45 protein-coding genes and 1 pseudogene (1 of these 46 running past the window's edge) are annotated in these 48,138 nt (G+C 52.6%); 41 read left to right on the plus strand and 5 right to left on the minus strand.

Going from position 1 to position 48,138, the window contains the following annotated elements; all coding sequences use genetic code 11:
- The 8 genes in view from PEH01S_RS06525 to rbsK are tightly spaced (at most 58 nt apart) and all read left to right on the plus strand, a layout consistent with a single transcriptional unit that may run on beyond the window.
- Positions 1-1,189, plus strand: the 3' portion of a protein-coding gene (locus PEH01S_RS06525; protein WP_127484333.1) for an acyclic terpene utilization AtuA family protein. 179 nt of this gene lie to the left of the window's left edge; the window shows 1,189 of its 1,368 coding nt (coding positions 180-1,368); its start codon lies off the left edge, out of view; it ends in the stop codon at positions 1,187-1,189.
- Positions 1,190-1,193: 4 nt separating this feature from the next.
- Positions 1,194-1,505, plus strand: a complete 312-nt coding sequence (locus PEH01S_RS06530) for a DUF4387 domain-containing protein (protein WP_127484335.1) — start codon at positions 1,194-1,196, stop codon at positions 1,503-1,505.
- A gap of 20 nt (positions 1,506-1,525) precedes the next feature.
- Positions 1,526-2,428, plus strand: a complete 903-nt coding sequence (locus PEH01S_RS06535; protein ID WP_025848629.1) for an ABC transporter permease — start codon at positions 1,526-1,528, stop codon at positions 2,426-2,428.
- 12 nt (positions 2,429-2,440) lie between these two features.
- Complete coding sequence (locus PEH01S_RS06540; protein WP_025848628.1) at positions 2,441-3,325, plus strand: carbohydrate ABC transporter permease; 885 nt, start codon at positions 2,441-2,443, stop codon at positions 3,323-3,325.
- Positions 3,326-3,355: 30 nt separating this feature from the next.
- Positions 3,356-4,807, plus strand: a complete 1,452-nt coding sequence (locus PEH01S_RS06545) for an extracellular solute-binding protein (RefSeq protein WP_127484337.1) — start codon at positions 3,356-3,358, stop codon at positions 4,805-4,807.
- A gap of 58 nt (positions 4,808-4,865) precedes the next feature.
- Positions 4,866-6,023 carry an ADP-ribosylglycohydrolase family protein gene (locus tag PEH01S_RS06550; RefSeq protein WP_127484339.1) on the plus strand — a complete coding sequence of 386 codons (1,158 nt, stop codon included), beginning with the start codon at positions 4,866-4,868 and terminating at the stop codon, positions 6,021-6,023.
- Positions 6,024-6,051: 28 nt separating this feature from the next.
- Entirely contained in the window at positions 6,052-8,157 is a 2,106-nt protein-coding gene (locus PEH01S_RS06555; RefSeq protein WP_174807108.1) for an ADP-ribosylglycohydrolase family protein, read from the plus strand.
- 42 nt (positions 8,158-8,199) lie between these two features.
- Positions 8,200-9,090 (plus strand): ribokinase, encoded by an 891-nt coding sequence (rbsK, locus tag PEH01S_RS06560; RefSeq protein WP_127484341.1) that lies wholly within the window; start codon positions 8,200-8,202, stop codon positions 9,088-9,090.
- A gap of 50 nt (positions 9,091-9,140) precedes the next feature.
- On the opposite strand, the gene PEH01S_RS06565 is transcribed toward rbsK, so the two are convergent.
- Complete coding sequence (locus PEH01S_RS06565) at positions 9,141-10,838, minus strand: methyl-accepting chemotaxis protein (RefSeq protein ID WP_127484343.1); 1,698 nt, start codon at positions 10,836-10,838, stop codon at positions 9,141-9,143.
- 426 nt (positions 10,839-11,264) lie between these two features.
- On the opposite strand from PEH01S_RS06565, the gene essC reads away from it, so the two are divergent.
- From essC to PEH01S_RS06600, 7 genes are all read left to right on the plus strand, one after another.
- Positions 11,265-15,884 (plus strand): type VII secretion protein EssC, encoded by a 4,620-nt coding sequence (gene essC / locus PEH01S_RS06570; RefSeq protein WP_127484345.1) that lies wholly within the window; start codon positions 11,265-11,267, stop codon positions 15,882-15,884.
- Entirely contained in the window at positions 15,877-16,128 is a 252-nt protein-coding gene (locus PEH01S_RS06575) for a hypothetical protein (protein ID WP_025848614.1), read from the plus strand. The genes essC and PEH01S_RS06575 overlap by 8 nt, the downstream gene beginning before the upstream one ends.
- 29 nt (positions 16,129-16,157) lie before the next feature.
- Positions 16,158-16,460, plus strand: a complete 303-nt coding sequence (locus PEH01S_RS06580; RefSeq protein WP_010496611.1) for a WXG100 family type VII secretion target — start codon at positions 16,158-16,160, stop codon at positions 16,458-16,460.
- A gap of 28 nt (positions 16,461-16,488) precedes the next feature.
- Complete coding sequence (locus tag PEH01S_RS06585; protein ID WP_127484347.1) at positions 16,489-16,791, plus strand: pore-forming ESAT-6 family protein; 303 nt, start codon at positions 16,489-16,491, stop codon at positions 16,789-16,791.
- Positions 16,792-16,870: 79 nt separating this feature from the next.
- Positions 16,871-17,062, plus strand: a complete 192-nt coding sequence (locus PEH01S_RS06590; RefSeq protein WP_025848609.1) for a hypothetical protein — start codon at positions 16,871-16,873, stop codon at positions 17,060-17,062.
- Between the two features lie 42 nt (positions 17,063-17,104).
- Positions 17,105-17,887 carry a hypothetical protein gene (locus PEH01S_RS06595; protein WP_127484349.1) on the plus strand — a complete coding sequence of 261 codons (783 nt, stop codon included), beginning with the start codon at positions 17,105-17,107 and terminating at the stop codon, positions 17,885-17,887.
- Positions 17,888-17,901: 14 nt separating this feature from the next.
- On the plus strand, positions 17,902-19,476 hold the full coding sequence (locus PEH01S_RS06600; protein ID WP_127484351.1) for an Mbeg1-like protein: 1,575 nt from the start codon (positions 17,902-17,904) through the stop codon (positions 19,474-19,476).
- A gap of 58 nt (positions 19,477-19,534) precedes the next feature.
- Here PEH01S_RS06600 and PEH01S_RS06605 read toward each other — a convergent pair whose 3' ends face one another.
- Both PEH01S_RS06605 and PEH01S_RS06610 read right to left on the minus strand, forming a co-directional pair.
- Positions 19,535-20,401, minus strand: a complete 867-nt coding sequence (locus tag PEH01S_RS06605; protein WP_127484353.1) for a TIGR02452 family protein — start codon at positions 20,399-20,401, stop codon at positions 19,535-19,537.
- Positions 20,402-20,425: 24 nt separating this feature from the next.
- A complete protein-coding gene (locus tag PEH01S_RS06610) occupies positions 20,426-20,917 on the minus strand; it encodes an NADAR family protein (RefSeq protein WP_025848601.1) in 492 nt (163 codons plus the stop codon).
- 548 nt (positions 20,918-21,465) lie between these two features.
- On the opposite strand from PEH01S_RS06610, the gene PEH01S_RS06615 reads away from it, so the two are divergent.
- The 9 genes from PEH01S_RS06615 to PEH01S_RS06655 all read left to right on the plus strand — a co-directional run bounded on the left by PEH01S_RS06615 (position 21,466) and on the right by PEH01S_RS06655 (position 30,775).
- Positions 21,466-22,731: a class I SAM-dependent methyltransferase gene (locus tag PEH01S_RS06615; protein ID WP_127484355.1), complete on the plus strand. Its 1,266-nt coding sequence runs from the start codon at positions 21,466-21,468 to the stop codon at positions 22,729-22,731.
- Between the two features lie 3 nt (positions 22,732-22,734).
- Entirely contained in the window at positions 22,735-25,320 is a 2,586-nt protein-coding gene (locus PEH01S_RS06620) for a metallophosphoesterase (RefSeq protein ID WP_127484357.1), read from the plus strand.
- A 76-nt stretch (positions 25,321-25,396) separates the two neighbouring features.
- Positions 25,397-25,726: a PD-(D/E)XK nuclease family transposase gene (locus PEH01S_RS06625; RefSeq protein WP_127484359.1), complete on the plus strand. Its 330-nt coding sequence runs from the start codon at positions 25,397-25,399 to the stop codon at positions 25,724-25,726.
- 165 nt (positions 25,727-25,891) lie between these two features.
- Positions 25,892-26,347, plus strand: a complete 456-nt coding sequence (locus PEH01S_RS06630) for a DIP1984 family protein (protein WP_127484361.1) — start codon at positions 25,892-25,894, stop codon at positions 26,345-26,347.
- Positions 26,348-26,820: 473 nt separating this feature from the next.
- A complete protein-coding gene (locus PEH01S_RS06635; RefSeq protein ID WP_127484363.1) occupies positions 26,821-27,042 on the plus strand; it encodes a hypothetical protein in 222 nt (73 codons plus the stop codon).
- Between the two features lie 39 nt (positions 27,043-27,081).
- Positions 27,082-28,197, plus strand: coding sequence for a slipin family protein (locus PEH01S_RS06640; RefSeq protein WP_127484365.1), 1,116 nt, complete (start codon positions 27,082-27,084; stop codon positions 28,195-28,197).
- A 264-nt stretch (positions 28,198-28,461) separates the two neighbouring features.
- The gene (locus PEH01S_RS06645) at positions 28,462-29,184 is read left to right on the plus strand and encodes an amino acid ABC transporter ATP-binding protein (protein WP_025848587.1); all 723 of its coding nucleotides are present in this window, start codon (positions 28,462-28,464) and stop codon (positions 29,182-29,184) included.
- Between the two features lie 42 nt (positions 29,185-29,226).
- Complete coding sequence (locus tag PEH01S_RS06650) at positions 29,227-30,030, plus strand: ABC transporter substrate-binding protein (protein ID WP_127484367.1); 804 nt, start codon at positions 29,227-29,229, stop codon at positions 30,028-30,030.
- Positions 30,031-30,058: 28 nt separating this feature from the next.
- The gene (locus PEH01S_RS06655; RefSeq protein ID WP_127484369.1) at positions 30,059-30,775 is read left to right on the plus strand and encodes an amino acid ABC transporter permease; all 717 of its coding nucleotides are present in this window, start codon (positions 30,059-30,061) and stop codon (positions 30,773-30,775) included.
- Here PEH01S_RS06655 and PEH01S_RS06660 read toward each other — a convergent pair.
- Positions 30,742-32,397 (minus strand): PucR family transcriptional regulator, encoded by a 1,656-nt coding sequence (locus PEH01S_RS06660; protein WP_127484371.1) that lies wholly within the window; start codon positions 32,395-32,397, stop codon positions 30,742-30,744. The two genes, PEH01S_RS06655 and PEH01S_RS06660, sit on opposite strands and share 34 nt — an antisense overlap.
- A gap of 197 nt (positions 32,398-32,594) precedes the next feature.
- On the opposite strand from PEH01S_RS06660, the gene PEH01S_RS06665 reads away from it, so the two are divergent.
- From PEH01S_RS06665 to PEH01S_RS06725, 13 genes are all read left to right on the plus strand, one after another.
- A complete protein-coding gene (locus PEH01S_RS06665; protein WP_127484373.1) occupies positions 32,595-33,860 on the plus strand; it encodes a Glu/Leu/Phe/Val family dehydrogenase in 1,266 nt (421 codons plus the stop codon).
- Positions 33,861-33,885: 25 nt separating this feature from the next.
- Complete coding sequence (locus PEH01S_RS06670) at positions 33,886-35,250, plus strand: aspartate aminotransferase family protein (protein WP_127484375.1); 1,365 nt, start codon at positions 33,886-33,888, stop codon at positions 35,248-35,250.
- Between the two features lie 17 nt (positions 35,251-35,267).
- A complete protein-coding gene (locus PEH01S_RS06675) occupies positions 35,268-35,963 on the plus strand; it encodes a CoA transferase subunit A (protein WP_127484377.1) in 696 nt (231 codons plus the stop codon).
- Positions 35,948-36,613 carry a CoA transferase subunit B gene (locus PEH01S_RS06680; RefSeq protein ID WP_127484379.1) on the plus strand — a complete coding sequence of 222 codons (666 nt, stop codon included), beginning with the start codon at positions 35,948-35,950 and terminating at the stop codon, positions 36,611-36,613. Before PEH01S_RS06675 ends, PEH01S_RS06680 begins: the two co-directional genes overlap by 16 nt.
- A 15-nt stretch (positions 36,614-36,628) precedes the next feature.
- A complete protein-coding gene (locus PEH01S_RS06685) occupies positions 36,629-37,813 on the plus strand; it encodes a thiolase family protein (RefSeq protein WP_127484381.1) in 1,185 nt (394 codons plus the stop codon).
- Positions 37,814-38,020: 207 nt separating this feature from the next.
- Entirely contained in the window at positions 38,021-39,298 is a 1,278-nt protein-coding gene (locus PEH01S_RS06690; RefSeq protein ID WP_127484383.1) for a peptidase, read from the plus strand.
- Positions 39,299-39,326: 28 nt separating this feature from the next.
- Complete coding sequence (gabT, locus tag PEH01S_RS06695) at positions 39,327-40,697, plus strand: 4-aminobutyrate--2-oxoglutarate transaminase (RefSeq protein ID WP_127484385.1); 1,371 nt, start codon at positions 39,327-39,329, stop codon at positions 40,695-40,697.
- A 30-nt stretch (positions 40,698-40,727) separates the two neighbouring features.
- Positions 40,728-42,152 carry an aldehyde dehydrogenase family protein gene (locus PEH01S_RS06700; RefSeq protein ID WP_127484387.1) on the plus strand — a complete coding sequence of 475 codons (1,425 nt, stop codon included), beginning with the start codon at positions 40,728-40,730 and terminating at the stop codon, positions 42,150-42,152.
- 303 nt (positions 42,153-42,455) lie between these two features.
- Positions 42,456-43,058 (plus strand): sigma-70 family RNA polymerase sigma factor, encoded by a 603-nt coding sequence (locus PEH01S_RS06705; RefSeq protein WP_127484389.1) that lies wholly within the window; start codon positions 42,456-42,458, stop codon positions 43,056-43,058.
- Positions 43,059-43,077: 19 nt separating this feature from the next.
- Positions 43,078-43,245 (plus strand): YvrJ family protein, encoded by a 168-nt coding sequence (locus tag PEH01S_RS06710; protein WP_108534929.1) that lies wholly within the window; start codon positions 43,078-43,080, stop codon positions 43,243-43,245.
- Complete coding sequence (locus tag PEH01S_RS06715) at positions 43,242-43,487, plus strand: helix-turn-helix domain-containing protein (protein WP_127484391.1); 246 nt, start codon at positions 43,242-43,244, stop codon at positions 43,485-43,487. Before PEH01S_RS06710 ends, PEH01S_RS06715 begins: the two co-directional genes overlap by 4 nt.
- Before the next feature lie 195 nt (positions 43,488-43,682).
- Entirely contained in the window at positions 43,683-44,036 is a 354-nt protein-coding gene (locus PEH01S_RS06720; RefSeq protein WP_127484393.1) for a thioredoxin domain-containing protein, read from the plus strand.
- Between the two features lie 13 nt (positions 44,037-44,049).
- Positions 44,050-44,670: a hypothetical protein gene (locus tag PEH01S_RS06725; protein WP_127484395.1), complete on the plus strand. Its 621-nt coding sequence runs from the start codon at positions 44,050-44,052 to the stop codon at positions 44,668-44,670.
- 28 nt (positions 44,671-44,698) lie between these two features.
- On the opposite strand, the gene PEH01S_RS06730 is transcribed toward PEH01S_RS06725, so the two are convergent.
- The gene (locus tag PEH01S_RS06730; RefSeq protein ID WP_127484397.1) at positions 44,699-45,331 is read right to left on the minus strand and encodes a hypothetical protein; all 633 of its coding nucleotides are present in this window, start codon (positions 45,329-45,331) and stop codon (positions 44,699-44,701) included.
- Between the two features lie 197 nt (positions 45,332-45,528).
- Between PEH01S_RS06730 and PEH01S_RS06735 the strand changes: the two are divergent.
- The 4 genes and pseudogenes from PEH01S_RS06735 to PEH01S_RS06750 all read left to right on the plus strand — a co-directional run.
- Positions 45,529-45,833: pseudogene (locus tag PEH01S_RS06735) on the plus strand (aldehyde dehydrogenase family protein); the annotation flags it as partial.
- Positions 45,834-45,856: 23 nt separating this feature from the next.
- Complete coding sequence (locus tag PEH01S_RS06740) at positions 45,857-46,423, plus strand: SdpA family antimicrobial peptide system protein (protein WP_246062808.1); 567 nt, start codon at positions 45,857-45,859, stop codon at positions 46,421-46,423.
- Entirely contained in the window at positions 46,336-47,358 is a 1,023-nt protein-coding gene (locus PEH01S_RS06745) for a sporulation-delaying protein SdpB family protein (protein ID WP_127484403.1), read from the plus strand. Before PEH01S_RS06740 ends, PEH01S_RS06745 begins: the two co-directional genes overlap by 88 nt.
- Before the next feature lie 91 nt (positions 47,359-47,449).
- The gene (locus PEH01S_RS06750) at positions 47,450-48,091 is read left to right on the plus strand and encodes a sporulation delaying protein family toxin (RefSeq protein WP_025848557.1); all 642 of its coding nucleotides are present in this window, start codon (positions 47,450-47,452) and stop codon (positions 48,089-48,091) included.
- Positions 48,092-48,138: the final 47 nt, after the last annotated feature.

Raw genomic sequence — 48,138 nt, forward strand, 5'->3', positions numbered from 1 at the left:
CTGCAAGAAGGATCTCGAAATCATCATAACCGAGGGAGTCAACGCAGGCATCCCGGTCATTATCGGGTCGGCCGGTGGAAGCGGCGCACAGGTTCATGTGGAGTGGACCCGGGAGATCGTCATGGAAATTCTGCAAGAGCACGGGATCCGCGGCATCAAGGTAGCGACGATCTGGGCGGACATTCCTCACGAGGTGGTGGCGTCGAAGCTGGAAGCAGGCCAATGCGAGCCGCTGGGCCTGACCGTTGCGCCGCTGACGCCGGAACGGCTTGCGGCTACCAGCCGCATTGTCGCGCAGATGGGGCACGAACCGATTATTGCGGCGTTGGAGGAGGCGGCAGACATTATTATTTGCGGCCGCGCGTACGACCCGTCGCCCTTCGCGGCTGTGGCCATGCATCATGGCTATGATCCGGCGCTTGCTTACCATCTCGGCAAAATCCTGGAGTGCGCCGCGCTTTCCGCGGAGCCGGGAACGACGAAGGACTGCATGCTCGGTATCTTGAAAGCGGATTCGTTTATTGTGCGGCCGCTCAATGAAGCCCGTAAATGTACCGCGGTGTCGGTGGCAGCGCACACGTTTTATGAGAAGGATCACCCGTACATTTTGCACGGACCGGGCTTGGTACTCCATCTGGAGCATTGCGTTTTTACGGAGCTTGGAGACGGCAGCGTCGAAGTGCGCGGCAGCCGGATCTCCGAGACGCCGGTGTACAAGATCAAGCTGGAAGGCGCGATGAAGGTGGCTTACCGCACGTTTGTCGTCGCAGGAGTCCGCGATCCGCTGCTGATCGCGAAGATCGAAGAGGTCGAAGAGCTGGTCAAGCAGCAGGTGCGCGACTATTACAGCGAGGTTTCGCCTGACGACTACAAGATTCATTTCATCAACTACGGCCTCGACGGGGTGTTGGGCGAGCTGGAGCCGCAGCGCAAGCCGGCGCATGAGCTGGGGATCGTGTTCGAGGTCGTCGCCAAGACGCAGGAGCTGGCCAATGCGGTATGCAGCTCGGTCAGATCGACCTTCCTGCATTACGGGTATGAAGGAAGAAAAGCGACGGCAGGGAACTTGGCGTTTCCGTTCGCCCCGAGCGACGTGCCGTTCGGCGCGGTGTACGAGTTCTCCGTTTACCACCTGATGGAAGTCTCGGACGGACTCGAAATGTTCCCGACCGATTATGAAGAGGTGTAAACCTATGAAGCTATTCGATGCGGCGGCCGTCCTGCGCAGCAAAAACAGCGGTCCCTTTGAAATTACGGTAGACGTGCTGTTCGATGATCCGGCCATTTATTACAAAATCAAAGAGCAAGGCCTGATCAATAAAGAGCTCGTCTCGCGGCTCTACAATATTGAGCGGCATCACATTACGCAGATCGTCTTCTTCGATCAGGCGCTTGGATTCAAAATAACGTTTGCGAGAAAGGTTTCGTCGGGCACCTTCCTGGACCGGGACGTGTACGGGGCGCAGCAGCATGCGCCGTTGATGGAACTGGAGATCAACTTGTGATCCGTCAGGAGGTGTAACGGATGAAAGCGTATTCGAAGCTGAATCGAATATGGGCCGATAAAATGCTTTATCTCATGCTTCTCCCGTGTCTCGCGTATTTCGTCATTTTCCATGTGTGGCCGATTATCGGCATGAAGCTGGCCTTTTACGAATACCGGATTCTCGGAGATCATGTGTATGTCGGGTTTAAATATTTCCGCGAGCTGTTCAGCACGCCCATATTTTCCAATGTCCTAGCCAATACATTAATCATTAGCGCGATGAAAATGTTTCTGATTTTTCCGATCCCGATCCTGTTCGCACTGATGCTCAACGAGTTCGCGAACGGCAAATTCCGCAAGGCGGTGCAGGTCGTCTCCTACTTGCCTCACTTCCTGTCGTGGGTCGTTATTGCGGGGATTTGGTTCGAATTTCTCTCCCCGTCTACGGGAGCGGTGAACGAGCTGATCAAGGCGCTCGGCTTTCCGCCGCAAGATTTCCTGACGGATAAAGGAAGTATCCGGTGGGTGCTGATTGCGAGCGAAGCTTGGCGCAGTATCGGGTGGGACTCGATTATTTTCCTGGCTGCGATCATGGGCGTCAGCCCCAGCTTGTACGAAGCGGCTTATGTCGACGGGGCAACCCGCTGGCACATTGTGACGCGGGTGGTGCTGCCGCATCTGTACGTCCCGATGGTGACGATTTTTATCCTGAATGTCGGCTTCATTATGAACGCCGGGCTCGATCAGGTGCTGAACTTCACCAACGATTCCGTCAACAGCCAGATCGATATTATCGATACGTACGTGTACCGTGTCGGCTTGATCAACGGGCAGTATTCGTTCGCTACAGCGGCCAACCTGTTCAAGAGCCTGATTGGCGTCGTGCTCGTCCTGTCCACTCATTTTATCTCGAAGAAATTGACCTCGAAAGGCGCATGGTAAGGGGGTGCCAAGATGGTAGGCAAAAAAATAACCGTTTCCAAACTAGTGATCGGCCTGCTGCTGACGCTCCTGACGCTGACGATGTTCGTGCCGATTGTAAACTTGTTTGCCAGAGCGTTATCGCATCCGGACCGCGTTCATCAGCTGAAAGGCTATGATCTGCTGCCTAAGGGGTTCTCGCTGATCAATTTTCAAGTCGTTCTCGGCAATCCGATTGTCGGCAAGGCGCTGCTGAATTCGCTGTTTATTACCGTGGTCGGTACGGGCTTGTGCATCTTTTTTACGACGATTGCGGCTTACGTCTTAACGCGGAAAAACTTGGTCGGCAAAACCCCGATTATGATTTTTCTGATTATCATCATGATTTTCGAGCCGGGGATCGTTCAGGAATATATGGTCATGAAGGATCTGCATCTGCTCGACAGTCTGTGGTCGATGGTGCTTTATCGGATGATCAACGTGTACTACTTGATTATTATGATGCGTTTCCTGGAAGAAATTCCGGAGTCCTTGCTGGAGGCGGCCAGAATTGACGGCGCCGGGCACATGACCCTGTTTATCCGGATCGTTATGCCGCTGGCGCGCATACCGCTGCTGACGATCGGGATGTTCTACGCGATTGCGAAGTGGAACGAGTTTTTCAAATCCAGCATCTTCTTGTCCAGCCGCGAGAACACGGTGCTGCAGGTGCTGCTTAGACAATTCGTTGTGGAACGGGACACTTCGACGTTGGTCGGCGCAGCGAATCTGCTCCAAAACAACAATATCGCGCAGCTCGATTTCTCTTCGCTGAAAGCGGCTACAATCGTCATTGCCATGATTCCGATTCTTATGCTCTATCCTATTATTCTGAAGTATTACACCAGCGGAGTAATGGATGGCGGCGTCAAAGAATAAACCACACAAGACATTGGGGAGGAAATAGAAATGAGAAAAATGTTCACCCTGCTTGCCGCAAGCTTGCTGGTCGTCTCCACCGCGTGCAGCTCCGGCAGTTCGACAGCTCCGGGCGGTTCGGGCGCGGCGCCGTCGGGCGACCAGCCGGTCACGATTACGATTGTCGACAAGGACCTGCAGCCCGACGATAAATTGCTCAAAGGCATCGAAGAAGGCATGAAAGCCGAAGGCAAAAACGTGAAGCTGCAGCTCGTTCCCGTGCAGAGCGGCACGTACTCCGAGAAGCTGGGCCTGCTGCTGCAAAGCGGCAACATTCCCGATCTGATTTATTTCCAAGGCGGCGACTACCAGTTCGCGGTTACCCAAAACATTCTGGAAGATTTGACGCCGTACATCGAAAAATCGACGCACGTGAAAGCGTCCATGAACCCGTACAACCAGGAAAGAACGAAGAACTATCCGTATCTGGTATGGCTGTCGCCGACGAGCAGCTCGGTTCCGGTCGTGCGCCAGGATTGGTTTGACAAGACGGCTTCCGGCAAGGAGCTGCTGGTTAACCCGACCGTGGACAACTACTATAACTTCTTCAAAGAGCTGAAAGAAAAGAACGGCGCCAAATTCGCCTATACGACAGCCGGTACGCTCGACGAGCTTGATGCGATGTTCGGGCAGGCGTTCGGACTGACCTCCACTTGGCTGAAAGGCGAGGACGGCAAGTACGTATTCGGCAAAACGACCTCCTTCGAAAAAGACAAGCTGGAGTTTTACGCGAAGCTGTACAAGGACGGCCTGCTCGATCCCGAATTCCTGACCAAGAAATGGGACACGAAAGAGAAAGCGTTCTACGACGGTCAAGCGGCGATTATCGCCGGAACGCAGGGCAAAGTCATCGACATTTACAACACGAAATCGACGTCGCAGAACGGAGCCGCCGCGAAGGTAATGCCTCTGCCGCCGGCAAAAGGGAAAGGGCAAGGCTACATCCCGGTCGACGTAAGCAAGGAGAGCCGCGGCTTCGCGATTGCCAAAACGGCCAAAAACAAAGAGATGGCGTTCGCCGTTTTGGAGTATTTGGCCAGCCCGAAAGGCCAACTGCTCGATAAGCTCGGCATCGAAGGCGAGCAATATACCGTCGTCGACAACAAAATCAAGCTGACGGCCAAGTCGGCCGAATGGTACCCGCGGTTCGTCGAGTCGACCGTGAACTTCAAGCCGGAGTTCGACCCGTCGACGCCTTACCTGTCCGAGCCGGCGGCGAAATCGCTGGAGATGATGTCCAAGCTGTCCAAAAAAGACAACAGCTTCATCATTCCTGCGGAGCTTGCAGCCAAATGGGACGCCTGCAACGCGCTTTACAAAGAATTTGCGGCCAACGTGGTGACGGGCAAGAAAACGATCGCGGATTTCGACCAGTTCGTGCAAGCCTGGAACGCCGCAGGCGGCAAGGAAATAACGGATTACGCCAATCAAACGATAAAATAAACGGCCGGTCAAGTGCGGGGCGGGAGCCACGCACTTCCTGCGGAGGGGAGAGGAACTGATGCTGTCTTTTGCGGATCGGGTGAAGGGTGTCGTCTTCGGGACGGCGTACGGCGATGCGATGGGCGCGGTCGTGGAGAAAATGACCTATGGTCAAATTAAAGAAAAATACGGCCGCGTCGAAACGACGAAAACGAAGTGGTGGAAGGCGGATTGGCCGGAGACGGCGCGGCTCGGCCGAATGCGCGGCCAAGGCATCGTGACGGACGATACGCTCATGACGCTGGCGCTGATGAACGTGTACTGCACGGAGCGTCGTCATCTGGACGCCTACGATATGGCGAACGAATTTGTGAAGGAAATTGCCTTCCGGCCACGGTATATTCCGGAGTTCGGCAGAGAGGCGCTTATTTTGGACCGGTTGTTTTATCCCGAGAAGCATATTTTCAACCGGCACGTGCTTGCCAATTGCGAGCCCCGCGAGGGCGGTTACGGCAATATGGTCAACTGCGGAGCGGCCATGTACATCGCTCCTGTCGGGATCGTGAACGCCTGCAACCCGAAGGGCGCATACGACGAAGCGATTTTGTTCGCCTCCGGCCATCAAATCAGCTACGGGCTGGAAGCGGCGGGCGTGATGGCCTGCTGCGTCGCTAAGGCGTTCGAGCCGGGCGTCACGGTGCATGATGTGGCGGAGACCGCGGTGCGGTATGCCAAGGATGGCACGAAGCGGGCCATTTACGCTCTTTGCGAGAAGGCCCTGCTTCTGCAAGCGGATAAAGCGGACCGGGACAAGGTTGTCCATGCTTTACACGAAGTGATGGCAGTCTACTCTCCGATGCGCGACGACGTCAACCGGAGCATCGATAAAGTCGGCATCCCTTCGAATCATTACACGCCAAGCCGGTTGTTCTCCATCGAGGAGCTGCCGCTGGCGCTGGCTTACATGGTCCTGCACGACGGCGATTTCCTTGAGGCGGTCAAGGACGGCGTAAGCTCCGGCCGCGATACCGATTCGATCGGCGTCATGATCGGCGCCATTCTGGGCGCGATGCAGGGCGCTCGGGCGATTCCGGCCGACGAAATCGCGGTGCTGGAAGAGGTCAATAAGCAGGATATCGAAGGGAGCTGCGACCGGTTTATCGAAGCAGCCGCGGCGATTATCCAGGAGGATCTGGAATTGAACAGCAAGCGGCAGAAGTTTTTGGAAGTCCGGTAAACATTATTTTAAAGGCGGTGCACGGAACATGATTCCTTCGAATTATTTAGAGAAAGTTTACGCAGGGTATTTGGGCATGAATATCGGCATAAGGCTGGGCGCGCCGGTGGAGCCGACGATCTGGACTTATGAGCGGATTAAAAACACGTACGGCGAGATAACGGACTACGTAAAGGAATTCAAAAATTTCGCTGCCGATGACGACGCGAACGGCCCGTATTATTTTCTGCGGGCCTTGTATGACGATGCGGTCGACCGCGATATTACCCCAAACGACGTGGCCCGCGCCTGGCTGAACTACGCCCGCGAAGGCATCGGGATGTTCTGGTGGGGCGGCTATGGCGTCAGCACGGAGCATACGGCTTACATCAACCTGAAGAAAGGAATTCCGGCCCCGCAATCCGGCTCGATCGAGCAGAACGGGCTCATCATCGCCGAGCAGATCGGCGGGCAAATTTTTATCGATACGTGGGGCTTGGTCAATCCGTGCAATCCGAAGAAAGCCGCCGATTTCGGCGAGGCTGCGGCCCGCGTCTCGCACGATGGCGAGGGGGTGCTGGGGGCGAGATTTTTCTGCGCGGCGATCTCCAAGGCGTTCGAAACATCGGATATCCGCGAGATTATCGAAGCGGGGCTCGGGCAAATTCCTGCGAATTCGCTCTATGCGCAGGTGGCGAGAGCGGTGCTGGAATTCCATGCGCAGCAGCCGGACGATTTCCGGGCATGCCGCGATATGCTCGAAAGAGACTGGGGCTACGACAAATATACCGGCGTCTGTCATATTATTCCAAATGCTGGCGTCTGCGTACTGGCGATGATTTACGGCCAGGGCGACTTCAACCGGACGGTGGAAATCGCCACGATGTGCGGCTGGGACACCGACTGCAATGCGGGCAACGTCGGCACTGTGCTCGGCGTCGCCTGCGGCCTGGAAGGCATTGCGGACAAGTACCGCAAGCCGATCAATGATTCCATCGTGATGTCGGGCATCTCCGGCTACCTGAACATACTGGATATTCCTACGTATGCCAAGGAATTGACGATTCTGGGCTACCGTCTCGCGAAGGAGCCGTGCCCGCAGGAAATCGTCGACAGCTTTACGGAACGCGACGTTTATTTTGATTTCGAGCTGCCGGGCTCGACGCACAATATCCGGGTATCCGATCCGTTCTTCTGCCAGGCGCGGCATTCGACGGAGAAAGCTTTCCGGGGAACCGGCTCGCTCGAAGTTGTGTTTGACCGCATGACCCGCGGCGAGAAGTCGAAAATCTTTTACAAGCCTTTCTACACCCGCGCCGATTTCAGCGACGAGCGGTATTCGCCGACGTTTGCGCCGAGAGCGTATTCGGGTCAGAAAGTATCGATGAGCATTTATCTGGATCAATGGGGCGGCAACGAGACGATGGGCATCGCTCCTTACGTCCGGCTGCATAAAAGCAAGAGAGAGCTCGTCCAAGGCTATATCAAGCTTGTGAACCAAGAGTGGATTGAGGTGGAGTTCGTCATTCCCGATTCGGAAGGCGAGCTGATCGACGAGGTCGGTATCGTGCTCGAATCGTATTCGACGCGCAAGCCGAAAAGCCTCGGCCGCATCTTTATTGACGAATTCCGGATTTCCGGCAAAGCCGACTACACGATTGATTTCCATAAACAGTCGGGCGATTTCGGCTGCGTGACGCCTTTTGCCCATAATCACGGCGCCTGGAGCCTGGTGGACGGCTCGATGTATCTGATGACCGCCGAGCCTAGCGAAGCGTATACGGGCAACTATTTTGCCACGGATTATACCGTAACTGTGAACATCAACCCGCAAATTGGCGATTCGCATCTGGTGGCGGTTCGCGCCCAAGGAGCGATGCGCGGGTATCACGCAGGCTTTGACGGCAAAGATCAAGTCTCCCTCTACCTGAACGATTTCGGTTATACTAAACTAACCGGAGCCAGTTACCCCTGGCAGCTTGGTCAGAACTATGAATTCAAGGTGACGGTGCAAGGGCAGGTCATCACGCTGTTCATCAACGGGGAGCAAATTCTGCAGCATACGGACGGTACGTTCGGCTACGGCATGTACGGGGTCAGCACCCTCGGCGCGGCGAGGGCCTACTACAGCAATATTCGAGTCACGGAGCTCTAGAAGTCCGGTCCGGTGAATTTGTAACGAAGAGGGCGGAATCCGATGAAAATTATGGTTGTCGGCAGTGCAAATATGGATATGGTTATGCGGACAAGCCGTCTTCCCGAGATCGGGGAGACGATGCGGGGTGACGGATTTTTCCTCGCGCCCGGCGGCAAAGGGGCCAATCAAGCGGTAGCTTGCGCCAAGATGGGCGCCGAAACGTGGTTTATGGGGAAGGTGGGCGAAGATATTTTCGGCCAGTCCCTGATCGACCGGCTTAGCGGCTTCGGTGTGCGCACGGACTTCCTCAAGCGCGAGCAGGGCGTCACGACGGGCGTGGCAGCCATCACCGTATGCAACGGAAATAACAGCATCCTTCTCGACGGCGGCGCCAATAACGAAGTCTCTCCCGGTTATATCCAAGGCTACAAGCAAGAGCTGCTTTCGTCCGCGGCTGTGATGCTGCAGCTGGAAATACCCATGGAGACGGTTTACGAGGTGATTCGTCTGGTGAAAGGCCAAGTGCCGATTTTCCTGAATCCCGCGCCAGCGGTTCCGACCGAGGATGCGATGTTGCAGGGAGTCGATTATTTTACGCCGAACGAAATCGAATGCCGCCTCTACACGGGTGTCGAGATCCGGAGCACCGACGATGCTTTCGAGGCTTTGAACAAGCTGCGGGACAAAGGGATCCGCTATCCGCTCATTACGCTCGGAGAAAAGGGCATCGTGTATTATAACGGAACGGAGAACGTATACAAGGAAGCGCGCAAGGTTCAAGCCGTCGATACGACGGCGGCCGGGGACACGTTCTCCGGTACGCTGGCCGCGATGATTATCGCCGGCAAAAGCATGGACGAAGCGGTGGATATCGCCCAGCGCGCCTCGTCCATTGCAGTGACACGCTTGGGAGCGCAGGACGCGATCCCTATGTTGTCGGAAGTTTTATAGGTTGGTCTAAGCACTTGCTTGCCTAAGCAGGTGCTTTTTTGCGAACAGTCTTACAGCCGGAAGCGGCGAATGCTCTCGCGAAGCTCTGCTGCAAGCAGCGTAAGCGACTCCGCGCTGCCGGAGATGCGTTCCATCGAAGCGAACTGCTCGTTCGAAGCTGCGGCGACGCTTTCCGTGCTGTCGCTGGAGGTCTGGGCGATCATCGCCGTGGACGTAACCGAGGCGGTAATCTGCTCCGTGGTCGCCGCCATTTCTTCCGCCGTGGCGGACACTTCCTGAATATGACCGTTCAATTGCTCGATAGAAGCGGCAATGTCCCGGAAGCTGCGGCCGGAGTCGCTCACCAAATGGATGCCTGCCGTAACCTGCTCCGTAACCTCGCGGATCGCTCCGGCCGTATCTTTCGTTTCCCCTTGAATCAAGTGGATGCGCTGGGTAATTTCCTTGGCGGCCGCTTCGGATTGGGTAGCCAGCTTCTTTACCTCGGCCGCGACGACCGCGAAGCCTTTGCCGCTTTCCCCGGCTCTTGCCGCCTCAATCGAAGCGTTCAATGCCAGCAAATTCGTTTGGTAAGCGATCTCGGAGATTAATTTCACAATGCCTCCGATTTCGTCGGAACGTTTGCTCAGCCGTTCCATACGTTCCGAGGTCTGCTTGGTTGTTGTGGAAATGGCGTTCATCTGCTCTTCCGCTTCGTCCATCGACACCGTGCCTTTCACCGCATTGGCGGCTGTCAGCTGGAACTGCTCCGCCATTTCCGAGGTTGCCTCCGAAATCCGGCCGATCCCTGCGGCCATTTCTTCCATCACGACGGCGGTTTCCTTCGAGGTCGTCAGCTGCGCTTGCGCTCCTCCGGCTACCTGCCGGGAGGCGTCGGCAATCTGCTGCGCGGCGATCGTCGTTTGACTGGCGTCGGCCGCTAGCGAATCGGCCAGCTGCGCGACCTGCTGCGAAGCTTCCGAAGAGCGGCTGATCGCCGTATGAAGCTCGCGGACCATGCGATTCAGGGCGTCGGCCAGTTGGCCGGTTTCATCGCGGCTTTTCACGGAAAGCGGCGGAACGGTCAGGTCGCCGTCCGCGACCCGTACGATACTGCCGGTGACCAGACGCAGCGGGCGGGCAATCAGAAGGAGGAACAGCGTGCTGATGCCGATGGCGACCGCCACGCTGATTCCGAGAATGACATACACCCATATTAAGCTATCGCGATATGCTTTTTTTGCTTCCAGTGCGGAGGTTTCAGCCTGCTTGTGGTTCCATTCGACCAAACTGGTCAAATGCTTCTGCATTTCGTCAAAAATACGGTGGCCGGCATCGATCAGGATCATGGCTTGCTGGGGGTTGCTGCGGCTGGTGACTAACGTTTTTTGCGTGTTCTTTTTGAATTCGTCCCAACTTTCCTTGAAGGAAGCAAAGTTGCTTCGTTCTTCGTCGGCTGTGATCTGGGACTCGTACTGCTGCACCGTCGATTCGACCAAGGCGTAGCTTGCGCCGATTTCATCCTCTAGGGTTTTGCGCGCTTGAGCATCGCTGCTGTCTTTGTGGCGGAACACCAAATTAAGCACATGCTCCGTCTCGAAATAAATCCGGTTGATTTCTTTCACCTTGGGCATCGAGTTTTCGGTAACTTGCTCTACGCGGTTTTGGATAAACATCATACGGTTTAAAGCAAGAACGGCGGTGATGGTAGTAAGGAGCAACATGGTAATAAAACCCAAAGAAAGCTTTCTACTGACAGTCCAGCGCATCGAACGAGCCCCCTCGGCTATGCTATTTTTATATTGGATATGGTTTTCAGAATAAAACCAATTCGACAATCCAATGGTAAATTCCTTCTTATTCCAGCCCGATTCGCAGCCTTAGCGTCGGTTTTTGTATAAAATTTCTATAAATTCTGTACCATCCGGACGAATAGAATCTGCCATCCTGAGGTTAAGGTTGAAATCGACGGCCCAAAAGAAGCTCATCTGAAGATGATTCGTTGCTATTTGTCGAACAAAATTATCTATTGCAGATTTTGGCAGAAAATGATATTATACAACCAATGATCGAAGCGGAAGCACCGCCTTATTCATGTGTATTTGACCATGGATAGGGCGGTTTTTTTTGTGCTCTATGTGGGAAATTTTGTAAATATTTGTCCGATTGTCTGTTCGAAAGAAGGAGGGTGACCTATGCAGGTATCGTTGCTAAAGGAAAATGAAGTCCATACATGCGTACTGCCTGAAAAGAAGTCCGGGCAGTATTGGGTCACTCAAACGAACCTTCTGGGGTATGTGGAACGGGTGATCGGCATTGAAGGCGCGGAAGATCAATGGATTCTCAAGTCGAATCAACATGCGGTCGTCATAGATGCCAACAGCCGCAAAGTAAAGGAGCTTGCCGTCGAGCCCCTGACGATCTACAGCATCCTTTTGAAGAAAACAGATGAGATTGCGATTCTTTTCGCCGAACCGGTATCTGCCGATCGAAAAGTATTCCGAAGATACAGCTTGCCCAGTAGAGGGAAAATAAAGATCGGCCGCGCGGACGGCTGCGAGATCAGGTATGCGAATAAGTATACCTCCTCCGTACATGCGGAGCTGTTCGTTTCCGAAACGTCAATCGCGATCCGGGATACGGGCAGCTCGAACGGAACGTTTGTGAACGGGAAGAGGACGACGGAGCAGATTCTTAAACCGGGAGATATGATTTATATCATCGGCTTGAAGATCATTGTCGGCAGCGGATTTATTGCTACGAATAATCCGGACGGCCAGTTGAGCTGCAATCCCGATGTCCTAAGACCATGCGTTAAACCGTATCCTACGGTTCCAAATACGGAGGATGAAATCGACGAAGAAGTGCCCGAAGGCGATTTGTTTTACCGTTCTCCAAGGTTTATCAAGGAAATCGACCGTGTCGAGATCAAGATTGACGCTCCGCCGCCCCAGGTGAACCTGGAGCAATCTCCGCTTATGTTAATGCTCGGTCCGTCCATTACGATGGGCATGGCCTCCTTGTTCACCGGGCTGTATTCTCTGCACAACGCACTGCAATCCAACGGCAAAATCATGAACGCCATGCCGACCCTTGTTATGTCCTTCAGCGTCCTGCTGGGTACGATTCTATGGCCCGTTTTGACCAGACGGCATGAAGCCAAGAAGAGACTCAAGCAGGAGAGAATCCGGCAGGAGAAATACAAGCTTTATATTCAAGAGGTTCGACAAAAGATCCGGGATGCCGGAGAACGCCAGCGCCAAGTCCTGCACGAAAATCTGATTCCTCTTGAGGAATGCGTTTCGCGAATCAAGCTGCGCAAGCGGACTCTATGGGAGCGAACCCGCAGACAGGACGATTTTTTGAAGGTTCGACTTGGACTGGGCAATCTGCCGCTTCAGGTCCTGCTGAAATTTCCCGAGAGAAGATTTTCCGTCGAAGACGACGGGCTTCAAGAGGAGCTGTACCAGCTCATGGAGGAGCCGAAAATGTTGGAGCAGGTTCCTATACCGCTTTCGCTTACGGAAGATTGGATTAGCGGGATGATCGGCACGAGGGCTGAAATTATCGATGCGGCCAAGGGGCTGATTGTCCAGCTTGCGGCGCTCCATAGCTATGATGAATTAAAGCTTGTCTTCATCTATGACAAGAAGGAAGACAAAACGTGGGAGTTTGCAAAATGGCTGCCTCACGTTTGGAGCGAAGATAAGTCCATCCGCTTTATCGCGACGGAGCCGGGAGAGGTGAAGGAGCTTTCGGTCTTTTTCGAAAAAGAAATTGCCAGAAGAGAGAGCATAGCTGCGGAGGAAGAGCTTAAGGAGGTCGTACCGCACTACGTCGTCTTCGCGATCGATAAGAGCCTGACCGGCAAGGCGGAGATGATGAACGGTATACGGAAGCAAAAACAAAATCCGGGCATTAGCGTGATCCATCTTTACGACGAGCTGAAAAACTTGCCCAAAGAGTGCTCGCTGGTCGTGGAGTTTGAAGGAAATCATTCGAAAATATATGACAAAGACGATACTTCCGGGAAGCATATTGCGTTTCAGCCTCATCTGTATACCATTCAGGACGAGCTTCAGCTTGCCGTGCAACTGGCCAATATTCAACTGGATACTTCGGGAGGGGGCTATACGCTGCCTGCCGTGCTGACCTTTCTCGATTTGTTCGAGGTGGGGAAGGTCGAGCATCTGAATGCGCTGACGAGGTGGCGGGATAACAATCCTGCCTTATCGCTCCAAACTCCGATCGGGGTCGATACGACCGGCGAACGCTTTTTCCTGGACTTGCATGAGAAGTACCACGGTCCTCATGGCTTGGTTGCGGGGATGACCGGTTCCGGGAAAAGCGAATTTATGATGACGTTCATTCTTTCGCTCGCCGTAAACTATCATCCGCACGAGGTGGCTTTTATTCTGATCGACTACAAAGGCGGCGGTATGGCCGGCGCGTTTGCGAGATTGCCTCATCTGGCGGGAACGATTACGAACCTGGACGGTGCGGCGGTTAAGCGGTCCTTGGTTTCGATTCAGAGCGAGTTAAAGCGAAGACAAGCGATCTTTAGCGAAACGGGCAAGCTGCTGAACATGAGCAATATGGATATCTACAAATATCAGAGGCTGTTCCGGGATGGGAAAGTCATGGAGCCGCTGCAGCACTTGTTTATCATATCGGACGAGTTCGCGGAATTGAAGACGCAGCAGCCTGAATTCATGGAACAGCTGGTTAGTGCAGCGCGGATCGGCAGAAGCTTGGGCATTCACTTGATATTGGCGACCCAGAAGCCATCCGGGGTAGTGGATGATCAGATTTGGAGCAACAGCAGGTTTCGAATTTGTCTTAAAGTGCAGGAAAAGGCCGATAGTATGGACGTGATCAAAAGGCCGGATGCGGCCGAGCTGTCCGTCGCCGGACGGTTCTATGTCCAGGTGGGGTTCAACGAGCTGTTCGAGCTTGGTCAATCCGCCTGGGGAGGGGCACCTTATTACCCGACGGATCGGGTTGAGAAAGCAAGGGATGAGAGCGTGACCGTCATTGACAATCTGGGACGCGTCGTGAAACAAGTCAAAATCGATAAACGCAAGACACGGTTCCACAACCCGGCCAAGCAATTGGATGAAGTGAACCGCTATTTGGCGGACATTGCTGAAGAAGAACGCATTAGCGTCCGTCCGCTCTGGCTGGACCCGCTTCCGGAATTCATCTATCTCGACGAGCTCAGAGAGAGCCAGCCGGTTTCGCAACAGGCCCGCGGTATACTGAATCCGTTGATCGGCCAAGTGGACGATCCCGCCAACCAGCGGCAGTTTACGATGACATTTCCGCTGTCCAAGGAAGGAAATGCGGTCGTTTACGGTGCGGCGGGAAGCGGGAAAACGACCTTCTTGACCACGTTGCTGTACTCGTTCATGGAGGAGCATACGCCGTCCGGGCTTCATGTCTATATTTTGGATTTCGCTTCCGAAACCTTGCACGCCTTTTCCAAAGCGCCGCATGTGGGCGATGTCCTGCTCTCGCACGAAGCGGAGAAAGTCAATAATTTGTTCAAGATGCTGTATCAAGAGACGGCTGACCGGAAAAAGCGGTTTGCAGATTATGGCGGCGATTACCAGTCTTACATGAGATCAGCACAAAATGCCGTTCCATCTATTGTCGTTGTCGTTCATAACTATTCGGCGTTTGCGGAGCTGTTCGAGGACAAGGAAGAAGCGATGGCTTATTTAACAAGGGAAGGCTTGAAATACGGTATTTACTTTATTTTGTCCGCATTGAATACAGGCGCAGTCCGGTACCGGGTGTTGCAAAATTTTAAACAATTGTACGTGCTGCAGCTTAACGATGCCGCCGACTATTCGAGTGTGCTCGGTCATGTGGAAGGTGTCTACCCCTCCAAGTTTAAGGGGAGAGGCATCATGAAATCCGATCGGGTATACGAATTTCAAATCGCGCACACGCATCGCGATGTGGAAAGCCGCTTCGAGCATATTCGCAAGTATGCCGAAGATTACGCCGCGAGATGGACGGAGCCGGTCGCAAGAAGAATTCCGATCCTGCCTAAGCTCATTGATGCGAATTTCTTGATGGAAGAGATCAAGCACGGCAGGACCGGGAAGATTCCGGTAGGCGTGGAGAAGAACAGTCTGCAGACGGCTTGCTTTCACTTCGATCAGCATTACATTCAGCTTGTGCTGTCTCAAAATAACGACAACGCGGGCTTTATTCAAGGGCTGGCCGAGGTCCTGTCGGCTAAAGCGGAAGCCGAGGTTGCCGTCATCGATCCGGACAATAAGCTAGTGAATGACGAGCTCAAGAACTATACCCATTATGGAAATCCATCGGATTGGGATCAAGTTGTGGCACAGTTATTTAACACCCTCGTTCACCGCAACAATGCGTACAAGGATGCGATGGCAGCCGGCGAACCGGTTCCGGCGTTTGCCAAGCAGACTTGGATCATTCACTCGTTGGCAAGCTTGAACTCGCGAATCTCCGAGGATTCCAAGGATAAGCTTCGGGTTCTTCTGGAAAAAGGCGAGGCGGCGTATCGGGTGAATTTCATTATCTGCGAACGCGTTTCGTCGATTTCGTCCGTATCCTACGAAGCTTGGTTTAAGGCGAAAGTGATCCCCAATGAGGGGATTTGGTTGGGGAACGGCATAGCGGATCAGTATCAGCTCAAGATCGGGAAGCTCACAAGCGAGCTGTACCAGGATATCGGAGACGACTTCGGCTATATCGTGACGAACGGGAAGCCGGTCCTCATGAAGCTGGTGACTTCCCCCTTGCATCTCAAGGAGGACGATTCCGATGGATAAAATATTGGTTGAGGTATTTGTACCGGCTTTAGCCAGGACCTATGACGTATACATCCCTCTCACGACCAAGCTTTGGGAAGTCGAGACGTTATTAACCGGCGCGATTGCCGAGTTATCCAACGGTTATTTTGCCGCAACCCGCGATACCGTTTTATGCGAGAGAACAACCGGTTCCGTTTTGGATATTGGCATGTCAGCTCAAGAATCGGGGCTTCATCACGGTTCCAGGCTGATGTTAATATAAAAACCTTTATTACCGAGAGGAGAGTTGGCATGGCAAGAAAAATTGTCGTAGATCCCGCAAAGCTGGAAGCCGCAGCTAAAAACATGGATGGGCATGCCGCCGAGTATCAGCGTTTGTATGACCAGTTGTTTAACGAAGTGAAGGCCATGGGCAACGCGTGGAAGGGTCAGGATAACATCGCTTATACGACGCAAATCGAAGGATTCCGCGATGATTTTGAAAATATGAAAAAGCTGATGGAGCAATATTCCGAGTTCTTAAAGCATAGCGCCCAAACGTATCGGACGACGCAAACCGAAATTGCAAACTCCGCCAAAAAATTAGCGAACTAATCCATTCCCTTTAAGGAGGCCAACGACGATGTCTATCGAAGGAATCAGCATATCTACCGCAGAGGTCACGCAAACCGCGGCAACGATCCGGACACTTAACGGCAGCTTGACCGCCAAGCTCGAAGAGATTAAGAAAGAAATGAACGGTCTGACGAGTTCTTGGGATAGCGATGCCTCCCGAACCATCCAGGACAAATTCAACGCGAATGCCCAAAAGTTTAGCGATTATCGGGCGGTCGTGGACTCTTATGCGGCTTTTTTGGATAATACGGTTTCGAACTACGATGCAACCGAAACGACCATTAACAGCAACGCCGGCCAGTTCAAGTAATGTCTGATCCGGTATGGAGGGTGACAGGAGTCTGTCGCTCTCCGTCGTCTACAATCCATGGATACGAAGAGGGATGCGCATGAACGCGGCAGCAGATCGGGAAGCAACCGCCATTATTGAAGAACTCAACCGAATTAGACGGGAACTGGAAAGCGTAGCGCAGGAATTAAAAAGCTTGAAGGGAATCAGCGCCGACTATTGCTCCAGAAGATTGACACAAATTTCAAGCGAGTACAGCGAGGTCGTTCAAATGCTGTATCGATTGAGATAAAGCCCTTCATTCAGTCTGTTTTCATGGAGGTACGGATCGGGAATGAACTTTAATGGAAGGCTGGTGCTTCGAATCGTGATGGTGCTATCGCTTGTATCGCTTATGGGCTGCGGTCAGAAGTATAAGGATGCCGAAGAAAAAATGACGCAGTATTTAAACGAAAAGTATGGCGAAGAGTTCGTGGTTGAAAACGTCGGAGGCGGGTATGGGTCGGGGATATTTTCAACCGATACGATCAAAGCGGAGGCTTATCCCCCAAATTCCCCAAGGCATCGATTTAGAGCCGAAATTACGAAGGACTTTAGCAAAGTATGGGACAACTATATGAACATAATTATGGCCGACAAGTTCGATGAAAAGATGATGAAGGTATCTCAAGAGGTTTTTGGACAGAAGGAATTATGGGTTAAGACACATCTGGACTCGGGTGGTCTATCTTTTCCAGCCCGCGATTTGAATAACAAAAACATGAGTATTGAAGATTACTTTAAGGCTGAAGCTATTAATGGAATAGCCGTTGATCTGTTTATGAAGAGCGAACCCAATGTTGACAAGGAACGCGAAGCCCAAAAAGTAGACAAATTGGTAGACCGAGTATTGGCATTAGAAGAATTTAAGCACGGGTTTATTTCGGTATTTTATTTAAAACCGTCCGTATTTGAGCAGGTTAGCACGGAGTTTAATACGGTAGGCGAAGCACTTCATTATTACACTCGGAAAGAAATGAGTTACACTCATACGTTTGCCAAAATTTCCGAGGCAAAGAAGGTATATTCCGTCCAAGAGATATTAAGCCATTTTGACTGGGAGTATAAGAAGTTTTAAGGAAGGGGGATACCATGACCGCGACCGTTACCGAAGTAGATAAAGCAATCCTTTCTGAACTGGTGTACTTGAATATAAAAAATAATACCGATTTAAACAAAAGTTTGCTTTCCGGGACACTCACCGTAGGTGAACTCGTAAACACGTACAAGAACGCTTTCGAATCGTCATTTAAAGAGGTAGAAGGCCAATTTAAAACAAAGGAACAGTTTGAAGCATTTAAGCACGCAATTGAAAGTTTATCTCAGGATTCTTCGAAATATTATCATTGGAAAATAAGTCATATCGATGACGATAATGCGACAACAGGTTTTGTAGCGTACACGTTTGAGCCGGAGCCCGGTCAAGCGGTGTTTGCCTTCCGGGGAAGCGAAGATATTGCCAAAAAAGAATTTCGGAACGATTGGAAAAACAATGCGTCGACTTCGTATGAAGCGGAAAGCGTCCAACAATATAAAGCCAGATTGTATATGGAGTCGCAAGCAAAGCGGTACAACAACATAACGGTAACGGGTCATTCCCTCGGGGGAAACCTTGCATTGTATGCAACCCTAACAGCGACTAGTGAAATCCAACAAAAAATAGCCAACTGTTCTACATTTAACGCCCCTGGCTTCAACAAGGAATTTACCATTACTTATCAACATTCAATCCAGCATATGAGGGGAAAAATTCAAGAGTTTCAGAACAGATATGATTCCGTTTCTTCTCTTTTTTACAATCCGACGAAACCGATCATAATCGAAACTTCAGCCCAAAAAGGAACGCTGCCTGATTTATTCAATATGGACCATCATGCCCTTAAGCACCTCGTAAACGATAATGGTACCTTAATAAGGGATAGTGTCCAAAGTAAAGAGTTTGAATATCGCATGCTGTCCAATCTTACGCAAGGGATTCAAAAGCTGCCTAACCCGATGCTATACGAAACCGTGGAGCTCATTTTCGCCGTCTGGAACGGCGATATCGATAAGGTTCAATTAATGAAAACGGCAGGTATTCTAGCGGCAACCAATGTTCCTCAAACCATGATTACCGTAGGAGCGATGCTCAAAGCGGTAGAAATTACGTTTGTCGCTACCGCGTTTGTCACAGCTGCCCAGATTGCTGCGGAAGTTGTAGATGAGAAGATCGTTCAGTTCAAAACGTGGGTGACGCATAAGTTCGACGATTTGTTTGAACAAGCCGGACTTGGAGCCATCCTGAAAGAGAGGTTTCACGACTTTAAGCAGCGGGTGTATGCCGAAGTGCATGATATCGTCAGCAGGGTTTCGAAGTTCGTCAAGGATTCTTGGCCTACGTGGAAGCAATCCGGCATTCAGCATGAGGATATTCGCGTGAACATGATGGAGCTCAGAAATTGGGCTTCCCGCTTACAAGCGGTTCAGAACCAGATCATGCATGTGGACCGCAGACTCGATACGCTGGCAAGTCTTGTCGACTGGCAGCAGCGTATATCGGTAACTTGGATCGACTACAAAGTGGGCTATAATCAGGATTTGAGAAGATGCATCGATTATTTGCACCGTGCGGCAGACGAGCTTGAACAATGCGAGCGTACAATCACGCAAAAAGCGTATGCTTTTTAATAAAAATTAAAAGCGCCGGCACTTCCCGGGCCGACGCCTTCGTTTATTTCCAAGGTTACTATGGCTCCAATGCCTTTTTGAACTCGTTCAACGTCCGTTTATCTGCCGAGTTATCCAAGATGGCGAAGACGATTTTATCGAACCAGGCGGCACGACCTTCGTCGATTAGCGCTTGCTTGAAAAGGCGGGCGACATCCTTGGGGTTATTGCGGAAGACGCCGCAACCATAGGCGCCAAGAATAATAGCACGCTGTCCGTGGGCAGCCGCAACCGCCAAAATAAAGCGAATCCGCTCCAGCATGACCGAATCGATCTTGGCCGTATTTTCCGGTTCGCGCTCCCGGACAACTCCGGCGTTTACTGCAGGAGCGGTAATCATGGAAACCAAGTAAGGCTCCGGCAGGAGGCCACCGCGATCCTCCCGGAATACCGGCACCTTTGGGGAGTAGATCATATAATCCGAATAAAAGCAGGTTTTGAGGCTTCGGTTATGGTTGTACATTTCGGTCATCTGGGAAATGCACGGATACAAGGCGGATGAGCGGGCCAAGCTCTCTTCCTGCGCCTGACTTCCCCCGAGGAAGCCTCCTCCGGGATTTTTCGCGGAGGCAAAATTCAGACAGACGGTCTCCGCCATTCCATCTTGCGCTACAAGCCGTTGTGCCGCTGCCAAGGTCGATTCGTTTGTCACCTCAATGCGAGACGTGTTCCCCGTTAAGCGACCGTTGAGAGCACTTGCTTCTTTCAAAATATTCGGCAGCCGATCGGGCGCATAGAGGACGGACTTCGCAACGGCCGCCTCGACCTCGTCCCGGATCGTGATTTGTGCCCCGGAGGGGCTGGTGTAGAAGCCCTGCTCCAAAACGTCCAAGGTTTCTTGGGCGATCTTGGATCGGATTTCTCGGTTATGGGTAGATGTGTTCATCTTCGTTCACTCCGTTCGTTCTATTCAGGTTGCTTCTTGATTTTCCTTCAACAAGTTCTCGCGCAGCTGTGTCAAAATGTGCCCCAGCGCATTTTTGCCCTGCCAGGTTCTTCTGTCTTGAATCCTCGGGTCGTCTTCGGATAGCCCTACTCCCCAAATCCGGTCCGTCGGGCTTGCTTCGACCAAGGTCGTTCCTTTCGTCTGAAGCAATTGCTCCAGCAGATGCGGATTCTGCGTAAATTTCGCGTAGTTGCCGTCATACACAAATTTCTTACCGTAGTTGTCCCATTGATCTTTATCAAAGTTCCGGACCAGACGGCCCAGCTTCTTTTGCTCGCGGGGCGTCGTGGCCTGCAAGATCTTCTCCGCCGTCTCCTGATCCCCGAACAGTATCGCTTTTTGATACATCATGTACTGCTCCGCACAGTTGAATTCCACTCCATCCACGACAAACCGGGACGGATGCCATTGAGAAAAAGGGGACTCAGTGCGGTAAAAAAACGTAAATTTTTCTATCATCATCAGCTCTCGCTTTCACTATTAAATTTGGACTGCTGACGGCATTGCAGGCTTTAAGAAAATACCGCTGCCTTCATCGGCTGCGCTCACAAGGAGGGGCACGACCTTGGATTCGCTTGAGTTTTGTTGGTCTTTCGATATTTGCCAATTGATAATATCATAATGACATTATATAACGGCAACAGCACCTCGTGTCAAGATCAAATCGAAAAAATGTTAAAACCTAGAGATTTTCTTGACAAAATATGGACCGCCGCTTATGATTTCACTAACTATTATCGAAGGAGGTTGGATGAGGGTGCTTAAAGGTCAATCGTTTTATTCCAGCTTGAATCAAGATGAGCGCAACACCTTTCATCAATTGCATACGCAGCAGCGCACCCTCATCGGCCTTACCGGTCTGTCTTAATAGTGAAGCTTGATGCCGATTTCAAACAAGTTGACATCAGGCTCATTTATCCAATCCGGCCATGGACCTCTGAGTCCGTGGTCTTTTTGTGCTTAACCACGACCGGGCACAATTTTATTCCAAGGGGAAGATGCAGATGGCGATCATTCAAGTGAGATCCACCAACCCGAAGCTTTCGTTTATCATCAAAAAAAATCCGGAGTCCGGCATGATTCTTCGTTCGATCCGCAAGGGGATGGCCTACGGCTGGTACGCGGATGGCTCCACCTACAACGTGTACTTTAAGGATGCGGACAATGAGATTTCCTATAAGCAGCATGAGCACGAGGATTTTGAATATTTGAACGTATCCCGCTATAACACGCCGTTGTTTCCGCTGAACGCGCTGAACGAATTTTTCTCCGCGCCGCTGAAATCGCAAGACGAGCAGGATATCGATGGCTATGAGCATTCGTTCCATATCAACATGATCCATATCGAGCTGGTGCGGTACATCGAGTTTTTTGAGAAGCATCTGACCGACTTTACGTTTGAGCTGAAGCATCAGGCCCACAAAAGCTACTCGCTCACGATTACGACGCGCAAAAGCCTCCATCAGCTGCTGCATGTCGTCAGCGTGCTGTGCTTGTTCCTGTCCATGTTCGGCAACGAAAACATCGATATTTCCGACAGCATTCTGGACAAATACATTAAGAGCATTCAAGCGATTGACGCGCCGTTCTACATCCGCAGCTTGTTTGCGCGGAATTTCTTATCTTCCAGGGACCGGTTCAAAAAATATAAAGGCGAGCTTGAGAAAACAAGCCGGTACGCCATTCGGTTCGATTATGGAAGCACCGCTCTTCAACGAAGAAACTATATCGCCAGCGCCCTGCCTTTTAATAAATCGATCCTGGACGTTGGCTGCGGAGAAGGCTTTTATGCGCTTCCTTTTGCCGCAAAGATCGAGGGCAGCTACTACGCTGTCGATATCGACGAACAGCTGCTGGAATCGGTCAGCCGCAAGGCGCAAGCGCGAGAACTCGATAACCTGATCACGTTTCGTTCGATCGAGCATTTCTTGGAGGAGTACAACGGCGAGCAGGTCGATGTCATCCTGACGGAGGTTATCGAGCATATGAGTCAGGACGAGGCTAAGGCACTGATTCAACGGATTTGCAAGCAGGTGGACTTCGAGCACTTTATTATTACGACGCCGAATTCGGATTTCAATCCGTTCTACGACTTGAGCGGGTTCCGGCACGACGACCATAAGTGGGAGATGGGGCAGGAGGAGTTCCGGGAGTGGTTTCTGGAGATCATCCGGGAAACGAGCCTGCACTATGAATTCGTCTCCGTCGGTGACGGGGTCAACAGCATCCAGACGACGCAAGGCGTCATTCTCAAGAAAAGGGGGGCCTAGCCAGTGGAGATCCAAACGAGGGTTCACACTATTTTTATGATGATCGGATCGACGGAATGCGGGAAAACGACGTTCGCCAACGAAGTGCTGATTCCCGGGCTGCGGTTCGAGGACGTGTCGAAACCTTTTAAAGCCAACGTGCAGTATCTTTCTTCTGACAGTCTCCGTCAAGAGGTTCTTGGCTTTGCCTACGATAAGTACGATCAATTGATGCTGGAGGCGAGCGAGCAGGCGTTTCATCTGTTGTTCGAGAAGCTGAAGATGGTGACCTCGTATCCCGTCAATGCGGAATTCGTGATCGTGGATACGACCGGATTGTCGGAGGACTTCCGGGCGAAGGTTCGTGAGATTGCCCATGAGAATAACTATAACCTGGAGGTCGTCCTGTTCGATTACCGCAAGCGGGAGGATTACTACGCCTCCGAGCGATCGAAGAAACTGATCACCAGCCACATTAACCGGCTGCGCAAGGACGTTCTCGGTTCGCTGGCCAAGGAAAAGTATGCCAAAATTCATAAGGTGCGCGCCAAAGATTTTTACTCGGTAACGGAGCAGCGGGCCAATCCGGACTACAGAGTCGTGATCGAAGATAAAGAGGAGTACCTGTCGACCATTCTTCCGCAGGATCAAAAGGTGATTATCGTCGGCGACGTTCACGAGTGCGTGGATGCGCTGCAAGGTCTGCTGCTGAGCTACGGCTACCAGATCGAAGCGGGAAAGCTGGCCGTAACGGATAAAGTGCGGAATACGAAGGTGCTGTTAGCCGGCGACTGGATCGATAAGGGGAAGCGTACCAAAGAGATCGTAGAATTTTTGTACGACAATCAGGAGCATTTCTTATTCGTCCTGGGGAATCATGAGAATTTCGTCTATAAATATTTGCGGGGCGAAATTCAAGGCGCCGATTCGGAGCTGCTTCGCACGTATTTCGATTCGACGGAAGTATTGCGGAATGATGCGGAGCTGCTGGAGAAGTTCAATCATCTCGTTTCCATTTCGAAGCCGTTTTACCGGTCGATTGGCATCAAAGGAGCATCCTTCTACGTGACCCATGCGCCGTGCCGGAACAAATACATCGGGAAGCTGGATGCGAATTCGATGCGTCATCAGCGCAGCTTCCGGATTAACCGGGAGGCACCGCTGGAGGAGCAGCTGGCTTTTCTGAACGAAGAAGCGGCGAAAAATCATCCGTACCACGTGTTCGGGCACATTGCGGCGAAGCAGGCGTTCCGGATCAAAAGCAAGCTTCACCTCGATACCGGATGCGTGCACGGGAACGCGCTGACCTCGGTCAGCATTTCGTTCAAGCCTTTCTTTAAAGCCCACAAGTCCGGGCAAGCGGTCATGACGGACGAGCTTCCGACCTTGTTCCGGGAAGAGAAAAAAGTATCCGTGCAGGAGCTGGGCGACGAGGAAATTCGCAGACTGCGCTATGTATCGCGCAATAAGATCAACTTTATCTCGGGAACGATGTCCCCGGCCGATAAGGACGTAGCTGCGGGCGAGCTGGAGTCTTTGCAGCGCGGCTTGGATTATTTTGCCGAACGGGGAGTCCGTCAGGTGGTGCTGCAGCCGAAATATATGGGCTCCCGATGCAACATTTATTTGCATAAGGACCGGGAGCGATGCTTTGCCGTAAGCCGGAACGGGTATAAGATCAATCAGGTGGATCTGACCGGTATTTACGACCGGCTGCTGCAAAAATTCGGCGGCTACATGGAGCAGAACGGCGTCTCTATGATGCTTTTGGACGGAGAGCTGCTGCCGTGGAAAGCGCTCGGAGACGGACTCATTGAGCGGCAGTTCAAGCCGATCGCGAAGGCATTGGAGAGCGAGTTGGAATTTCTGAAACGCAACGGTTTTGAACAGGCTTTTGGCAAGCTTACGGAAGAGTACCGCGCCAGCGGGTTTGAAAAGGATCAATTCCACCTCGCTAAAGCTGCCCTGAGCGACAAATACGGGGCAAGCGTGTATCAAAACTATAAATATGTCCATGACATTTTGGAAATCTACGTGCCGCTGGAGGAGCATGCGGCCGCCTATGAAACGTATAAGAAGCAGTTGGAGCTATATGCCGAAGACGGAGAGCTGGAGTACAAGCCTTTCGCCTTGTTAAAAGTCGTGTACGACAGCGGCGAGGAGCAGCTGCCGGACTGGAGCACTTCCGAGATGTACCGTTTTCTGTCGGACGACGAGTTTGTTGTGCTCGATCTGTCGGAGCCGGAAAGCCGCGAGAAGGCTCAGCAGTTCTTCGCGACGTTAACCGTCGGGAACCATATGGAAGGCGTCGTGATCAAGCCGGAGGTCCCGGAAGACCGGTCGGTCCCGTATATGAAGGTCCGCAATCCGGAGTATTTATCGATCATCTATGGATACGATTACCGGTTCCCGCATAAGTATGGCAAGCTGATGAAGCAGAAAAACATTCATTCGAAGCTGCGCACCTCCATGAACGAGTATAGACTCGGCAGCCAAATGCTCTCTGTGCGATTCGATGAAATCGCGCCGGACCATGAGACGTATAACGCAATCGTCGCCAATCTGCTGTTTGAAGTGGCCCGGGAGAAAGAAATCGATCCCAGGCTGTGAGGGAAGGGGTCGGCTCCGGCGGGCTTGTGAGAGCGGAGGCCCTCGGTTGGTTCGCGCCTGTGCGTAGAGGTATTCCTTGCAGGCCGTAGGCGGTTCATACGTCTACGGTCTGCCGCACCCCAAGAGCAGCGTATGCTTCCGAATCGAGTTTGCTAAAGCAAACTTTGAGGAGGAACTAGCAATGGATACACCGGGGCTGAAAAAGGCAATGACGACGCTGGAGTTTTTAAACCAGAACAAGGAAGCACGGGCATTGTACGAGATGCGCAAAAAAGCGCTGCTTGATGAGCAATCCGCGCTGGATTATGCGGAATCGCGGGGCAGGGCAGAAGGAAGACTTGAGGGTAAATTGGAAGGGAAGCTGGAAGGGAAGTTGGGGATTAGAATCCTGATTCGTTTCCCTTGATGACAAGATCGGAGCTGCTGCCCCGGTCTTTTTTCTTTTTCATGAAAAACTTTCCGCCCGTTGTAATACTTTCGCCATGTTCGTTTCGGCGCAAATCAGCGAAGATAGATACATAAGGCGCTGACATCTATAAAGATTAAAATTCAATACCCAAAGGTGATAACGATGAAATTAGCCGAAGCTTTAATGAATAGAGCCGATTGCCAAAAGCGCATCGAACAATTGAAAGTCCGCCTGAGCCGCAGTGCCAAGGTGCAGGAAGGGGAACATCCGCCGGAGGACCCGAAGGAGTTGTTCCAAGAAATGAACGACACGCTGCAGGAGCTGGAATCCTTAATGACCGCGATCAACCGGACGAACGCCCAAACGGTGCTGCACGACGGAGTTACCCTTGCCGATGCTTTGGCGAAGCGGGACATTCTGGCGATGCGCCGCACGATGATCCAAGAGGTCATTAATGCCGCGGCGATTAAGCAGGACCGGTACAGCAGGTCGGAAGTGAAATTCATTCCGACAGTCCATATTGCCGAACTGCAAAAGCAGGTCGATCAGTACTCCAAAGCTTACCGTGAGCTGGATACCGGCATACAGGAAATGAACTGGAAAACCGAGCTGCTGTAAGGAACATACGAGTTAGTAGGTAGCCTTTTGTCTGAAGGCGAGCGCCACCCGCCAACTGGGCAAGTTGGACTCCTGGGTGGATGTGAGGGGCCATGTCCGCAGGTTCGATTCCTGCCTTGACGATTTAAGCCCAGAACATCTTACAAGCGTACCAATTCTTGTGATTGTAACGACCGGGTGCTGATTCAGACAAAACGGCGAGGGCGGGAACGGGGAACTAACGATGATACGCGTCTGAGACGCTCTATCATACATTTAGGTTGATGTACGGAAGGCGTACCGAGGCAGGGATTTCCTACGATCCCGCAGTGCCCGCGCATCCTATGCGCCGGTATCCTGTACGGCCGATCCGGCATGAATCTGCCATTCTATTGGGTTCGAATCCCAAATCGTGTGGGACGATTAAGCTCCGTGGGGAGCACTCGACTTTTAATCGAGCGAAAATGACATGCTGTGACCTACAAGGAATCCTAGTGGCTTCCACAGCACACTGCGTCCGGGCTTTGCAATCCGCGGATACCGGACGGAGCAACCGGAAAGGCGACCGCCAAGGAGACGGCAAACGGGAGAACGGCTGCAATGGAGCCGATCCGAAGTTCGTCAGCTTCGAAGCCGGAAGCTTCGGCTCCTCCGTTCTTAAGCGGGATTCCGTCAGGGGCGCAGGAGGGTTCCTTTCGCAGGTCACCAACCAATGAAAGGCAGCTCAGGTATGAGCTGATGAAGGAGGATTTACCATGTTTAAAAAAGTAACGATTCAAATCGACGAGCGTGGCTTACTGTTCCGCAAAGGAAGCTACGATAAATATTTGCCGCCCGGCACGTATCGCCTCTCGCCTTTTTCCGATGAAACGGTTGTCGTTCTCGACATAACGAAGCCTTTTGCGGTGGAGGGGAAGGACTTGCAGTTGTTCCTTCACGATGACCGGCTCTTGCGGGAGCTGGATGTCATTGAGGTGCAGGACCACGAATATGTGCTGCATTACGAGGACGGCAAATTCGCCGGGCTGCTGACGGCCGGACGATATGTGTTCTGGAACATATTGAAGAAGCACACGTATGTCCGGGTGGACATTCGCCAGCCCGAGCTGCCTGCGGAGGTCGATCTGGCGATCCGGCCCAAGCTAATGGCCTATTGCCAGACGTTCGAGGTGGCGAGCTACGAATCGGGCATGCTGTTCTATAACCATGTGATGCAAAAAGAGCTCAAGCCCGGCAAATATTATTTCTGGAAAGGGCCTACCGCCGTCGCCGTGAAGACCGTAGACCTGCGCCAGCAGCAAATGGACATGACCGGCCAGGAGATGATGACCGAAGACAAAGTGACCTTGCGGCTCAATTTCGTCTGCCAGTACAAAATCGTGAACCCTCTGCGCGCTTTGGAGATCAAATCGTTCGAGGAGCAGATGTATATCCAGCTGCAGCTCATTTTGCGGGAATATATCGGCACCTTGAAGCTGGACGATCTGCTGAAAATGAAGCAGGAAATCGCGGCCTTCGTGCTGTCCCGGCTGAACGAGAAGAGCCAGGATTACGGCGTCGCCTTCGTATCGGCCGGCGTGAAGGATATAATCCTGCCCGGCGATATCAAGGACATCTTGAACACGGTGCTCCTCGCCGAGAAGAAAGCCCAGGCCAACCTGATCACCCGGCGCGAGGAAACGGCATCGACGCGCAGCCTGCTCAATACCGCGAAGCTGATGGACGAGAACCAGACGCTGTACCGGTTGAAGGAGCTGGAGTTCCTCGAAAAAATCTGCGAGAAGATCGGCACGATCTCGCTCACCGGCGGCGGCAACCTGCTGGAGCAGCTGAACTCGCTGCTGGGAGACAAAAGCGCAGGAAAAGTGTAATCGATAGGTTTAGCAGCGGGTCGCCTCGGCGGCTCTCTTTTTTGTCCTTTCCAATGATTTCCACAGCCTTCGGTCCTCAAAATCGGGTATGCTTTATATACATGGCGTATAAAAAGGGAGAAGCTTTTTTCGTTCTATCGGCGAATAGATTGTAAGCGGTTTCTATATTACTATTTAACCAGGTAAACTTTTTGGGGACAAGCTGCAAGACAAAAAGAATGCGCTTTCTTCGCAACATAGACTATCCCGCAAGGAGGTTAATCCATGATTCAAGTTAACACCTTGGTCAAGTCATTCGGCTCCGTTAACGTCCTGAAAGGCATCAATTTAAACGTACAGGAAAAAGAAGTCGTCGTCTTGCTTGGCGCGAGCGGCTCGGGGAAAAGCACACTGCTGCGGTGTCTGAACTTCCTCGAAATTTATGACGACGGGGAAATTTATATTTTTGGGGAAAAGCGCGACCCTCACAAGTCGAACCTGAATCAGATCCGGCAAGAGGTCGGCATGGTGTTCCAGCATTTTAATCTGTTTCCCCATAAAACGGTACTGGAGAACGTGATCGAAGCGCCGATTCATGTGAAGAAGATCAAAAAGAAAACGGCCATCGATACCGCGTACGACTTGCTGGACAAGGTGGGGCTGAGGGATAAGGCGCATGAATATCCCGGCATGCTGTCCGGCGGGCAGAAGCAGCGCGTCGCCATCGCCCGGGCGCTCGCCATGGCGCCGAGAGTGATGCTGTTCGACGAGCCGACCTCGGCTCTGGACCCCGAGCTTGTCGGCGAGGTGCTTCAAGTAATGAAGCAGCTTGCCAAGGAGGGTATGACGATGATCGTCGTCACCCATGAGATGGGCTTCGCCCGCGAGGTAGCCGACCGCGTCGTCTTCATGAGCGACGGAAAAATATTGGAGGAAGCCCATCCCGAACAATTTTTTGTCAATCCGCAGACGGAACGGGCTCAACAGTTTTTGCGCAGTATCCTTTAAAAAGCAACGCAGCCTAAGACCAACTTACAGGAGGAATGTGTGATGAAAAAAGGGTTGATCGTTTCCTTGTTGTCGATGCTGGTAGGGGCTATGCTTCTCGCCGGCTGTGCTTCGACAGGCAACACCCCGTCTGCGGCTTCTGCCGACGGCAAAGATTCCGGACAAGTGAAAGCGTTTCATTTTGCAATGAGCGGGCTGTACAAGCCTTTCAATTACAAGGAAAACGGCAATCTGGTCGGCTTTGACGTCGAATTCGGGAGTGAGCTGGCCAAGAAAATGGGCGTGAAGGCCGAGCCGGTCACGAACCCGTGGGAAACGATCATTCCCGGTCTTCTCTCGAAGAAATACGATGCGATTCTGGGCAGTATGGCGATTACGCCGGAACGCCAGAAGACAGTCAACTTCACGACGCCTTACTACCGGTCGGGCGCGCAAATCTTCGTCGCCAAGACGAACGAGACGATCAAGTCCGCGGCCGATCTGAAAGGCAAGAAAATCGGCGTGCTCAAGGCAAGCTTATTCAAAAGTCTGGCCGCCGAGCGGACGGATGCGGGCAACATTACCGAGTACGATAGCGATCTGACAGCGCTGCTGGATCTGCCGACGGGGCGGGTGGATGCGGTCATTACGGACGATTTGGTCGGCTTCCGCATGATCAAGGAAAGCGCCACGGCGATCAAGGCCGTCGGGGAGCCGTTGACGATGCAGGAGATGGGAATCGCGGTCCGCAAGGAGGACCAAGCACTGCTGGATCAATTGAACAAGGCCATCGACGAGATGGTCAAGGACGGAACGTATGACAAGCTGAGCGAGAAATGGTTCGGCAGAAATATTTTGCAAAAGTAACGAAACGATATTCAGATGAGGTGACCCGATGATCGAAATCTTGCTGTCCAGTTACGACGTGTTTCTGAAAGCGACCTGGCTGACCGTTCGCATAACGTTGGTTTCTCTTCTGCTCGGAAGCGTCATCGGTCTGATCTTTGCCTTTTTCCGGCTGTCGAAGAGCCGCGTCTTGAACGCCGTGGCGACATTCTACATTACGCTAATCCGTGGAACGCCGCTTATTATCCAGATCGCCGTGCTGTACTTCGGAATTTCCAACATTATTTTGCTGTCGCAGTTTTGGGCGGGGGTGTTCGCGCTGGCGATTCACGGCGGCGCGTACATCGCGGAAATTTTCCGCGGCGCGATTCAATCGATCGACCGCGGTCAGATGGAGGCGGCTCGCTCACTCGGGATGACGTATCCGCAGGCGATGCGCAGAATTATTTTGCCGCAGGCGTTCAAAATCGCCATTCCACCGCTCGGCAACCAGTTCATATTGGGACTGAAGGAATCGTCGCTCGTGGCCTACGTTGGCATGTCGGATTTGTGGGGAGCGGCGTTAAGCGAAGCGGCCGCGAACTTCAAGCAGCTCGAAACGTACGTGGTGGCGGGGTTATATTACTTGGCTCTAGTTATGCTCTTCACGTTTGTGGTAGGCAAGCTGGAAGCGAGACTCGATGTCAACGCGAAAGCGAAAAGCAGGGAAGCGAGCGCCAAGCCGCGCGCCCGCTACAGCTCCTCGGAAGAAACGGTCAGCTTGTAGGCCATAATCGCGATCTCCAGCTTCAAGCGGTCTTCCGACGATTGAAGATTCCGCCGCGTTTTTTTCTCGATCTGGTTCAGCCGGTATTTCAGCGTATGGCGGTGAATGAACAGCTCGGCTGCGGTCACATGCACGCTCTGGTTATGGTACAGGTACGTTTCGAGCGTTTGAAGCAGGTCGGCTCCTTGACGTTTGTTTTGCATCAAAGCTCCGAGCTGCTCCTCGGCAAACTGCCGCAAGTCCATACCGTGCTCCTGCATTTGGATCAGGAAGTGGTACAGTCCCAGATCGTCATAATGAACGACGGGCTTCGGCTTGTGCAGCAGCTTGGCGAAGACGAGAGCCCGGTGCGCTTCCTGCGCGCTTTTGGCCAGGTCGGCCAGATCGGTGTAACTTTTGCCGATGCCGATCCGCAGCGGGAATCCGGGATAGAACGCGCTCCATTTGTCGGCGATATCCTGTACGGCCAGAAGCGAAGCTTCCTCTGCGGCTTCGGGAGCCGTGCTTTTGCCTCCCGTTCCCATCAGGATAACGCAGCCGTCCAGCCGGTTGCGCAGCAGAAACTGGCGGTTATGCTTGCTCATGGCCTGATTCACGACCTGATACAGCCGGTCCAGCATGTCGTCCAGCGTACGGCGCTCGAGGTCGGACGGGAGGTTCTCCACCTTGATCTGCAGCACGGCTTGACTGCCGCTCGGATCAAAGCCCAGCTTTTTCCCGCGCTCGATCACTTCGGCTTTATTGGTAAAATTTTTGGATAACACTTGATCGAGAAATTCGCCTTGAAAACGGATTTCCGTATCCAGAATCGCTTTATGCCGCAGAAATTCAATCGCATACACGGTGGCCGCATGCTCGACCGCGATCTGGTCGATGTCCTTCCATAGGTCTTTATCCTTGATGGCCGCAATCCAGCCGTAGTTCGTCTGATTCGCCATGACCGGATAGAGCGAAATTGTGTATTCGCTTTCATGATTGTTGAAGTGAAGAAGCTGCTGTTCAAAAGGCGGCTGCAACGGCTCGGAAAAGAGCAGGAGCCGATTCTGGCCGATCCGGCGTACCTCGTCATGAACGATCCGGTCCGAGACGATGGAAGCATCCGCATCGAACAGCACGATGCTGCCGTCCGTCAGCCGCGACAGCGTGTCGGTGATCGCCTGGATTCCTTGATTGTCCAAGACCAGACGGGTAAATTCCTTGTGGATGTTGATCGAATGCTCGAACATGCGGAATTGGTTGTTGACGATCTGTTCCAGAATCGCCTTGGTAATGACCGAAAAGTTGATATCCGTCGGAATTTCCAGCAGCGGAAGGGCGGAGCGGTTCGCAATGTCGATGAACGATTGGGGAATTTCGCGCAGGTAAAACCCGGTGTACATCGCGACGCCGGACAGCTTCTTGTTGGACAGCAGCTTGTGGAACTGGCTGCGTTTCTCTTCGCTTTCCATCAGGCCGAAGCCGGTCGTAATCAGGAACTCGCCTTCCTGCAGCCGGTCGATGTCTTCGATGACCTCGACGATCGTGACCCACTTGATGATATTGTTCATGCCGTCGAATCCGGCGACCAATTTCGTCTGCGACATCACGGGCAGCTGGATCGCTTCTTGAATGCTTATTCCCATAGGAATGATCCCCTTTTCTGTGCGGATTGGCTTGAGTCAGTTATATCACGGCCCGTCATTTCGGGCAAGCTGGAATTTATACCTTATGTATAAAAAAGCGCGCTCATTTTGGATTCGTCGGTCGAATAGATCAAGCGCTTTAGCTGGTTTAAACTACAAGTAATCGCAGCCCTAACGCAGAGGCCGGAGGTGGAACGATGGCAGTCGAAACGGTGCGGCATAGTGAACAATTAAGCGTCTTGGAGCGAACGCGGCAGGTCATCAAGAAGGCGCTGGAGCATATGGGCTACGCGGAATCGTTTTACGAGCTGCTCAAGCAGCCCCTTCGGTTGATGACGGTTCGTATTCCCATACGCATGGACGACGGCTCCGTCCGGGTATTCACCGGATACCGGGCTCAGCATAACGATGCGGTGGGACCGACCAAGGGCGGCATCCGGTTTCATCCTACAGTGACGCCGGAGGAAGTGTCCGCTCTATCGATGTGGATGAGCATCAAATGCGGTCTGACCGACTTCCCGTACGGCGGGGGCAAAGGAGGCATCCAGTGCGATCCGCGCACGATGTCCGCCGCCGAGCTGGAGCGGCTGAGCCGCGGGTACGTCCGGGCGATCAGCCAGATCGTCGGTCCGACCAAGGATATTCCCGCCCCGGATGTGTACACGAATGCGCAAATGATGGCTTGGATGATGGACGAATACAGCCGTCTCCGCGAATTCGACTCCCCCGGCTTTATTACCGGCAAGCCGCTTGTGCTGGGCGGTTCGGCGGGCAGAGAGTCCTCGACGGCCAAAGGCGTGACGATCGTGCTGCGCGAAGCGGCGAAGGTGGCCGGCGTGGAGCTGAGCGGCGCCAAGGTGATCATTCAAGGGTTCGGCAATGCCGGAGGCTATCTGGCGAAATTTCTGCACGACGCGGGAGCGAAGATCGTAGGGATTTCAGACGCGGGCGGCGCTCTGTATCACCCTGACGGCCTCGATGTCGATTATTTGCTGGAGAAACGGGATGCGTTCGGCGCGGTCACTCACCTGTTCGCAAGCGCCATCTCCAACCGGGAGCTGCTTGTGCAAGCATGCGACATTCTTATCCCGGCTGCCATCGAGAATCAGATTACGGACGAGAACGCGGCCGACATTCAAGCGAAAATCGTTGTCGAGGCGGCGAACGGACCGACGACCGCGAAGGCTACGGAAATGCTCACCTCCCGGGGCGTGCTGCTCGTTCCCGACGTGCTGGCGAGCGCAGGCGGTGTCGTCGTTTCGTACTTCGAGCGGGTTCAAAACAACCAGGGCTACTATTGGTCCGAAGCCGAGATACATCAGAAGCTGGACCATATTTTGGTCAAAGCCTTTCGCGGGGTCTATCAAATTGCATTGGAGAGCAAGGTGGACATGAGGCTGGCCGCCTATATTGCAGGCCTCCGAAAAATGGCGGAAGCCATGCGCTGGAGAGGCTGGGTTTAACACAAGCGTAAAGAGGGGAACCGACATGACGGATACACATTTGATCAAGCCGATTCTGGACTACGATTATCCAACGGTAGCCAGCGGACAAGGCATTTACCTCCATGACACGGACGGCAAAACGTATATCGACGGCTGCTCCGGCGCAGTAACGGCCAGCATCGGCCACGGGGTACCGGAAATCGTCGAGGCGATGAAGGCGCAGGCGGAAAAAGTATCGTTCGCGTACCGCTCGCAGTTTACGAGCGAACCGGCCGAAGCGCTTGCCCGCAAGCTAAGCGAATGGTCCGGGGGGCGCTGGAGCTGGTCCTTTTTCGTCAACAGCGGCTCGGAAGCGACGGAGACGGCGATGAAGATCGCGATCCAGCATTGGCAGGAGAAAGGCCGCGACCGCAAAAACCGCTTCATTTCCCGCTGGATGAGCTATCACGGCATTACGATGGGCGCTTTGTCGATGTCCGGCAATATTTTGCGGCGCAAGCGGTTCATCCCGCTGCTCGAAGATTATCCGTCCGTTTCCGCGCCGTACTGCTACCGCTGTCCGCTGAAGGAAGCGCATCCCGGCTGCGGCATGAAATGCGCGCAGGAGCTGGAAACGTCGATTCTGCGCATCGGGCCGGAGCATATCGCCGGATTTATCGCGGAGCCGATCATCGGCGCTTCGGGAGGGGCGGTGACGCCGCCGGAGGGCTATTATCAGGAGATCAAGCGTATCTGCGACAAATACGATATTCTCTTCATCGCGGACGAGGTGATGACGGGGCTCGGCAGAGCCGGCAAGAAGTTCGGGATCGAGCACTGGGGAGTCGATCCTGACATCGTCGCCTTGGGCAAGGGCATGAGTGCAGGCTATACGCCTATGGCGGCGACGCTGGTCAGCGATAAGGTCATGGAGCCGATTCTGAAAGGGTCCAAGTCGATCATGGCGGGCCATACGTACAGCGCCAATCCGCAATCCGCCGCCGTCTGTCTGGCCGTGCTGGACTATATGGAAAAGCACGATTTGGTTCGCAAGGCGGAAGAGAACGGCGAGTATCTTCTCGGCAAGCTGCAGGAGATGGCGAAGCGGCTGGACATCGTAGGCGACGTGCGGGGCAAAGGGATGCTGCTCGGACTGGAGTTCGTGCCGGATGTGCGGACGAAAGGGATTTTCCCGCTATCGCTCGGCGTGACAGCGCGGGTCATCAAGCGCGCTTTCGACAAAGGGCTGCTCGTGTACCCGGCATCGGGAGGCATCGACGGAGCGGCCGGAGACGCAATTATCGTCTCTCCGCCATTAATTATCACCCCGGATCAAATCGATAGCCTGGTAAACATATTGGAAAAAAGTATTTTTGAAGTGCAAGAGGAATTGCGGGCGGAAGGCCATTTGAATAAAACGGCGGTATAGGGGAAGGGGGAAAACGCATGGAGCTTGTAAAAAAGCGAAGCAAGGTCGCCGGGCTGGAGGACGCGCTTCAGCATATACGCGACGGAATGACCCTGATGTACGGGGGCTTCGGAGGCGTGGGCAATCCTCCGTCCTTGTGCCAAGGCATATTGGATAAAGGCGTGCGCGATCTCGTCCTGATCGGCAACGACTGCGCGTTCCCGGATATCGGCATCGGGCGGCTGATCACGGCGGGCCGGGCCCGGAAAGTCATCGTCTCGCACATCGGCTCCAATCCGAACGCCGGCCGGCTCATGAACGAGGGCGCGCTGGAGGTCGAGTTTAGCCCGCAAGGGACGCTGGCCGAGCGCATCCGCGCCGGAGGCGTCGGCTTGGGCGGCATCTTCGTCGATGTCGGCATCGGCACGATTGCCGAAGAGGGCAAGCAGCAGATCGTGCTGGACGGCAAGCCGTATTTGATCGAGACGGCGCTGACCGCCGAGGTCAGCATCGTGCACGCGCAGAAGGCCGATCCGTACGGCAACTTGATCTATGACAAAAGCGCCCGCAATTTCAATCCGCTCGTCGCGATGGCCGGAGATTACACCATTGCCGAGGTAGACGAAATCGTGCCGCTCGGCGAGCTGGACCCGGAATGCATCGTCACCCCGGGGATTTATGTGGATATGGTCATACCGAGTCAAGGAGTGAACTGGACATGGGCGTGGGAGTAGAAGACAGCCGTTACCGGATCGCCCGGCGGGCGGCGCAGGAAATTCAAGACGGGATGCTCGTGAACCTCGGGATCGGGATTCCGACCTTGGTGGCCAATTATGTGCCGCCGGAGCTCCAAGTGTTTTTTCACGCGGAGAACGGCATTCTGGGCACCGGTCCGAGCCCGGCCAAGGGGAGCGAAGATCCCGCGCTGTGCAATGCCGGAGGCTTCCCGGTGACCATCGTGCCGGGCGCATCGTATTTCGACAGCGCGACGGCCTTCGGGATTATCCGCCGCGGCTATGTGGACATCACGATTCTGGGCGCGCTTGAAGTGAGCCAGCACGGGGATTTGGCGAACTGGATCGTTCCCGGCAAACGGGTGCCCGGCATGGGCGGAGCGATGGAGCTGGCGCAAAAGTCGCGCAAGGTCATCGTCCTGATGAACCACACGAACAAGCAGGGCGAGTCGAAAATATTGAAGCAGTGCTCGCTTCCGTTAACCGCGCCGCGCTGCGTGGATATGATCATTACCGAAATGGCCGTGATGGAAGTAACGGACGAAGGATTGGTTTTGCGGGAAGTGATGGCCCCCTACACAGCAGAAGATGTCATCCGGCAGACGGAAGCGGAATTGATCGTTCCGTCCGTCGTGTCCACGATTCAATAAGGGAGGCAATCCGTGATGAATGAAGTCGTTATCGCGGCAGGGGTCCGCACGGCGGTCGGAGCCTTCGGCAAGTCGCTGCGGGATGTGCCCGCCACCGAGCTGGGGCGTCAAGTGCTGACGGGCTTGATGGCGAAAACGGCGCTGCCGAAGGAAGAGGTGGGCGAAATTATTTTCGGCCATGGCTACGTGCACGGGGGAGGGCTCAATTCGGCCCGAATCAGCTCGCAGAGGGCCGGTTTTCCGCTGACGGTGCCGGGTCACGTCGTCATCAAAGCGTGCGGCTCGGGCCTCAAGGCGATCACAAGCGCGGCGCTGGCGATTGCGGCGGGGCAAGAGGAAGCCGTCATTGCGGGCGGCGTGGAAAGCATGAGCCAAGTGCCTTATTTGGTCCGAAACCGCTGGGGCACGAAGTTCGGCCATGTCGCGATGGAGGACGCGCTGCTCGCTGACGGGCTGACCTGCTCGTTGAGAAATGAGCACATGGGCATGACCGCAGAGCGATTAGCCGAGCAGTACGGCATTTCCCGAGAAGAGCAGGATCGGTTTGCCTTCGAAAGCCACCGCAAGGCGGCTGACGCAGTCCGCAGCGGGCGGTTCAAGGACGAAATCGTGCCGCTGGAGCTGCAGGAACGGCAAGGCGTCCGGCTCTTCGACAGCGACGAGTCGCTGCGGGAAGATATCGAGCTGGCGAAGCTCGCCAAGCTGCCCGTCGTCTTCAAGCCAGACGGCACCATCACCGCGGGCAACGCTTGCCCTATGAACGACGGTGCGGCCGCCGTGCTGCTGCTGTCCCGGAGCAAAGCGGAGCGGGCGGGCATCCAGCCGCTGCTCAAGGTCAAAGCGTTCGCCAGCGCCGGAGTCGAACCGGGCGTCATGGGCATCGGACCGGTGCCTGCCGTTCATAAGGCGCTGCACAAGGCAGGGCTGACGCTCGATGACATCGGGCTGATCGAGCTGAACGAGGCGTTCGCCGCGCAAGCGCTGGCCGTCATCCGCGAGCTGAAGCTGAACCCGGAGCGGGTGAACGTCAACGGCGGCGCGATTGCGCTGGGGCATCCGGTAGGAGCTACCGGGGCGAAGCTGACCGTGACGCTGATGCACGAAATGCTGCGGACCGGCGTGAAGTACGGCATGGTGACGCTGTGCATGGCCGGAGGCATGGGCCTTACGGTGATCTACGAGAATGTGAGCGAGGCGTAAAGGGTTTCGAATTTTTAGATGTTCGGTGAAAAAGGAGCGGAGCGAGCGGAATCATTCTGGAGAAGCGTAGCGGTCGCCTTTGTCTCCGGATTCTAACCTCTTAAGGGGTTAATGAATGAAAGAATCCGGGGACAAGAGAGATCGGAAGAATGATCCGCACGCGCAGCGGCCTTTTATTCACCTTACTTCCGCACAAGGAGGAGAAACATGTCAGAGCTCCAGGCACGGATTAAGCAGTGGATGCGCACGCAGAGCGAGGAAGGCATGGCATTCCTGCAGCGGCTGGTGCAGGTGCCAAGCACGCAGGGCCATGAAGCGGCGGCGCAGGCTTTGGTCGCCGAGAAGCTGCGGCAGATGGGCTTAGAGGTCGACGTATGGGAGCTGGACGGGGAGGCTTTGAAGAAACATCCGTACTTTTGCTCCTCGCGGCCGGATTTCGATAACTGCCCGAATGTGGTCGGCATTCTGCGCGGTTCCGGCGGCGGGAAGTCGATCATCCTGAACGGCCATATCGACGTCGTCCCGGAGGGAGAGCGCGAGCAGTGGTCGGACGATCCGTACAGCGGCGCGATCCGGGACGGCAAAATGTACGGCCGCGGCGTCACGGATATGAAAGGCGGCAACGTCTCCCTGCTGCTGGCGATCCAAGCGATCCAAGGGTTGGGCCTCCGGCTGAAAGGCGACGTCATCTTTCAGAGCGTCGTCGAGGAGGAAAGCGGCGGGGCCGGTACGCTCGCGACCGTGATGCGGGGCTACCAGGCCGATGCGGCGATCATCCCGGAGCCGACGAATATGCGTATTTTTCCGAAGCAGCAGGGCTCGATGTGGTTCCGGATTCAAGTGAAAGGCCGGGCGGCGCACGGCGGAACCCGGTATGAGGGAGTCAGCGCCATCGAGAAAAGCATGCTCGTCATCCGCCACATTCAAGCTCTGGAGGAACGGCGCAACGCCCGGATCACCGATCCGCTGTATCAAAATACGCCGATTCCGATCCCGATCAACATCGGGGTCATCCAGGGCGGTAATTGGCCGTCCTCGGTTCCCGACCTCGTCCGCTTGGAAGGCCGGATGGGCGTCTCGCCCGAGGAAACGATCGAGGAAGCGAAGCTGGAGATGGAGCAGTGGCTGGAGCGGCTTGCCGAGCAGGACCCGTGGTTCAAGGAGCACGCTCCGATGTTGGAATGGTTCGGCGCCCGCTGGATTCCCGGGTCGATGGATATGGAGCATGAGCTCATGCATACCTTGGCGGAGCAGTACCGCAAGGTCGCCGGAGCGGAGCCGGTTATCGAGGCGTCCCCGTGGGGGACCGACGGCGGCCTGCTGACTCAAGCGGGCAAGACGCCTGCCATCGTGTTCGGGCCGGGGGTTACGGAGGTCGCCCATTACCCGAACGAATATATCGAGCTGGACAAAGTGACGGAAGCGGCGGAAATCATTGCTTTGACGCTTATCCAATGGTGCGGATTAGACGAAACGAACGGTTAATTTTTCAAGCCGAAAGGGGAGCAATCCAATGACAGCCCAACGAAAATTCGTATCGGTTGCAGCCGAATTGCCGGGAGCGAAGACAAAAGCGCTCTTAGAGCGGAGACAGCAGACGGTGTCCAAGGGAGTAGGCAACAACCATCCTTTGTTTGTCGAGAGAGCGCAGGGTGCGCTGCTGTACGATGTGGACGGCAACGTGTTCCTGGACTTCGTCGGTGCGATCGGCACCATCAACGTGGGTCACAGCCCGGCCGAGGTCGTAGACGCCATTAAGGAGCAAGCGGAAAAGTACATTCATACGTGCTTCCATGTCGGAATGTATGAACCTTATGTGGCATTGTCGGAAAAGCTCGCGGAGATCACCCCGGGTGATTTTGCGAAAAAAGCCGTGCTCTTGAACAGCGGCGCGGAGGCGGTCGAGAACGCCGTGAAGATCGCCCGGAAATATACGGGCAAAACGGGCATCGTCTCGTTCACCCGCGGCTTCCACGGCCGGACTCTGCTCGGCATGTCTCTGACCAGCAAAGTGAAGCCGTACAAATACCAGATGGGGCCGTATGCCCCGGCGATTTATAAAGCGCCTTTTCCGTATCCGTACCAACGTCCCGCGTCGATGACCGAAGAAGAGTACGGGGAGTTTTGCCTGAAGCAGTTCGAGGATTTCCTGCTGACCGAGGTCGCCCCGGAAGAGCTGGCGGCGGTCATTATGGAGCCGGTGCAGGGCGAGGGAGGCTTCATCGTTCCGCCAAAATCGTTCGTGCAGGGCGTCTTTCAGATTTGCAAGAAGCATGGTATCTTGTTTATTGCCGATGAAATTCAGACCGGCTTTGGCCGGACCGGAGAAATGTTCGCTTCGACGCTGTTCGAGATCGAGCCGGATCTCATCACGCTTTCCAAATCGATCGCCGCAGGTCTTCCAATTAGCGCCGTCGTCGGCAAAGCGGAGATTATGGACGCCCCGAACCCGGGCGAAATCGGCGGAACCTATGGCGGAAGCCCGCTCGGCTGCGCGGCGGCTTTGGCCGTGATCGAGAAGATGCAGCGCGAAGACCTGCCGGGAAAATCGCGTGTTATTGGCGACACGATCCGCAGTTATTTCCACAAGCTGCAGGACGAGTTTAAAATCATCGGAGACGTTCGCGGGCTGGGCGCGATGTGCGCCGTGGAATTCGTCGATCCGGACACCGGCAAGCCGGCGAAAGAATTCGTAGCAGCCTTGCTGCAAGCTTGTTACCGAAAAGGAGTGGTCCTGCTCGGCGCAGGAGTTCACAGCAATATTGTTCGTTTCTTGACCCCGCTGGTCATCACGGAGGAGCAGTTGCAAGAAGGGCTCGACATTATCAGCGAGGCCATGGCGGAGCTGAGTGCTGTATCGGCCGGCGCGGGCAAGGCGGACTGATCGTATCGCATAAGGAGGCGGATTCACTTCATGAAAAAGCATGCATTCATCGACGGAACTTGGGTCGAGACGAAAACTTACACCCCGCTGTACGCGCCGTACTCCAAGGAAAAGCTGGCCGACATCGCTTCGGCTGACCTCGCGGAGACTGAGCAGGCGATCGAAGCGGCGGTCCGCTGCAAGCCGGTCATGCGAAGCATGCCGGCCCACCAACGGGCCCGCATTCTGGAAACCGTGTCCCGCCTGCTGGAACAGCGCCGCGAAGAAGCGGCCCGCCTCATCGCGCTGGAGGCTGCCAAGCCGATCAAAGCCGCTCTGATCGAAGTGGACCGCACGATCCAGACGTATAAGCTGGCCGGCGAGGAAGCGAAGCGGATTCACGGCGAGACGTTGGCGATGGACGCCGTTCCCGGAGGGGAAGGACGCTTTGCCTATACCGTAAGAGAGCCGCTGGGCGTAGTCGGGGCGGTCACTCCGTTCAATTTCCCGATGAATCTGGTCGCCCACAAGCTGGGCCCGGCCATTGCCGCGGGCAATACCATCGTCCTGAAGCCTGCGGGCCAGACGCCGTTATCTGCGTTTTTCATCGCGGAGCTGTTCATGGAAGCCGGACTTCCGGCCGGCGCGCTGAACGTCGTCACCGGCGCCGGCAGAGTCATCGGTGACAAGATCGTCGAGGACCCCCGCGTTGATGTCATTACGTTCACCGGAAGCCCGTCCGTCGGCAAAAGCATCCGCGCGAAAGCCGGATTGAAGCGCGTCACGCTGGAGCTGGGCTCCAACTCCGCGGTTATCGTGGACAGCGACGCCCGGATCGATTCCATTATTGCGCGCTGTGTTACTGGCGCTTTCTCGTTCCAAGGCCAAGTCTGCATCTCCTTGCAGCGGGTGTACGTCCTGGAGGACAGGTATGACGAATTTGTCGAGAAATTCGTCGCGGCAGCCAAGCAGCTCAAGCTTGGGGACCCGCTGGATGCGGATACGGACGTGTCCGCGATGATCTCCGAACGCGAAACGGAGCGGGCCGTGGCATGGATTAAGGAAGCCGCGCAGCAGGGGGCAACCGTGGCGCTAGGCGGAACGGCCGAAGGCGGGATTCTCGCGCCTACGGTGCTGCTGAACGTCCCTCCCGACGCGCAGGTGTCCTGCAAGGAAGTGTTCGCCCCGATTGTGCTGATCAACAAGGTAAGCTCGGTGGAGGAAGCGGTAGACTGGGTCAACCATTCCGTCTACGGGCTCCAAGCGGGGATTTATACCGACAACCTGCACACCGCCATGAACGCGATCGATAAGCTGCATGTCGGCGGCGTCATGATCAATGACATTCCAACCTTCCGGCTCGATCACATGCCCTACGGCGGCGTGAAAGAAAGCGGCGTCGGACGCGAAGGCGTCAAGTACGCGGTGGAGGAATTGACGGAGCTGAAGCTGGTGGTGTTTAACCGGAGTCGGTAAACGAGGAAAGGGACCAGAAAGAACAATTGCTTATCAATTTGAGCAATTGAACCGTTGAACTGGGATGAATAGGTATATTATCGATTCGCACTCTACGAAGTATGAAGACGTTACAGGATAGGCTGAACCGCCTACCAGTAACGTCTTTTTTGTTATTAAAAGTTACCAGATTCAAGTATATTTCTAAAAAAATAAGAACATATGTTTGTTTATTTTTGATAAAATGGGTATAACTGGTTGTTTTTTTGTCTCTTAAATACACTTAATTAACGTGGACTATTCGATCAAGGAGGAGGAAAAAAGATGACAAGAAATAAAGCGCGTGTTTCGCCATTTGAAGAATTTAAAAAAGAGGCCCCCGCATTATTTGAGAATTGGACGATTAGAAAGTTCTTCGATGATGCTGAAAATATTAATTTGTTTGATCGATTTATTAGCTCAAAGGATTTGTCCATTAAAAAGAAACTTGATGATAAATTTCGTAAATTTTTCTTCGAAGTTAGATTTACCAAATACCTTAACTCAACAATTAAGTATGGCTGTATTGATCGTGACAGGAGAAGAAGAAAACATCAAAATAGGAATCTTCTTATTTTTGATAAACCTATAGAGGAAGGTAATAATGATACTTTAGGAGATCTTTTATTGTTAAACCAAAATCCTTACGAAGATCAATACTTTAGAGGATCAAGTGAATTTCATGCACATATTGAAAATGAAAAGCTGTATGAGGCTTTTACGAACTTGACACAAAAGCAAAAAATGATCGCTACATTGTCTTATTTTCAATGTTTATTAGATACGGAAATAGCAAGCATGCTTTGCATTTCAACGCAGGCAGTTTCAAAAACAAAAAAGAGTGTTCTAAAAAAATTAAAATCTCATCTAAACAACCTGAATTCTTGAAAGAAAGGATGGAACGATAATGGATGATCAAGGATTGATACAATTATTCATTACTGCTGTTGGCAACTTTGGATTTCCAATCGCGATAACCAGCTATCTTTTATTACGTTTTGAGAAAAAAATTGACATGCTAAATGAAACTATTGGGGAGGTTGCCGATATCCTCAGAAGAGAGGCGAAAAAATGAATGATTCGGATTTACTGGAATTAGTCATCAAAGCCCAGAATGGTGATCAAGAAGCATTAAGCCACTTACTACAACGATTTTATCCCAAAGTAAAGAGATTAAGTAAATTCCGCAATAAACAAGAGCAAGAAGACATGGAACAAGAACTCATGCTGTTACTAATCAAAACCATTCTTGCATACGACACTCAAAAAACGCCAGACTTCTCAGCGTTTATTGCTGAATGCGGATATTCTAAATGAACATGGTTCATTGAGACCATGTTTTTTTCTTTTTTTTATTTATTTGATGGGTAGGTTGATTTTTTTCGCGGGAAAGTCACTTTATATAGTGTAAGTTCTACTAAGGTACATCTGGAGGGTTTGGAGATAATCCTCTGATTGTTCCTTATCTCCTAGTAGAACTGAAAACAAAAAACTTATTAAGGGAACTTATACATGACTTCTTCATGGAATGGGTACCGGATTGAAATCTTTAAAGATGACCTATCTCCTATAGGAAATCAAGTGCATTCTTTCTTTAAAGAATTTTCCGTCCCTCATATTGTAAAAAACGTTGTCCATGATCCTGAGGCCCGCCGAGATTTTAAATTGTTAAATCTTCAGCTGGTTCCGTCTTTTATCATCGGGGGGCGTGTGTATGAAGGATACGACCCAATACTAATCGGGGAATTGGTAGAGAAATTCTATGATATTAAAATTCCTAACGAACGATTAATCATAGATATCCCGCTACACAGACCCTGGTTTTTTGAGTATGACAAAAAAATAATAAGTTTACCTAAACTATAGGAGGAGATTATACATGAGTTATGTTTGCCCGGGAAATGCAGGCTATCCGTCTAAACCAAATTACGATACGTTCTGGAATGACTATCTTTATTATGCTAACATTATTGTTCCCGTGCTTGGAGTATCAAGGTCTTTCATCTTAGGGGTTTGGTATCAAGAATGGGGGATTCCAATTAATAATCCCGGCTTCTCCAAAGGAACCGAAGGCTATACGCCTCAGGGGTATTGCGGGTCTTTCCCGGTCTTTCAAACACTTGAGGATGGCGCGAATGCATTTGCAGCTCTCTTTAGCCGACGTTACAATGGGCAAAGTACTGCAACAAAAACCATTTTTCAGCAAACGACAAATGTCAGTGATGCATACTATAATGGTTTTCCCGGTGGTTTAAAAGCCTACAATGTAAAAAATGACGATGGGGCTATCGTAAGTTCGGTGACCAGCCAAGCATTTGCCGGCAGTACGCAATCTGGCGGAAGTATTCTAACAGGAACGTATGCTGCTAATGAGATGTTCGGAGCGTCACCATGGAATGAAGGACACTATATGAGAAATGGCGATAGCTATCCGGGGCAAAGATTGAACGCAGTATTAAACAGCTCCGGTTGGGCAGACAAGGAAAGAGTACTGGGGTAAAGAAGGAGGGGAAATTCCCCTCCTTCAATTATTTTGTTTTAGCCGGATCGATAAAATGATTCGATAACTGGATGTTCTTAATGCGATTGTTGTCATCCATTAGAAACAGGAGGTAGGGATGATATACGCCTTCTGTATGATTAGCACCCGTTACCCAGTATCCTAACGTTTTTTTACCATCGGTTTCAATTTTTTTATAGCTTTTCATTAATTGTTCGGCTGAGTCACCAATGCCAATGTTCTTATCCGTTTTCAGCGTAGAAGGACTAGCCAATAAAATATTTTCCACACCACCGATCGGTTCATTCTCGCTATTACGATAAAAAAGGATTCGGGTATTCTGCTTCTCATAATACCATTCGACTTCCGGAGTTCCGCCGCCGCCATTAGTGATTTTTGTCGGTTCCCCAAGCAAGGATTTGACTTGCTCTTGAGTATCTCCAATACGGATACCTCCAATGGAAGTGTTCTCTTTGGTGAGCGGGCCTGGCCCCTTCTCAATCGGTTTAGCCTGATTTTCACTAGGTCTATTCGTAACAGTATTCGAAGCAGAATCACCTTTGTTAGGTTCCGTTGGTTTATTATTTGTATCGTCGGCTCCGCAACCATTCAATAATACGCACCCTATAAGTAATGCAATGGCTCCAAGTTTGTGATTCATTTCCAATCGCCTCCTTATAATTATTATTTTACCAAATATGATGGAGAAATGCTTGTAGGGTGCCAGGTATGACGCGTTTAGCAGAGTTTTGCCGATTTGAAAGGCTGTCTGGAACGTATCCTTTCTTGAATTGAGTAAACGCCTACTAGTGATTTAGGCGAAGTGGACCGAAAGGTCCAAACGTAAAAGCAGCCAGCGTGAGGCAAAGAGTTAGGATAGCCATTGCCGCGGGCAATACCGTCGTCTTGAAGCCTGCGGGTCAGACGCTGTTATCCGCGTTTTCATCGTGGAGCTGTTTATGGAAGCCGGGCTTCCGGTCGGAGCTCAGAACGTCGTCACCAGCGCCGGCAGAGTCATCGGCGATAATTCGTCGGGTCCCCCCCCCCGCCTCGATGTCATTACGTTCACCGGTAGCCCATACGTCGGTGAAAGTATCCGCGCGAAAGCCGGATTGAAGCGCGTTACACTGGAGTTGGGCTCCAATTCCGCGGTTATCGTGGACAGCGTAGCACTATTGCATTCGAGGTGGTCTCATTGAAAAAGTCCAAACATATCCGAATAGGGATCTTTACTTCTCTTATTACGTTGTTTTGGATTTATATTTTTCTGTTGGCGATACATACCGCGCTTCCTGCCAATGCCTTAACTTCTTTGCCGTTAAAAGAGGAACTCAAGATTATCCAATGGTTTCCGCAAGGATGGGGGTTTTACAGCAAAAATCCAAGAGAGCCTTATTTTTATGTCTACGAGGTTCCGGGGAATAAATTAGCAGGGCAATGGCCTAATAATCGGGTGGATAATGCGTTTGGATTGCTTCGTTTCGGAAGAAGTCAGGGTGTGGAAGCCGGTTTGTTAACAAGTAAAATTCCTTCGAACAGTTTAACGGAATGCAAGGAAAATCCTGTTGAATGTTTGAATCAATTACAAGCCATTGAGGTGGAAAATCCATCTCCCTTTCCTACGATTTGTGGTGATGTAGGATTTGTTTACCAGGAGCCGATTCCATGGGCTTGGAGCAAAGGTGGAGAAGAAACGGTAATGCCATCAAAATTGGTAAGGGTGAAAGTGGCATGTTCTCAAAAATCGGTGTGACTGCATTACATTGGGCTTCAAACATTAATCCATGGTCAAATGTCTATGGTCTTGCCAGGTCGATCATGGCCTTATCGGCTGCCTTTACGCTGGCCATAAACGATGCCAAACTATTATTTCGCCCCGCAAGCGGTTTAGAGCAGTATCCGTTCTGCCAGGGGACCGTGAGCTTCTTTTGTTTACTGTCGAGCGATTATTTTGAATTAAATCTTCTCCGTTGGGTTGCTGTGTTCCTATTACTAATTGTCGCTTCGGGGTGGAGACCGCGGTATACTGGCCTAATTCACTTTTGGATCGCGTACTCCTTAAATGTGTCTGCTATCACAATTGATGGTGGGGAGCAGGTTCATACAGTTATAACTGCTCTGCTGCTGCCCGTTGCATTAACCGATTCGCGTAAATGGCATTGGATCAGGGAAAATGAGACACCGCCTTTAACTGAATTATCGCTTTATAAAAGAATCACGGCGCTTGTTTCCCTCAACGCAATACGTGTTCAAATGGCCATTTTATATTTGCACTCCACAATTGCCAAGCTCTTTGAAAAGACTTGGATTGACGGCACCGCAGTATACTATTTTTTGAATGATCCCATGCTTGGATTGCCCCCCGTCATCAGAGAACTCCTGAAGCCTGTTATGACTTCTGAACTAATCGTGATCCCTACCTGGGGTACATTACTTCTACAGATGAGCCTTGTTCTATCCTTATTGGCCCCTAAAAGAACATGGAAGTATTTCCTCCTAGCTGCATTGTGTCTGCATGAGATGATTGCCCTTTTGTTAGGATTAATCAGTTTTTCACTGGTGATGACCGGGGCTTTGATTTTGTATCTGCGTCCGGTTGAGCAAGAGTTCAAACTACTTAGTCGATTCAAATGGGTCCAACGTAAGGCCGAGGAACCATTGTTAAGGCAGCCCGGCTTATCGAAATAAACCTTGAATTGCTTTTGAAAGGGGGGATGTGGCGTAGTATTAGAACGGGGAGGGATGTACCAAAAATATAACTGTGGAAGGAGCAATGAAAATGAAATGGATAAGGCACATTTCCTTACTGCTTGTTTTTGTGCTAATGTTTACTAGTTCGGCCTTTGCCACCGGCATTCAAAAAAAACAAAATACAAAATATGATGGAGAAACCCTCTATCGCGGTATCGTATTCGGGCAAGGTCCAGTAGCCCAATTGCTGCCTGAATATTTCAATAAACAAGCCCTAGAGCAGGCCAGCAGCGAGGATGCAAAGAAAACGGTGGATTTCGTGATCCAAAAAATGAAGTCTATTAATCCGGGTTATTTCGATGAGTTCTCCAAAGTAGTTTACAGCGGTAACCGTTTAGCTATCGACAGACAATTGGCGGTTGGCGGTGAAATGTTGGCCCATATTTTGAAAATAAAAGAAGCCGATGCTCGAATTCAGGCTAATGGACCGGTAACGGGAGATTGCGTTTATCTGTACGTTGGATACGCGCTTGCCGTAGTAACCGCCGGCGGCGTGTTTAACTATGCGCTTGCCGTTAATGCGGCAGCTGTTGTGAACGGTTATGCCCTTGCTGTTGTGGCCACCGCAGTTTATGCTAAAAACTACTTCTGGCCAAAATCTGCAATTGCCGCAGACAACAGTATTGAAAAAGAGAAATTTATTAACTCCATCGCCACGAACCTCAGGTAAGTAACAGTAACATCGGACAGAAATAAACTCCAGCTCATGTCTTAAAA

The organism is Paenibacillus ehimensis NBRC 15659, assembly GCF_004000785.1.
Taxonomy (GTDB): domain Bacteria; phylum Bacillota; class Bacilli; order Paenibacillales; family NBRC-103111; genus Paenibacillus_G; species Paenibacillus_G ehimensis.

Bases quoted from the DNA above. Each gene is read 5' to 3' on its own strand.
- PEH01S_RS06705 (WP_127484389.1), top strand. From the start codon at position 42,456: ATGACAAGAAATAAAGCGCGTGTTTCGCCATTTGAAGAATTTAAAAAA.
- PEH01S_RS06535 (WP_025848629.1), top strand. From the start codon at position 1,526: ATGAAAGCGTATTCGAAGCTGAATCGAATATGGGCCGATAAAATGCTT.
- PEH01S_RS06630 (WP_127484361.1), top strand. From the start codon at position 25,892: ATGAAATTAGCCGAAGCTTTAATGAATAGAGCCGATTGCCAAAAGCGC.
- PEH01S_RS06645 (WP_025848587.1), top strand. From the start codon at position 28,462: ATGATTCAAGTTAACACCTTGGTCAAGTCATTCGGCTCCGTTAACGTC.
- PEH01S_RS06555 (WP_174807108.1), top strand. From the start codon at position 6,052: ATGATTCCTTCGAATTATTTAGAGAAAGTTTACGCAGGGTATTTGGGC.
- gabT (WP_127484385.1), top strand. From the start codon at position 39,327: ATGACAGCCCAACGAAAATTCGTATCGGTTGCAGCCGAATTGCCGGGA.
- PEH01S_RS06745 (WP_127484403.1), top strand. From the start codon at position 46,336: ATGGGCTTGGAGCAAAGGTGGAGAAGAAACGGTAATGCCATCAAAATT.
- PEH01S_RS06730 (WP_127484397.1), bottom strand. From the start codon at position 45,331: ATGAATCACAAACTTGGAGCCATTGCATTACTTATAGGGTGCGTATTA.
- PEH01S_RS06565 (WP_127484343.1), bottom strand. From the start codon at position 10,838: ATGCGCTGGACTGTCAGTAGAAAGCTTTCTTTGGGTTTTATTACCATG.
- PEH01S_RS06750 (WP_025848557.1), top strand. From the start codon at position 47,450: ATGAAATGGATAAGGCACATTTCCTTACTGCTTGTTTTTGTGCTAATG.
- PEH01S_RS06655 (WP_127484369.1), top strand. From the start codon at position 30,059: ATGATCGAAATCTTGCTGTCCAGTTACGACGTGTTTCTGAAAGCGACC.
- PEH01S_RS06665 (WP_127484373.1), top strand. From the start codon at position 32,595: ATGGCAGTCGAAACGGTGCGGCATAGTGAACAATTAAGCGTCTTGGAG.
- PEH01S_RS06575 (WP_025848614.1), top strand. From the start codon at position 15,877: ATGGATAAAATATTGGTTGAGGTATTTGTACCGGCTTTAGCCAGGACC.
- PEH01S_RS06680 (WP_127484379.1), top strand. From the start codon at position 35,948: ATGGGCGTGGGAGTAGAAGACAGCCGTTACCGGATCGCCCGGCGGGCG.
- rbsK (WP_127484341.1), top strand. From the start codon at position 8,200: ATGAAAATTATGGTTGTCGGCAGTGCAAATATGGATATGGTTATGCGG.
- PEH01S_RS06550 (WP_127484339.1), top strand. From the start codon at position 4,866: ATGCTGTCTTTTGCGGATCGGGTGAAGGGTGTCGTCTTCGGGACGGCG.
- PEH01S_RS06530 (WP_127484335.1), top strand. From the start codon at position 1,194: ATGAAGCTATTCGATGCGGCGGCCGTCCTGCGCAGCAAAAACAGCGGT.
- PEH01S_RS06710 (WP_108534929.1), top strand. From the start codon at position 43,078: ATGGATGATCAAGGATTGATACAATTATTCATTACTGCTGTTGGCAAC.
- PEH01S_RS06670 (WP_127484375.1), top strand. From the start codon at position 33,886: ATGACGGATACACATTTGATCAAGCCGATTCTGGACTACGATTATCCA.
- PEH01S_RS06580 (WP_010496611.1), top strand. From the start codon at position 16,158: ATGGCAAGAAAAATTGTCGTAGATCCCGCAAAGCTGGAAGCCGCAGCT.
- PEH01S_RS06540 (WP_025848628.1), top strand. From the start codon at position 2,441: ATGGTAGGCAAAAAAATAACCGTTTCCAAACTAGTGATCGGCCTGCTG.
- PEH01S_RS06595 (WP_127484349.1), top strand. From the start codon at position 17,105: ATGAACTTTAATGGAAGGCTGGTGCTTCGAATCGTGATGGTGCTATCG.
- PEH01S_RS06700 (WP_127484387.1), top strand. From the start codon at position 40,728: ATGAAAAAGCATGCATTCATCGACGGAACTTGGGTCGAGACGAAAACT.
- PEH01S_RS06590 (WP_025848609.1), top strand. From the start codon at position 16,871: ATGAACGCGGCAGCAGATCGGGAAGCAACCGCCATTATTGAAGAACTC.
- PEH01S_RS06715 (WP_127484391.1), top strand. From the start codon at position 43,242: ATGAATGATTCGGATTTACTGGAATTAGTCATCAAAGCCCAGAATGGT.
- PEH01S_RS06650 (WP_127484367.1), top strand. From the start codon at position 29,227: ATGAAAAAAGGGTTGATCGTTTCCTTGTTGTCGATGCTGGTAGGGGCT.
- PEH01S_RS06600 (WP_127484351.1), top strand. From the start codon at position 17,902: ATGACCGCGACCGTTACCGAAGTAGATAAAGCAATCCTTTCTGAACTG.
- PEH01S_RS06720 (WP_127484393.1), top strand. From the start codon at position 43,683: ATGACTTCTTCATGGAATGGGTACCGGATTGAAATCTTTAAAGATGAC.
- PEH01S_RS06690 (WP_127484383.1), top strand. From the start codon at position 38,021: ATGTCAGAGCTCCAGGCACGGATTAAGCAGTGGATGCGCACGCAGAGC.
- PEH01S_RS06640 (WP_127484365.1), top strand. From the start codon at position 27,082: ATGTTTAAAAAAGTAACGATTCAAATCGACGAGCGTGGCTTACTGTTC.
- PEH01S_RS06545 (WP_127484337.1), top strand. From the start codon at position 3,356: ATGAGAAAAATGTTCACCCTGCTTGCCGCAAGCTTGCTGGTCGTCTCC.
- essC (WP_127484345.1), top strand. From the start codon at position 11,265: ATGCAGGTATCGTTGCTAAAGGAAAATGAAGTCCATACATGCGTACTG.
- PEH01S_RS06675 (WP_127484377.1), top strand. From the start codon at position 35,268: ATGGAGCTTGTAAAAAAGCGAAGCAAGGTCGCCGGGCTGGAGGACGCG.
- PEH01S_RS06615 (WP_127484355.1), top strand. From the start codon at position 21,466: ATGGCGATCATTCAAGTGAGATCCACCAACCCGAAGCTTTCGTTTATC.
- PEH01S_RS06660 (WP_127484371.1), bottom strand. From the start codon at position 32,397: ATGGGAATAAGCATTCAAGAAGCGATCCAGCTGCCCGTGATGTCGCAG.
- PEH01S_RS06725 (WP_127484395.1), top strand. From the start codon at position 44,050: ATGAGTTATGTTTGCCCGGGAAATGCAGGCTATCCGTCTAAACCAAAT.
- PEH01S_RS06685 (WP_127484381.1), top strand. From the start codon at position 36,629: ATGAATGAAGTCGTTATCGCGGCAGGGGTCCGCACGGCGGTCGGAGCC.
- PEH01S_RS06585 (WP_127484347.1), top strand. From the start codon at position 16,489: ATGTCTATCGAAGGAATCAGCATATCTACCGCAGAGGTCACGCAAACC.
- PEH01S_RS06605 (WP_127484353.1), bottom strand. From the start codon at position 20,401: ATGAACACATCTACCCATAACCGAGAAATCCGATCCAAGATCGCCCAA.